Genomic DNA, 57,671 nt, shown 5'->3' with positions numbered 1-57,671 from the left:
ATTCCTGCAAACATGGATGATGATGCGTATGAACCCAGCTTCGATGCAGGGTCCAATGCAGATGATGATGTATATTTACCCTGTTATTATCGCAATTATGTCGTGGACATTCCCGGCTGCATTGCCATTGTACTGGGTATACAGCAACATTTACACGATCGTACAAAACTACTTCCTGTATCGCAACAATCAGCCGATTGTTACCGATCTGGGTGTCGCTGTTGATCCAGGTAAAACGCCATCAGCGAACAGAAACCGCAACAAGAAGAAATCGAAAAAGAAACGTCGCTAAACGCATACCTTTTCATGTAAATCCGGAATGTTCTTAAGTATCCTTACTACAGTTGAGGAGGGCCGAACATCGAGATGACTACAGTCATTGCGTCTGGAAAAACCATTGATGATGCTATTTCGGAAGGGCTTGCCCGTCTGAATACGACCAAAGAATATGTTGACGTGACGATTTTGCAAGCACCGTCCAAAGGATTTCTCGGTCTGATCGGTGCAAAGCAGGCCCAGGTCAAGCTAACGTTGCTAGAATCTGAAGTTTCGATTCCGAGCAGTACACCTAAGCCTGCTGCGACGATGCCACAGCGTGAACAACGCTCTACCGAGTCTGCTACTACGACGAACACAGCACCAGCGCAGGAAACGGCCGCTACGACAGATCGTCCGGCTTCGCCGGAAGAAGTTTGTGCGGAAGCGATGCAGCTTGTGCGCGATGTCGGTACAAGCATCGGTCTGGAGTTGCAGGTGGATGTTAAGCGTAACCGCGATGGCTATGTGATGAGCATCTCCGGCAGTGATCTAGGTTTGCTGATCGGAAGGCGTGGTCAAACGCTGGATGCACTTCAGTATCTGGTTAATATCGTGGCTAATCGATACTCGGACAAATTCATTCGGATTGTGCTGGATGCGGAAAATTTCCGTGACCGCCGCCGTAAGACACTGGAAGAGCTAGCCGATCGGCTGGCTAACAAGGTCGTTCGTTCGGGTAGAGAGGTGGTGCTGGAGCCGATGTCTTCGCAAGAGCGCAAGGTGATCCATGCACGTCTGCAAAATCATAATCGTGTCAAAACCGCCAGTAAAGGTGAGGAACCGAATCGCCGCGTTGTGATCGCACTGCGTGCAGGCTCTGCTGGAAACGAACGGAATTGACGTTTAGAACGTATCGGAATGCAATGATTTTTTACCTGCGGGTAGAAAATCATTGCTTTTTATTTAGGACATGATTCTGCCCATTAGATGAGGATGGCGGTGTATACGTATATCGTATAGCTGCTGCACATTTTACGTATAGAAGATCGGTAGGATGGAATCGCAGTTAAAAAACGAGTAGGACAATCAAAGTACCAGTAGATAGATCGGAAGGGATGAGTAAAGATGGTTAGCGATACTATTGCAGCAATTGCCACCGCGGTTGGCGAAGCCAGTATTTCGGTTATTCGTGTGAGCGGACCGGAGGCAGTTGCCGAAGTCAGTCGTATATTCAAGGGACGTGTTGCTCTGGATCAGGCGGATAGCCATACTGTGCATTACGGACATATTATCGATCCAGCTACCGGTGAGCGAGTGGAGGAAGTGCTGGCAACGATTATGCGTGCACCGCGTTCGTTTACGACGGAAGATGTGATCGAAATTAGCTCGCACGGCGGCGTAGTTGCTGTACGCCGGGTCATGGACATTTTGCTACAACAACGTATTCGCATCGCTGAGCCAGGTGAGTTTACGAAGCGTGCCTTTTTGAATGGACGTATTGATCTGTCGCAGGCAGAAGGCGTCATTGATCTGATTCGTTCAAAGTCGGATCGTGCGTTCTCGGTCGCACTCAAGCAGGTAGAAGGTAAATTGTCACGCCAGATTAAGCCATTACAGCAAACATTGATCGAAACACTGGCGCATATTGAGGTCAATATCGATTATCCTGAGCATGATGTGGAGTCGTTTACATCGGATTTGATCAAAAATAAGTCGGCTGAAGTGATGACCGAGATCGATAAGCTGCTGCGTACAGCGAACGAAGGTAAAATTTTGCGTGAAGGCATTACGACGGCGATCGTTGGGCGTCCCAATGTGGGCAAGTCGTCTTTGCTCAATGCGCTGGCACACGATAATCGAGCGATCGTGACAGATATTCCAGGTACGACGCGCGATGTGATTGAGGAATATGTGACGATTAACAATATTCCGCTCAAACTGCTGGATACCGCTGGTATTCGCGAGACGATGGATGTGGTGGAAAAGATCGGTGTAGAGCGCTCACGTGGTGCGGTCAACGATGCGGATCTGTTGCTGTTTGTACTCAATAGCAGTGAACCGCTGCATGCGGATGAAATCGAGCTAATGGAGCAAATTAGCGGTCGTCAGGTGATCGTTATTTTGAACAAAATTGATCTGCCGCCGCAGCTGGATCGTAGCGTATTATTACAGCATTTTGACGAGCAGCAAATTGTGGAGATGTCGGTGAAAGATGAGCAGGGTGTGGACCGATTGGAACAGGCGATCTCGTCGTTGTTTTTCGGCGGCAAGCTAGAAGCGAATGATGTGACCTATGTCAGCAATGTGCGTCATATCGGTCTGCTCAAACAGGCGAAGCGTTCGTTGCAGGATGCGTATGAGGCAGCTGATCAGTTCATTCCGATCGATATGATCCAGATCGATGTACGACTCGCATGGGAGCAACTGGGCGAAATTATCGGTGATTCTGCGCCGGATTCGCTGATCGATCAGATCTTCTCACAGTTCTGTCTCGGTAAATAATCGATAAATAAAACGTATCCATAGCGGTAATAGGCTTGAATACAAATAGAATAGGCTTAAATTTTAATATTTTGCCGATTTTATTGTGCAAAACGTCTATAAAATCGTAAATTATACGTTATACTACTGGAGTAGCCCTTTTCGATATGGTTGAGGGCTACTCTGGCGTGTCTACAGGACGAAAGTGGACGTAGACAGACGGTTGGTTTGCGTGAACGCTATTGTTATAGAACACGATCAAATAAAATATGGATTTGGGTAGGTAATGAATATTCCGTTTCTGGTATACGATGAATGTTCGGTCTTTATGTTTATGGCGGGTGTGTGAATGATGTAGTCCATGCGATCTAGCTTGTAAAAGCATAGTAAATCAACTGTTAAAGTGGGATATATTATATTGGACTTGTTGCCGATACGTCGATGGGGTTGTGTAGGCGTGGTAGATGGATAGCATGTATCTGTCATCCATTCATCGACAACGATATATCGCAGTAATATGTAGGAAGTTAGCTGTTTATTTATTTTACTTGCAGTCGCGGTAAGCGTGACTTGAGCAATAGAGGAGGAATACCCATGAGCTATGTGGGTGGAGAATACGACGTTATCGTCATTGGTGCTGGTCATGCGGGTGCAGAAGCAGCGTTAGCTGCGGCACGTATGGGCTGTAGCACGCTGATGGTAACGATCAATCTGGACATGATCGCATTTATGCCATGTAACCCGTCAATCGGTGGTCCGGCAAAAGGTCATGTTGTGCGTGAGATTGATGCACTGGGCGGCGAGATGGGCCGTAATATCGATAAAACGTTTATTCAAATGCGTATGCTGAACACAGGTAAAGGACCTGCGGTGCATGCATTGCGCGCGCAAGCAGATAAGTTTATGTATCAACATGCGATGAAAGAAACGATGGAAAATGAACCGAATCTGACGTTGCGTCAAGGGATGGTTGATCATCTGATCGTGGAAGACGGCGTATGTACAGGCGTGATCACACAAACCGGTACGACTTATAAAGGGAAGTCGATCGTCTTGACGACCGGTACGTATTTGCGCGGTAAAATCATTATGGGTGAGCTGGCATATGAAAGCGGCCCGAACAATCAGCAACCATCCCTCAAGCTGTCCGAGCACCTGCGTGAGCTGGGCTTTGAGCTGGTACGTTTTAAAACCGGTACACCACCGCGTGTACACCGTGATACGATAGATTTTAGCAAAACTGAAATTCAGCCTGGCGATGACCAGCCGAAATTTTTCTCGTATGAAACGAAATCGTCCAGCAATGAGCAAATGCCATGCTGGTTAACGTATACTTCTGAAGAAACGCATCAGATTATTAACGATAATCTGCATCGTGCGCCGATGTTCTCCGGTATTATCGAAGGTACCGGCCCACGTTATTGCCCATCGATTGAAGATAAAGTCGTTCGTTTTAGCGACAAACCAAAGCACCAGATTTTCCTGGAGCCAGAAGGTAAAAATACATCGGAGTATTATGTACAGGGACTGTCTACCAGTCTGCCTGAAGATGTACAGCTGCGTGTACTACGCTCGATTCCAGGTATGGAAAATGTAACGATGATGCGTAACGGCTATGCAATCGAATACGATGCAATGGTGCCTACACAGCTCTGGCCAACACTGGAAACGAAGCGTGTACCCGGTCTGTTCACAGCGGGCCAAATCAATGGTACATCCGGTTATGAAGAAGCTGCTGGACAGGGTGTGATGGCAGGTATTAATGCGGCACGCCGTGCACAGGGCAAAGAAGGCATCGTGCTGGATCGTTCGCAGGGGTATATTGGCGTATTGATCGACGATCTGGTTACGAAAGGCACAAATGAGCCTTACCGCCTGCTCACTTCGCGTGCAGAATATCGTCTGCTGCTTCGTCATGACAATGCCGATCTGCGTTTGACGGAAATCGGTCATGATATCGGTCTGATCACCGAAGATCGTTATCATACATTCCTCGATAAAAAAGCAAAAGTGGAACGTGAAGTCGAGCGCCTAAGCAAAGTGAAAGTAAAACCGGTTGATGTGAATGGTATGCTGGAATCGCTGCAATCTGCACCGCTGCAAAATGGCACCGATTTGCTGACCGTTCTGCGTCGTCCTGAAGTATCGTATGCAGCTATCGAAAGTCTGTCTCCATCACCGGAAGAACTGACGGACGATATGAAAGAACAGGTCGAAATTCAAACCAAATACGCTGGTTATATCGAAAAACAGCTCGCCCATGTGGAGCGTCTGAAAAAGATGGAGAAAAAGAAGCTGCCGGAAGATATCGTCTACGAAGAAGTAAAAGGACTGGCGATCGAAGCACAGCAAAAGCTGGCGAAAATCCGTCCGTTGTCGATTGGACAGGCTTCCCGTATTTCTGGTGTCACACCAGCCGATATTTCGATTCTGCTCGTCTATCTGGAGCACTATAACCGCGTAACAGCATCCCGGGGGTAATGATGGATTCCATACAGCAACAATTTACCGATATGCTGGCAGACAAGGGCATCACTATAGATGAACGCCAGCTCCAGCAATTTGAAGCATACTACGAAGAATTGATCACATGGAATGAAAAAATGAATCTGACCGGCATTACAGAGCGAGATCAAGTGTACACCAAGCATTTCTATGACTCGCTCACGCTGGCCTTTTATACCGATATGAGTGCGGTATCGAGCCTTGCCGATATTGGCTCTGGTGCTGGTTTTCCAGGCATTCCGCTGAAAATTGTATTCCCACATCTCAAACTGCGCATTATCGATTCGCTAAATAAGCGTATCAAGTTTTTGCAAAGTGTAGTGGATCGTCTCGGTCTGGAAGATGTGGAACTCATTCACGGACGTGCGGAAGAGTGGGGACGTAAAGAAGGCTATCGCGATGCACATGATCTAGTCACAGCTAGAGCTGTCGCACGTTTGGCGGTTTTGAACGAATTCTGTCTGCCTTTCGTTAAGCCCGGTGGAACATTTGCCGCGATGAAAGGTAGTGATCTCACCGAAGAGATTAAGGAATCGCGTCGCAGCCTCGGTTTGCTGAAAGGTAAACTGGATCAAGTACATCATTTCCAATTACCGGTTGAGCAGTCTGACCGCCATATCGTTTTGATCGAAAAGGAAGCCGCTACACCTGCTAGATATCCACGTAAAGCAGGCACACCGCTGAAAGAACCGCTGATTTGATAGTTGGTGTGTAAGCTATGCAATGGTGTTGGAGTTTGTATCGCTCATTAATATGTCGTTTGGTAGATTGTTATGTACAGTTTGCTAAAATAGCATATGAACATTGTAGACCATGCTGGTTGATCCAATTGTTAATGATGATAATGCCATTAATAAAATAAGTATGAAAAGGTAGCCTCTTTATCCTTACGTTAGGATAGAGGGGCTTTTTTGTACTAAGGAAAAGAAATGTAGGGAGTGCGTAGATGAAGCTATTCACGATGTATAGATAGTATATAGTCCAAAATTCTAAATTGAGATTATGTAAAAAGACGGTTTGAAAAAGTTAATTGAAGTGCTATCTGCACCAGCTCCTATATTCACTCATACAAAATAAAAAGCTACATTTTGATTAAAAATCACTTGTAACCAAAGCTCAATTCAATGTTTCACGTGGAACATTAACTAACTTATCTGCATCCCATATTCACTGTACAAAAGCATATACAAATCGTTATACAACGCTATACACAATCATTCACATGAATACGTGAACACAATAGCTGCTATAACTGTTTAATTACGAAAAAAACTGTAAACCATGCTAAATTCTCAAAACAATTTCACCACCAAATTTCACAGAAATTTATTCAGTTATCGTAGGATTATGTATGGAAAAGTGATAAAATGGGGAGACGAAACATGCCCCAATACAGGGCATACAGGCAGCGAATATGCTTGCCGGTTATCGGTATTTTAAGTACGCCTGCCTTGTATGGACAGGTGCTGCTATCATAAGATTAGGTGGTCTCATACGGAATGAAAGAACAAATTTCCAAGTTGTTTGGCTTGTCCGAACGAGTAAATGGGGATGAAGTCAAACAAATCCCGGTTGCGAACATCACGACCAGTCCATATCAGCCCCGCACGATATTTGATGATGCGAAGATCGACGAGTTATGCCAGACGATCAAAACGCATGGCATTATTCAGCCGATTGTTGTGCGCGCACGTGATGGAAAATATGAGATTATCGCAGGTGAACGGCGCTGGAGAGCAGTAAGCAAGCTTGGTCTGCCCACGATCCCGGCGATTGTGCGTGAATTTAACGATTCTCAAGCTGCTTCGATTGCATTGATCGAGAACCTGCAACGTGAAGGATTAACGTCCATCGAGGAAGCGATCGCGTATCAGAAGCTACTGGATTTGCACTCGCTTACACAGGAAAGTCTGGCTCAACGTTTAGGCAAAAGCCAATCGACCATCGCTAACAAAATTCGTCTGCTTCAGCTTCCAGAGGATATTAAGCAAGCGCTGATGGCTCGTCAATTGACCGAGCGTCATGCACGTGCGTTGTTATCACTCGATAGTGAAGAGTTACAGCTACGAATTATGAAGGAAGTTATTGAAAAAGAACTAAATGTGAAGCAAACGGAAGCGCGCGTTGCTTTTTACAAAGAAAAAAGTCAGACGAAGAAAAAATCCAAGCGTGTATCATACAGTAAGGATGTTCGTCTGGCACTAAATACGATTCGTCAGTCAATCGATATGGTATCTGGCTCTGGTCTTGCGATCGATACATCAGAGCAGGATCATGATGATCATTACGAGATCGTAATTAAAATACCAAAGCGCTGACAGAGGGGCGGCATGATGCCGCTTTTTCTGTCTTCACAAACCGCACATCAAGTGACTTTCTAACATTGGGGTGAAGTAGTTGTCCAAAGTGATTGCTATAGCGAATCAAAAGGGTGGGGTCGGTAAAACGACAACCTCTGTAAATCTGGGCGCTTGTCTGGCTACGCTGGGCAAACGTGTGTTGTTGATTGATATCGACCCGCAGGGCAATACGACCAGCGGTGTTGGCATCAATAAAGCGGATGTGGAAAATTGTATTTACGATGTTATTATTAATGATATAGCACCAGCAGATGCGGTACAGTCGACAGCGATTGAGGGCCTTGATATTATTCCAGCAACGATTCAGCTCGCTGGAGCAGAGGTAGAGCTGGTGCCGGCGATCTCGCGCGAGTTGCGTTTAAAAAATGCGATTGAGCAGGTCAAGCAGGGCTATGATTACATACTGATTGATTGCCCGCCTTCGCTTGGCATTTTGACCATTAATTCGTTAACGGCTGCCAATTCGGTCATTATTCCGATCCAGTGTGAGTATTATGCGCTGGAAGGGCTGAGTCAGCTGCTGAATACGGTTCGTTTGGTGCAAAAGCATCTGAATACAAATTTGCAAATTGAAGGTGTCCTGCTCACGATGTTGGATGCGCGTACAAATCTCGGTTTGCAAGTGATCGAAGAAGTGAAAAAGTATTTTCAGGACAAAGTCTATCGGACGATTATTCCACGCAATGTGCGACTGGGCGAAGCGCCTTCCCACGGCAAAGCGATTATTACGTATGATCCGCGTTCGAAGGGCGCAGAGGTGTATTTAGAGCTGGCAAAGGAAGTGGTATCGTATGAGTAAACGTCTCGGTAAGGGACTGGATGCGCTGATTCCTTCCCTGTCTGTAAGCGAGGATGATAAAGTGATCGAAATTCCAATTAAAGAGCTGCGTCCGAATCCGTACCAGCCACGTAAAACATTTGATGATGAAGGCATGCAGGAACTGGCCGATTCGATCGCTCAACATGGTGTCATTCAGCCGATTATCGTCCGCAAAGTTCTAAAAGGTTATGAAATTATCGCTGGTGAGCGTCGCTTCCGCGCCTCACAAACGGCTGGTAAAACAACAATTCCGGCTGTAGTGCGTACATTTAGCGATCAGCAGGTGATGGAAATTGCGCTGATCGAAAATTTGCAGCGTGAAAACTTGAATGCGATGGAACTGGCGACCGCCTATCAGGGGTTGATGGATGAATTTAAGCTAACACAGGAAGATTTATCTGTACGTGTGGGTAAATCTCGTTCGCATATTGCCAACTTCTTACGACTGCTTTCACTGCCGGAAGAAATCAAAGAATATGTTTCACGTGGAACATTATCGATGGGTCATGCACGCGCACTTGCTAGCATTAAAAAAGAAGAACTTTTGCTTGCCATTGCTCATAAAGCGATTGAAGGCGAGTGGAGCGTACGCCAGCTGGAAGAAGCAGTGCAAAATTTGGAAAACAAGCGTAAAGGCAATGAAGCAGAAGGGGATAAGAAAGCTGATCCTTATCTGGCTGATCTGGAACACTCCTTACGCGATCGTTTCCAGACGACTGTAAAGATTCGTAATAGCAGCAAGGATAAAGGGAAGATCGAGCTGAGTTATCATAATCGGCAAGAGCTGGAACGACTGTTGCAGCTGTTCAACAAGCTGTAATGATAGCTTGATTGTACGGTTCGTAATGAGCGTAAACCGGTTCGATTCGTATCGGTGGTGCAAGGATCATTTGGATTGGTTCGGTGCTCACGATGGATATAACGAAATGGATATAAACAGATTTGATCCTAGCTTGATTATTTGATTCAATGAATTTGAGTGATCTCATGCTGATCTCAACGGCTGCGATATGTATGTGCGATATGTATTGTTGAATCTTCGTGTTTCATTGTGTTCATATAACCAGTGCTATATATAAAAGTAACAACATCATAAGAGAGCAACATCACTACAAGGCTGATCAGGCGCCCGTCTTTATCACGTCGGGCGTCTTTTTTATGAATAAATAAGGAACGTTGTAAAATGGGGTAGATTAGAATGAGAATTAGGGTAGATTGGGATGAAATAGAATAAATTCATGCATATACAGATCTATGCACAAATGAATCTACGTATGTATGAATTTATGCACACACCAATCTATGGATAGATGAAGCTATATGTCCATCAAGCTATGTCTCTATGAAACTAGTCATCTATGAAACTAGTCATCACAGGCTGCCCTACTCCGATGTCTTTTTTGCAAATTGTAATGTAGCCAACTATGATCAATAAATTCAATCTAGCAGCCAAACTGTAATATCAAAAAAAGCTTCTACGTATGAACAACAATACAGCTGCCTATGGAAAATTGGGATCGATGGATAGCTGGTGGAGGGTACACATTGAACGTTCAGAAATCGGTCACGGGTACATCTGAGGATATTGTTTATTTGGATCATGCTGCTACATCCTGGCCTAAGCCACCTGCTGTACTGGAAGCTGTTCATTATGCGCTGGCGCATGAATCGGCTAATCCGGGGAGAGGTAGTCACCGCATGGCAGTGCAGGCGAGTCGTACATTGCTCAAAGCAAGGCAGCAGCTTGCTCGTTTACTGGATGTGCGTAATCCGGTAGATATCGCTTTTACGGCGAATACGACTGTAGCGCTCAATATGGCGATTTTCGGTTATGTACGTGCTGGTGATCACGTGGTGGCTACGATGACCGAGCATAATTCGGTCTGGAGACCGCTGGAGGCGCTGAAACGCTCTATGGGCGTGGAAGTGACCTATGTTCCGGTGAATGCAAAGGGACAGCTGGAGCTGCATGAGGTCGAGCAAGCATTTACCGCTCGGACCCGTTTATTAATCTGCAATCATAGTTCGAATCTGCTCGGTAGCATTTTGCCTGTTGCAGAACTGGCGCAGCTTGCTCATCGACATGGTGCTCGTATTCTCCTTGATATTGCGCAAAGTGCCGGGCATATTCCGGTCAAGCTACAGGAGTGGGAGATCGATATGGCGGCATTTCCAGGGCATAAAGGATTGCTTGGCCCGCAGGGAACAGGTGGATTGTACATAGCTCCTGATCTCGATCTGACTCCCTGGCTATATGGGGGGACGGGCAGCCAATCAGAAGAAGCGAATCAGCCATCTGTGCGCCCGGATCGCTATGAGCCAGGGACGCCTAATACGCCTGGAATCGCAGGACTGGCAGCAGGTGTACAGTATGTGCTCCAGCAAGGGATCGAAGCCATTGCTGCCCATGAACAGCAGCTGGTGATACGTCTGATAAATGGTTTATCTGATATCAATGGATTGCGGATATTAGGGCCAGCAGCTGGAGAGCCGCGCACAGGTATCGTTTCGTTTGTGATGGAGCAGCAGGACCCGGCGCAAATTGCTTTTATACTGGATCGGCAGTATGGCATTGCTGTACGTGCAGGCATGCACTGTACGCCACTTGCACATCGGATTGCGGGAACGCTAGCGACCGGCGCAGTACGCACAAGTGTCGGTTATGGCACTACCGAGCAGCATATCGATCATCTGCTAGAGGCTGTACAATTTATTCAGCGTACAGCGAATGTGTGAGTTTAGGCTACGTTGAAATGTAATTGAATGATGTGCTGTAATGATGGAGTATGCTCCAGACGATGTACATTCCATAAAACAAATTACAAATTTGTAACGGTAATGGAACAAAGCCGTTCATCCAAGTATAATTCTATAGGATTCATAATGGACATGAAGCCGAAACGAATAGTAAAGATGAACGAAATGATTATGATGGATGGCGGACAGACAGAGTACAGGAGCTATGCGGATGCAATATAGGCATAGCATCCCGGTAAGGCAAAGAAACAAGAGGAGAGCGGACAACGATGGCGGAATTGAACAGTCTGGTTGCGGAGCAACTATTTTTGATTTTGGGTGTAATCGCATTTCTGATCCTACTGCTACTGATTATTGTAATCGTGCAGGGCGCCAAGCTTCGTAAAATGCGTAAACGCTACGAGCTAATGATGGCCGGCAGTGGAGTAGACGATCTGGAATCTCTGTTGCTTGATCTGAAGCTGCAAATGGATTCACTGGAAGATGGAGAAAAGCAGAAAACAGCACGCTTTGCCGCGATTGAAGCGAAGCTGCGTACCGTACAGGCGTATACAGGTATTAAGCGTTACAATGCGTTCTCCGAGCATGGTAGTGACCTTAGTTTCTCCGTTGCGTTGTTGAATGACAATATGGATGGACTTGTATTAACCGGTCTACACAATCGGGATAGCTCTTATGTATATGCAAAGCCGATTGCAGCAGGTCAATCCACGTATAATCTGTCTCCAGAAGAGCAGGAAGCGATTAACCTGGCACGCTCCTCAGCCAAAAACTGATTAAACAAACAAGCTTGGAACATAGTCGTAAATACAGATCCTCATTATGAACCGTCAAAGTCATGCTACAGCAAGAGTAGCACTGTATTTGACGGTTTTTCATATGGGGATCGTGCTAGCTTTATGGAGATAAGATTGAACATTGAAGCTAATTTTGCGTACAATAGGGATATTATGTTGAGCTACATCCTGTCATACCGGCTCATAGTTTGCCTATTTGCATAGATCGTCATAGGATGCATAAGAGGATACAAATATAGCTTGAACGTGACAGTTGATGCCAGGAGGGGTAAAGGTAAAGATGGATTGTAATCTGGTGATGGCTTTTGACTCGACTCAGCAGGCGCTACGTGCAGAAATGCTGCTGGAATATGCAGACATTGAAAATGATATGTTCCCCACACCAAAGCAGATTACAGCAGGCTGCGCCCTATGCCTACAGTTTCCTGATCATGCACTGGAGCAGGTGCAGCATATTGTCGTGCAGGAGCAGGTTGAGATTAGAGGGATATTTCGTCAGCAAGGCGAGACGTATATTGCCATCGAGTCATACGAATAACGAGTCAGCATGACAAACAGCAAGGAGGATAACGTATGAAATTGTACGACACAGCGAATCAGTGGACAACGAGTTTGCTGAGTAGCGGAATTGCCAGCGATGCAACAGGAGAGATTAATCGATTTACAGATAGTTTATGGTCATGGATAACAGATGTACCGATGTGGACGCATGTCGCTTTTTCATTAATTCGCATCATTATTATTTTTATACTGACACGAATTGCGATTAAGTTGATCAATAAGGTCATTGAGCGCTCGTTATCAGGACGAGATAAGAGTCGACTTGCTACGAATCCACGCCGCTTTATAACGATCGGTGAGCTTTGTAAAAATGTCGTTTCAAGTGTGTTTAACTTTATTATGATCATGCTTGTATTAAATGAGTTTGGTTTTAATCTGGGACCGTTGCTGGCAGGTGCCGGTGTAGCCGGACTGGCTATCAGTTTTGGTGCACAAAGTATCGTAAAAGATATTATTACCGGCTTTTTCATTATTTTTGAAGATCAATTCGCGGTGGGCGATGTGATTCAAACCGGTACATATAAAGGCACGGTACAAATGGTAGGCTTACGCACGACCAGACTGGTCAGCTGGAATGGTGAGGTCAATATCATTCCGAACGGATCGATTATTAGCGTGACGAACTTCTCGCTCTCCAATTCGCTCGCTGTAGTGGACATTCCGATGAGTATGGAGCGTTCACTCGATGATGCAAGAGATCTAGTGATGCGTGCGACCGAAAATATGAAAACCGATAAGCTTGAAGTGCTCGATGTACCTGAGGTGCTTGGTATTCAAACGCTGACGACAGGGGAATATTCGCTGCGTATTATTGCGAAGTGTCAACCGAATTCTCGCTCAGATGTAGAACGCGCTATTCATACCGCAGTGAAGCAAGAGCTGGATCGGGAGAAGGAGCGGCAGCGCAAAGATGAGGAGCAAAAGGCGATCGAAGAAGCAGAGCGAGCAGCCGCACAGCAAGCAGCGGCTGGAGAGCAGCTACGGACGGAAGCCAATGAGGCGCGTGATCCGAATATTTCAAATGATTGAGCAGTAGTGAACGTATGGTCGTGAGGTATAGCTTGTAGGGATACTGATGGAATAAACGACTGACGAGCATAAATGATCGCGATGGAAAGGTAGTAGAAGAGTACAGAAGTTCTCTATCCGCTCCTCTACACGATTGAAAATAATATGGAAAATACGAGCCGAATTGAATGTAAAATGGTTTACGTATGTTAAAATAGTTCATCTATTTGTATTACAAAATAAGAGACATTGAATATCGAATACTGCATATGAAGTCAAACCAAACGGCCTGTGACGAAACAGTTGCAGGTCGTTTTGCTGCGTATAATTTTATCCACAGTAACCTAAAACACACAAAATCTGCTAAAATGGTTGTGGATAAGAGCATGATGAGGTGCATCTCATTCATTCACATAGTTATCCACAGGCTGGTAACGATAATATAATGAGGCATAGATCATGCAGATGAGCGGAAGGAGTGAACCGAATGGAGCGTAAGCAGTTTGAGCTGGGAGATATCGTACAGATGAAAAAACCGCATCCGTGCGGCAGCAATGAGATGGAGATTATACGGATGGGAATGGATATCCGCATCAAGTGCGTAGGCTGTAAACACAGTGTACTCGTGCCACGAGCGAAGTTTGAGAAAAATATGAAAAAGGTACTTCGTTCTGCCCATGATGCCAGCGCATCAGCACCGACACCAGAATGACGAAGCTCGAACGAGCATACCCATTACGAGCGAAAGACGATTTTAACAGAATCGCGGATTGATCGTAGCAGTTTGCCAACGGGTCAAAGCGAAAAAAGTCATGAACAGTTTATCCACAGCTTCAATGATAGCGCTTTTCTATGAATATAAAGTCAATAATGACGGAAAACGCGTACAAAAAGAGGTTATCCACTGTGGATAACCTCTTTTTAATAGGTATAGCTGCGAACTTCAGTCCTTTTGAAACAGGAAAAATAGATCGAATGCAACGGGTCAAAAGAAGCGAGTGTTAAAGTGGCTTTTAATAGGATTTTAATTGATCTGGGCTGAGCAGTTATACGCAATGATCGATATGAAAGTATAGTTGACGGATAGGATCATTACATAGTCGTTCCGTTTTATCCTATCGTTGTTGTATATGGACATGGGATCGCCTAACATCTATTGATCTGCTTGAACATCCGTCGTATGTACCGACCGTATGATCATGCATAAAACAGAATACAGGCAAATTGAGAATTTATCCAAATTAACATCAATCAGCTAAATCCGTCAACCATCCGTCGTTGCCAAAAGACAACATCCCCAAATGGTAATAACGTTTTTGCGTTTAGAAAAAAACTTACTCATTAATCACTATTAAATCTCTAAACCTTCGAAGCTTTCGAAGCCTTAAACCGAAGCTTAAACCTAAACCTAAACCTAAATTTGAACTTAAACCTCCTGCAAAATACCTTTAATCAAATCGACAAAGGTTGTTCTTACTTTAGCAGCAACTTCAATCACTTCATCATGACTGAGTGGCTGATCGAGAATACCACAGGCCATATTAGTCAAACAGGAAATGCCCAGCACTTTGATGCCGCCGTGTACAGCTACAATCGCTTCCGGTACGGTAGACATACCAACGGCGTCTGCACCGAGTGTGCGAATCATACGAATTTCGGCAGGCGTTTCATAAGCAGGACCTGTCCACCATGCGTACACACCTTGTTGTAGCGAGGTGCCTTGCTTGGCGGCAACACGTAGGGCGATTTCGCGCATTTCAGGATGATAGGTTTGGGACAGATCCGGGAAACGTGTGCCCAGCTCTGGATTGTTCGGTCCGATCAACGGATTGTTCATCACCAGATTAATATGATCGGTAATGAGCATCAGCTCGCCTGGCGCAAAGCTTGTGTTCACAGCGCCACAAGCGTTTGTCACGATCAGCTTGTCTATGCCAAGTGCTTTCATAATGCGGACAGGGAATGTGACTTCACTCAACGTAAAACCTTCATAGTAGTGCAGGCGACCTTTCATCGCTACGACCGTTTGCCCCATCAATTGACCGATGACTAGCTCGTTTGCATGACCAACAGCAGCCGATGTAGCAAAATGAGGAATTTCCGAATAAGGGATAACGGTAGCTTGCTCAATCTCGTCCGCAAGTCCGCCAAGACCTGAACCGAGAATAAGACCAATCGCCGGCGTAATCGCGCCTGTACGACTCAAAATATAGTCTTTTGCTTCCTGAATATGTTGTGATTGATGCATAGTGAACATTCCCCCTGATTGAATTGAAGTGAATACCTGTACCGGTATCTTCGGGCCGTATGCGATGATGTCTCTTCAGTGTAAAAGATGCCGGATAGCGTGTAAATAAAGGTTATCGTAGTATAGTCCACCAAACGTCATCTACAAAATGGTAATGTGTCTATTGCCAATCGGGAAAGGATGAAGTATAATCAATTTTGTTGTAAATTGATCGCTTCGTTTGACGATGTTCAACAGCGATATGGTTATGGAGAGGTACCCAAGCGGTTATAAGGGGACTGACTCGAAATCAGTTAGGCGTCTTAGGGCGTGCGAGGGTTCGAATCCCTCTCTCTCCGCCATCCCATTATTGATTTGTTACATATATGATTCGTGACTAAGCTCTGTTGCAGTTTCTGCGGCAGAGCTTTTTTATGTAAAAAAATAACCAATAACTTTGTCTAAAGTTATTGGTTATTTTTTAATATGATTCTAAATTCAGCTGAATCTACAATAATTTTAAGTTAATTATATAAGTTTTTATTTTTTCTCCCGAATGACTATCTCAAGATCAAGTGCATTAAGAATCTTAAGCAAAGTTTCAATATTATAATTTTCTCCATTGGTTACTCTTACAATCTGAGGATGCTTCATCCCAATAATATTTCCTAGTTTTCTAACAGTAAGTCCTTTTTTATTTATTTCTTTTTTAATTGAATCAATAATTTCTAATTTTGGCTGAGATATTGAATAATAGTCATCGGGGATGCTCAGGTCTCTAAGATCAAAGACAACAGTATCCCGATTATTTTTCATTTATTTAAGACTCCTTTTTAATTGAATTTATCTAGCTTCTTAATAACATAGACACTCAAGTATAAACTTTGTGAATTAAATAGATTTTTACACATTGTTGTTTTGAAATTGAATTATTCCTCCTCGATTAAAAGTTTTTGAAAATGATTTTGCTTTGTAACATTCTTAATCTGTAAATTAGAAAATATTATTAGGAATATCTTTGTAAGAGAAGGCTACCAGCCTTCTCTTACGCAAATACGTTTTGCAGCATCAAAATCTCTTTCTTGAATTTTCTCGTCTTTCTTGAGAAAAAAATGAAGCATTGCATACTCACCGTGGCCGATGTGCTTAAATAGAACTCTCCATTCAGTCTTGGAAGGACCTTTAATCTTTAGCTCCCAAATTTTAGAACGTTTAGTATTTTCTATTTTGTTGCCTAGAAAATCTTTATCCGTTCCATGCATATTAAGTAATCCGAAGCCTTCCAGCATTTTGAGTTGTACTTTTTTTGGAACATCGCTATTGCCTTGTATGAGCTGAAATGCTTCTTGAGAGAACAAAAGATTCTGAAACTGCTGGATACGATAATTGCTCATCTTTCCAGCTCCTAAAATAATTTTCTTTTACAAAATATTTGATTAATATAAACTTATGGTAACATTTATGTTACCATAAAGCAAGTAATCTAAATTTGTCTTTAATTATTAAACAAATTGTTGTATATGGTCTCTATATATGATATGATATTACAGTTCGAGTTTGTGCTCGTTCCTTGCTCCTGGCATGGATCAGGGGCCTTAGTCCAAGAGGAGGTGAAAACTATGCGCAACTATGAAGTAATGTACATTCTGCGTCCAGAACTGGAACAGGAGGCTGTTGAAGCGTTGACTGAACGTTTCAAAGGCATCATTACAGCTGATGGCGAAGTAACTGCCCATGATGTTCAAGGCAAGCGCCGTCTTGCGTATGAGATCAACAAAATTCGTGATGGTATCTTTGTTCTGGTTAACTTTACAGCAACTCCTGCTGTAGTAGCTGAACTTGAGCGTATCATGAAGATCTCTGATGACGTTATTCGTTATCTGATTACTGTAGACGTAACGAAGTAAGTTCTAAGTATTGAATTGTAAACTCGTTTGAGGAGGGGATTGGATTGTTAAACCGTGTCATTTTGATCGGACGGTTGACCAAAGACCCGGAACTTCGCTATACACCTGCAGGTGTGGCTGTGACGCAGTTTACGCTGGCAGTGGATCGTCCTTTTACGAGCCAGGGTGGAGAGCGCGAAGCGGACTTTATTCCGGTCGTAACATGGAGACAACTGGCAGAAACCTGCGCCAACTACTTGCGCAAAGGCCGCTTAACGGCGGTTGAAGGTCGCATTCAAGTGCGTAACTACGAGAATAACGAAGGTAAACGTGTATACGTGACTGAAGTTATTGCCGATAATGTACGTTTCCTTGAATCGAATCGCGAGGGTGGTAACAGCAATAGTGGAGGCTATCGTGAGGAAGCACCTTACGGCGGCGGTAATGGCGGCAACAACAGCAGCAATAACCGCAGCAGCAATGGAAACAGCTCTTCTCGCGACAATCACGATCCATTTTCCGATGACGGTAAACCGATAGATATTTCCGATGATGATTTACCATTTTAATGTAAGAAAGGGATGAATCAGATGAGCTTTAATAGACGTGAAAGCGGAGATGGCGAAGGCAGACGTCCAGGTGGACGCCGCGGTCGCAACAAACGCCGTAAAGTATGTTACTTCACTGTAAACAAAATCACTCACATCGACTATAAAGATACGGACCTGCTTCGTAAATTTATTAGCGAGCGTGGCAAAATCTTGCCGCGTCGTGTGACTGGTACAAGTGCAAAATATCAGCGTATGCTGACTACTGCGATTAAACGTTCCCGTCAAATCGCATTGCTGCCATACACTACTGAATAGGTTCTGACTTTGCAGCCTGTCTGCGAATCAGCCCGAGCGTACAGCGCCGTATTTCCTCGTGAAATCGGTTAGCTGTACGCTTTTTTATATGCCTGTGAAGGGATGAGCAAGCGCAGACTACGTATTGGTGTATTGGTATTGCGTGATTACGTTCTGATTGGCGGCGGTGATCTATTGGGGAATAAGTAAGAGTATTAGATGAGTAAGGACATTAGATGAGTAAGAACATTAGATGAGTAAGAACATTATAAGTATTGCGGCATATCACAAGGTTCTGTTTACTAAATACGCAGCCATCCATCGCCTTGTGTATAAATAACATACGTATACAACGTATCAATAGTATACTTAAAAAGATAAATCTATATTTGGTATAATAGAAAGTACAGCATGAAGAATGGTTTCTGCAAAATACTTGCAATGAAGCCGATCATCCTCCACACTGGAGCTGGTGGTGTCAAATAATGTAATTTGTGTCATTCCGCGCATCTTACGTTTAATGAACTTAAAACATAGGCCTGCCTGAAATGAGGAATGGGACAATGACAAGAAAGCAAAAAATAGGGACGGGTATTGCGACTGCTTGCTTGCTGCTCGTCGCGAGTTTGTGGATATGGTGGAAGCCAATCTCTGCGACGATGTTTGACTGGTTTGTTGCCGATTCACTGGAAACTCAGCTTCAGCAGACGTATCAGCCTGTGCGTCAGGTTGGCGGTGAGCAGGAGGAAACGGAGCCGGCTGTCGTGATGACCGAACCGTTCTCGATTTTGCTCGTCGGTAGTGATCAGCGTGAGAACGAGAAGGCGCGTTCAGACACGCTTATTTATGCTGTCGTGCGTCCGCTGGAAAATCGAATTTTGTTAATTTCGATTCCACGCGATACGTATACCGAAATTGTCGGGCGCGATCGGATGGACAAGATTAATCATGCTTACGCATTTGGCGGTATCAAAATGACGATGGATACGGTCGAGCATTTTTTAGATGAAAAGTTAAATTATTATGCTTCGATTAATTTTCATGGATTGGTCGATGCTGTGGACGCTCTAGGTGGGGTGAAGCTGCCGATCGACAAAGATATCGTTAACCGTGATCCGAATCATGAGCAGTTCACGGTCAAAGCGAATAAGCCGATATATTCAGGACAGGAAGCGCTTTATTATGTGCGCTACCGCGAAGATAGCGATTTTAATCGAACAAAGCGTCAGCAGATCTTTTTGCAGGCGATGGCGGATCAGGCGTTTCAGTTAAAGCAGCTGGATCGTGTGCCAGAGTTGCTTCAAATTATGGGTGATAATTTTAAAACCGATATGCGGCCGGAGCTATTAACCGGTATTTTGAGTCAATTGCTGCGTACTGGTGAACCACAGGTCGAAGCATTTACGATTGCAGGCGAAGGTAAAAAGATCGATGGCGTCTATTACGATATCCCGCACGAGGATGAATTAAAAGAGGCCAAGCAGCTGATCGATGACTGGATGAGCAAGGAAGGACCAGACGCAAAGCCGTCCGAGCCAACGAAAGATGCCGCTGAAGGTAACGCAGAAACGGTCACATCCGGCTCGGAAGTGCGTTAACTTGGGCAACTCGCTTTATTGTGATCCCTTTATCGCTTAAAATAGAAGAGAAGCATCGTCACCATGCTATACGGTACGATATCAATCTATTGCGATAGAAAAGCTAAGCCGGGTAATTCCTAGTTATATCTGTCGCTACATCGAGTCATTCTTTGCTGCACCAGGTGCTCCCTGGCACCTGAAGGCCGTAATACGACGAGGAGGAAGTTTGTTCATGAATATCGCGTTTTTTCTGCTACCGAAGCAGGAGGTCGTTTGCGTCACCCTTAATTCGACGCTGCGCCAGACGCTGGAACGGATGGAGTACCATCGCTATACATCAATTCCGATGCTGGATAAGAACGGAAAGTACGTCGGTACGATTACCGAAGGAGACCTGCTCTGGTTTATGAAAAATTCCGGTGGTAAGGTTACGTTTGAAAATGCTTCAAAATTTATGCTGTCCGAAATTCCGCTCAAACGGGATGATAAGCCGGTATCGATTGATGCCAATATGGAAGATTTGATTAATCTCGCTAAAGTGCAGAACTTTGTGCCGGTCGTTGATGATATGAACCGATTTATCGGAATCGTCCGCCGGAGTCAGATTATTGAATATTGTGAGCAATTTGTACGTGGCGGCGAGTATGTCGCTGAGAAAAACCGGATCTCCGGCAACTAATGCAGGAGGCTGTACCCGCTGTATAAATCCGTGCGTCCGTGCCTTCGTCTATGCTATAATTATGAGTAAATCTTTTTTTGCGAGGCCGAACAACTTGTGCGTAAGAGGTGAATCGTTTGAAACTGCGCTGGACATCCATAGCCTGGAGCGCTGCATATCTGCTCCTGCTGCTATCTTTAATAACATCTCTCAGAGTCATTGGTATGCTATTTCTCATCGTACCCATCGTCGTGCTGTATTCAACATTAACCTTGCGCCAATTCATTATGCATATGATTCCGGTATGGCTGTTTGCTTTAATTTTTGCCGGACAGGCGGGTTTGTTTTTACCGTTACTCGGTCTGTTTTTTATGATTCCGGGTATCGTTATGGGCAGGATGTACAAAAAATTCACCCCTGCACTGCGGATTATTTTTGCAGGCGGATTAACGGCTCTGGTCGAGCTGCTCGTATTGCTGCTTATTGCGACAGCCGTGTTCCATTTCAGCCTCGGTCAGTATGTGCGTGATGTGATCGAAATTGCGATCACGCCACTGCGTGCGATGGCGGATGTGAACAACGATTTGAGCGATGTGCTGACACCAGAGTATATTATCGGGCTGAGCAATTATACGCTCACGCTCATTCCAAGTGGACTGATTATTGCCTCCTTTACGATGGCAATCATTACGCATGCGATCTCGCGTCCGCTGCTGGAAAGTATGGGCTATTCGGTGCCACGCCTGAAACCAGCGCGTGACTGGCGTCTGCCGCGTTCACTCATCTGGTATTATCTGATCGCTGTCTTTCTAGAGATCATTGCGCGTGCCAATATTACAGGTGTACTGGCTGCGATTGTATTAAACTTTATGCCGCTCGTGCATCTGGCATTTACGATTCAAACGATTGGCTTTGTATTTTTCTGGGCGAATCATCGGAAATGGGGTTCTTTCTTGCCCTTTGTGCTATCGATCGTAGTTGTACTGATTCCGCCGCTGCGCATTATCGGTATTCTGGATCTGGCATTTCCGCTCCGTGAGTATATTACGAGACCGAAACGGTAAGGGTGATGAATGATGCCTAATTTTTTGCTAAACCGCTGGCACGGATACCGGTCAGTATGGGCATCACTGCTCATGCTGGTGCTTGTGATCGTGCTCTCCTGGTTCAACTGGGTCGTCGGACTGGTGGCGCTATGTGCAGTCGCCGTGTTCGCTGCGATTCTGGTTCGTTCAGAACTTGCTTTTCGCCGTGAACTGGATGAATACATTGCCGGTCTGTCGTTTCGCATCCGGCGCGTCGAAGAGGAAGCGGTTAGTACGCTTCCTTTCGGTCTTGTTTTGTATGATAACAAGTTTGCGATTGAATGGCATAACCGCTATATCGCTGGTCTGTTTGGACGTAAGACGCTGGTCGGTTCGCCGCTGGATGAATGTTTTAATCATTTTCAGGAGCAGTATAAAAAGGCGCTGGATGCTCGTAAGGAAGCATCCCGTGACAAGAGTGCGATCAAGGAAGTTCGGTTTGAGCTACAGCACGATGCGCGTACATTAGAGTGTATCGTGCTGCCGGATGAACGTCTGATTTATGTGCAGGATGTGACCGAGTTTGCCGGTCTGCGTGATCGGTATGAAGATGAGCGTCTGGCCATCGGTGTGGTGCTGCTCGACAACTTTGATGAAGCATCGCAAGGGATGGACGATCAGCTTCGCGCCAGTCTGATCGCACGGGTAGCGACTCGCATTACCGATTGGGCGAAAACTTATCGCATCTATGTACGTCGCCTGTCGTCTGAGCGTTATTTGCTGCTGCTGAATCGCAAATCACTGCGTGAGCTGGAGCAGAGCCGCTTCGTCATTTTGGATGAAGTGCGTGAGATGACAGCGGATTTGAAAGTTCCGCTGACGCTCAGTATTGGGGTTGGCTTTGGTACAGAGACGATTAGTGAGCTGGGCGAACTGGCGCAATCCAGTCTCGATATGGCGCTTGGTCGTGGTGGCGATCAGGCAGCTGTTCGTGCCGAGCAGCGCCTGTCCTTTTACGGAGGCAAATCCAATGCGATCGAAAAACGTACCCGTGTGCGTGCGCGCGTGATCGCTCATGCGTTGCGCGATCTGATGCTGGATAGCGATCAGGTGCTGGTGATGGGACATAAAGTGCCGGATATGGACGTGATTGGTGCTTGTATCGGTATACTTAAAGCAGCCGATATGTACGAGGTAGAGGCCTATATCGTGCTGGATGGGGTCAATCCGTCGATTGAACGTATGATGGAGCGTATCAACAATGATGAGCGTCTGTCTGTGCGGCTTATTACGCCAGAGGAAGCACTCAGCATCATCACCGAGCGTACGCTGATGGTTGTCGTGGACACGCATAAAGCATCGATGACGATTGAGCCTAAATTAGTTGAGCGCGCACGCCGCGTGGTGGTCATTGATCATCATCGCCGCGGCGAGGAGTTCATTAATGATGCGGTACTTGTCTACCTGGAGCCGTATGCGTCATCTGCCTGTGAGCTGGTCACTGAATTGCTGCAATACATTCATGACAAAGTGCAGTTCACTACACTTGAAGCTACGTCTCTGCTGGCAGGAATTACGCTCGATACGAAGCATTTTGCATTGCATACCGGCTCGCGTACATTTGAGGCCGCAGGCTTCCTGCGTCGTAACGGTGCTGATACGGTAATGGTGCAGCAGATGATGAAGGAAGATCTGGCTGAATTTATCGCCAAATCGGACATTATGAAGCAGGCTCGCATCATCCATGAGCATATTGCACTTGCCGTTACCGATGCAGGGCATCAAGTATCACAGATGCTCATTGCGCAGGTAGCCGATTCACTGCTTAATATGAACAATGTGTACGCATCGTTCGTCATTAGCGAGCGTATGGATGGTTTGATCGGCATCAGTGCTCGTTCGATGGGCAAGATGAACGTACAGGTCGTGATGGAGCGTCTGGGCGGTGGTGGGCACTTAACGAACGCTGCTGTACAGCTTGAAGGGAATATCGCAGATGCGGAAGCGCGTCTGCTCGATATACTGAATCAAATGAATGAGGAAGAGGGGTTATTTGAATGAAAGTCATTTTGCTAAAAGATGTTAAAGGAACTGGTAAAAAAGGTGAGGTTAAAGAAGTATCGGACGGTTACGCACAAAATTTCCTGATCAAAAATGGTCACGCGAAACCAGCTACAGGCGGTAACATCAAAATTCTCGAAACACAGCACGCTGCGGTAGAGCGTCAAAAGCAAGAGGAAAAAGAAGCGGCACAGGAGCTGGGCAAAACGCTGGAGGAGCTTACGATTCAATTGAAAGCCAAATCTGGTGAAGGCGGTCGCCTGTTCGGTGCGATTACGAGCAAGCAAATTGCTGAAGCACTGTCCAAACAGGGCCACAAAATCGACAAGCGTAAAATTGATCTGGATGAGCCAATCCGCACGCTGGGTGTGACGCAGGTAACGGTAAAACTTCATCCAGAAGTGAAAGCTACGCTTAAAGTCCAAGTTACAGAGGAATAAGCATGGGCGGCGAAATATTTTACGACCGGGTTCCTCCACAGAATCTGGAAGCTGAACAGGCGGTTCTAGGTGCAGTTTTGCTGCAATCGGAAGCGCTAATCAGCGTCATGGAGCGTATTGACACCGAAGACTTTTACGACAAATCCCACCAGTTAATTTATGAAGCCATGGTTAATCTGGGGGAAGAGAATCAGCCGATTGACCTGATTACACTAACATCCCTGCTGCAAGATCGTGCGCAGCTGGAAGATGTGGGCGGCGTCAGCTACCTGGCGAAGTTAGCCAATGCGGTGCCAACCGCAGCCAACGTAGATTATTACGCACAGATTATTGAAGAGAAATCGATGCTGCGTCGTTTGATTCGTACAGCGACGCAGATTGTGAGCGAAGGCTATACCGGCGGCGAAGACGTCGGCAGCATGCTGGGTGACGCTGAGCGCAAAATTCTCGAAATTTCCAATCGCCGCAGCGGTAGTGGCTTTATCGCTATTCGTGATGTGTTGATGGAAGTGTTCGAGCGGGTTGAAATGCTTAGTGAAACGAGTGGGAATACGACCGGTATTCCAACCGGCTTTATCGATTTGGACAAAATGACAGCTGGTTTCCAGCGCAGTGATCTGATCATCGTAGCCGCACGTCCATCGGTAGGTAAAACGGCGTTTGCACTAAATATTGCGCAAAATGTCGCAGTACGTGCGAAGGAAACGGTAGCGATTTTCAGTCTGGAGATGTCGGCTGCACAGCTGGTACAACGTATGATCTGTGCGGAAGCCAATCTGGATGCAAGCGTTATGCGTACAGGGGAGTTCAAGGAAGAGGACTGGATGAAGCTGACGATGGGGATTGCGTCCCTGTCGGAATCGGATATTTATATCGATGATACACCCGGTATTACCGTATCCGAGATTCGTGCCAAATGCCGTCGTCTGAAAAAGGAAAAGGGTCTTGGTATGATCGTTATCGACTACTTGCAACTCATTTCTGGACGAGGTAAAGCTGGCGAAAACCGTCAGCAGGAAGTATCCGAAATCTCGCGTACACTGAAGCAGATCGCCCGTGAGCTGCATGTACCGGTTATTGCACTGTCTCAGCTGAGCCGTGGTGTCGAGCAGCGTCAGGACAAACGGCCGATGATGTCTGACCTGCGGGAATCCGGATCGATTGAGCAGGATGCCGATATCGTATCGTTTCTGTATCGGGATGATTACTACAATCAGGATACCGAGAAAAAGAACATCATCGAGATCATTATCGCCAAACAGCGTAACGGTCCGGTCGGTACGGTCGAGCTGGTGTTTTTGAAAAATTTTAATAAATTCGTTAATTATGAACGTGTCCAATCGGATATGTTTACTGGATAGATGGATAACAAAACGCCGCCTTGATTCCGTTTGGATAACGGATGGGGCGGCGTTTCTTTTAAATTTAGGGTTTATACATAATCATACCGAATTACACGGATAGACTAAGCTGTATCTAATCAGTCTATACGCAATTATATAAAGCACAGTTTCGATCAAAATGAAGCTAGAATTTCACAATTCTGATTAAGCCCGTCCATTCATATCTGTACGGCTTAGTCTGCCAGGAATGCCATCACGCAGCAACCAGATATGAAAGATATATTCCACCACACCAAGAATAACGACCGGTACGAACAGATCAATATACGACATCGTCCAACCAGCCATCGCTGAAGCAGCCCACAGAACGATATACGCCAGCACCGCATCCGCTAATGTAGCTACAATATTGCTGGTAGCTGGCAAAATAAGCATATCGCCTACGACATAAGCGATCACACCAAGCACGAGCGCAGTCAGAATAGAACCCCATAGTCCGGCATTGCTGAGCATCATGAGTGACGCAACGACAATGATCGTATTCACGACAACTTTGGCTGCAATCTTATCCATTATCCATTCCTCCTTTGCTGAGTAATTATCTTGTATAAAATGTATTATTAACTATTAATAAACGTCAGCGATCTTATTAAACAATAAAATTGAATTTTGTACTGAAATATTCCCTATAGGCAGAAAGGCATCTTTGAAAATAAAGTTGCCATTTTCGAAAAAAATTCAAATTTGCAAGTGATAATGTTTTATTTCCGAACGATGATAATTTTATATCATGTTATCGTTCGCTTTTCATTTGACTTTAAAAAATTGTCCTGTTACACTGTAAATGCTGCGGTAAAGCGCAATAGTGCTTTTGGATGTTACTATCCTGTTAGATCGGACGGCGTTCTGATCCTTTACCGCAATGGGACGAACTTCCGCCCGCGAAAACGGTTTGTATGCTTGCATTTGCCCAGCCGTTCCTCGCAAGGAGGTTTCATGCTGTGCTTTTTCTGTCGCTGGTGAATCGGCTATGGCATATATGCCTGGTTGGTTGCCATGAAGTACAGAAAGCGACAGCGCAAATATACGGTGTACATACACCTACGGAGGAATGAATATGTCAACTGTAGTCGTTGTGGGAACACAATGGGGAGACGAAGGCAAAGGTAAAATTACCGACTATCTTTCGGAGAGTGCGGACGTTGTTGCACGTTATCAAGGCGGTAACAACGCTGGACATACGATTTTGATTAATGAGAAAAAATATAAATTGACGATGGTACCTTCCGGTATTTTCTATGAAGATAAAGCATGTGTAATCGGTAACGGTATGGTCATCAACCCGGCGGCACTGATCGACGAGATTAACTATGTGCACGAAAATGGCTTTTCCACTAAGAACCTGACGATCAGCGATCGCGCGCATGTCATTTTGCCGTATCATATGGTACTGGATCTGCTGGAAGAAGAGCGTAAAGGCCCGAACAAAATCGGTACAACCGGTAAAGGGATTGGCCCTTGTTATATGGATAAAGCGTCCCGTGTTGGTATCCGTATCGCTGACCTGATGGATGCAGAAGAATTTGAGCAAAAACTGCGCCATCTCGTAAAAGAGAAAAATCAGGTGATCACACAAGTGTACGGCGGCGAGCCAGTCGATGTGGAGCAAATTTTGTCTGACTATCTCGGTTATGCTGACAAGCTGCGTCAATATGTACGTGATACATCGGTTGTACTGAACGATGCGATTGACGAAGGTAAAAAAGTGCTGTTCGAAGGTGCACAGGGCGTTATGCTTGATATCGACCAGGGTACGTATCCATTCGTTACTTCCTCTAATCCGTCTGCTGGCGGCGTGTGTATCGGTTCCGGTGTAGGCCCTGCTCGTATTCAGCAGGTAATCGGTGTAGCGAAAGCATACACAACTCGTGTAGGTGATGGCCCATTCCCGACCGAGCTGCATGATGAAATCGGTCATACAATTCGTGAAAAAGGGCATGAGTACGGTACAGTAACAGGCCGTCCACGCCGTGTAGGCTGGTTTGATACAGTCGTTGTCCGTCACGCACGTCGTGTGAGCGGTATTACGGGTCTGTCCCTGAACTCGCTCGATGTACTGACAGGTCTGGATACGGTAAAAATCTGCACAGGCTACAAATACAAAGGCGAATTTATTACGCATTATCCAGCAAGCTTGAAGCATCTGGCTGACTGTGAAGCGGTATATGAAGAAATGCCGGGCTGGAGCGAGGATATTACGGGCGTGAAGACGCTGGAAGAATTGCCTGAAACGACTCGCAATTATGTGAACCGTGTATCCGAGCTGACCGGTATTCCAATCGCGATTTTCTCGGTTGGACGTAATCGTGAGCAGACGAATCAAGTAGCTCCGATTTACACTTAATTGTACTTGATCATGATACCGATTGAATTGGAGAGATGTACGTCGCTGTTACAGTATTATTCGGTTACTGTGCAGTCATAGGGAACAGACCGACGATCATTCCCTTATAACATCGTTATATTCAATATGGTTGCTAAGTAAAATGCGGGCTATCGCCTGTTGTGATATGGATTGTTGGTAAAAGGCATCCTTACGGGGATGCCTTTTTTGTATTGTTTAGTATAGGTAGCAAATGGTTGTATGCCCTTATGCGCAGTTCTGTTATATGAATTGTAAAGTTGAAACGTGGGCAGAGATTATGGTAAAGTAAACGTGGAGTTAAAAAGGTTAATTTTTTGACACTTTTATATGACAGATTTTAATAATTATGGTTGTATTGGATGTATTACTTATTGTACACAATGATCGTCTGTCCGCCCTACTCTACGCCTATCCTCTTATACATCACACGATGGCTTCTTCTTTTACCGTATGTTCTCTTATGATCATGAAAGGCTACATTAGAATGAAGCTGTACACTACAGACGGTAAAGAGCATACACAGACATGATGGCGGTATGGCGAAGAAGGCTTATGTTTGCAGACGAATTGGGAATGAATGGACATGAAACGGGATATAGGTATCAAATTTTAGCATGAAAAGCAAAAGGAGACGGTCATGAACAGGTTGAAAGGAAAAGAGGAAGCAGAGCTGGCACAAAAGCATGCTTCTGAGGCTGAGCCGGGGCAACAAGCACAGTCACCTGCGGGGGAGCAGGATACACCGGGAAATAAATGGTACACGATCACAGTTGATCATCTTCGTCAGGGGAAAAACAAAGTACGCAATCGTCTTATGATTGTGATCGGCAGTGTTGCCGTAGCAGGCGGACTTGTTTTGGCGGGAAATCATTATGTGACAGCGAACACCGTTCCGTATTATGTCGTGTCGGTAAAAGGTCAGGCGATTGGCAGTATTTTGAACAAAGCCGAGCTGGATCAATTGTTCCAGCAAAAACGTGCGGCCTATCAGAAAAAGTACCCGGATGCCAATATGGTGCTGAATACGAATGGCATTACAACCACCGAAGAAAAAGCGTTTAAAGCACAGGTCGATTCGCAGAGCACGCTGAAACAATTAGATAAAATGTTGACAGCTTATGCAAAAGGCGTAGAAGTTACAGTAGGCGATAAAAAAATCGGTGTCGTTAAAGATCAGGCTACGATCGATTCTGCACTGAAAATCGTCGAAAAAACGTATACGCAAAAAGCCGAAGCTGCCGCTGCCAATATGAACAAAAGCTCGGTCAAAAAGTTGGCGCAAAGCTATGCTTACAGCAAAAAGGTGAATAAGCTGGAATCGGTGAAAATCAATCAGCAGGTTGCCGCTAATCAGATCAAAGCGAATCCGCAAAAATTGCTGAGCAGCAAACAGCTGGCTAAAGTGATGCTGACCGGTGTGGAAGCACCATTGAAATATACAGTGCGTGAAGGCGATACGATCAGTTCAATCGCTTCCAACTATGATATTTCACAAAAAGAAATTTTCGCTCATAATCCGGGCATCAAGGAAACATCGATGCAAATCGGAGACGAGCTAACATTGACCGTACCACAGCCACCGATCACCGTAACGACGGTGGAGGATTATTCGGAGCAAGTGGTCACCGAACCCGATGTAGAAATCCGTAAAAGCGACAGTATGCGTGCAGGCGAGAGCAAAGTGATCTCTGGCGGCTCGCAAGGTTTGAAACGGATTGACTATCGCGTCATCAAGGAAAATGGGCAGGTGCTGCGCGAAGAATGGGTCGGACAGGAAGTTGTAAAGGAATCATCGCCTAAAATTATCGTCAAAGGCACAAAAGTCGTTGTCGGTGAAGGTAGTGGTAACTTTATCTGGCCGGTTAGCGGTGCGACGGTAACGAGTCCATTTGGACAGCGCTGGGGTCGGATGCACAAAGGGATCGATATGGTCGGCAGTTCGTCTGTGATGGCAGCTGACGATGGTGTCGTTACGTTTGCAGGTACGATGACAGGGTATGGTAATGCAATCATTATTGACCATCGCAATGGCTATCAGACGCTGTACGGTCACCTGAGCCAGATTGATGTGAGTACCGGCACGGTGGTGGAAAAAGGTCAGCATATCGGCGTGATGGGCAATACAGGCCACTCGTTTGGTACGCATTTGCACTTTGAAGTTCATAGTGGTGGTGCGTTGCAAAATCCGCTGTCCTATTTGCGTTAATCTAAGTTAGATTTGATAGCAAATTTGTTGAAAAAAATGCAATCTATAGTACAGTATAATTAACAGTTCCCACCCGGCCTAGCAGATCGTTATAGATCTGATGCATAAAAGGGTGGGCCATTTTTTTGTTAGGAAGTTGTAAATCAATACCGATCTTTCTTTAAACTCTGTACTTTCTTTAACAGGCAAATCGAGTTATTAAAACCACATGATTGGACTGTACAAGATTTGATATGTAATAAATAGAGACTAAACCGAATCAGATAATATCGTGTTACAAAATATTGATTTCTTTTTAGATCAAGACCATCCACGATATAAAATAGGTGGTCTTTTTTGTTTATTATAAATTACTCTTTTCTGGAGTGGTGTCTATCTCAGCAAAAACCGTTTATGTATACGTCCTAACAAGAACAAGCCTTTAGAATATGGTAAAATAAAAAAATCAAAGCCGTGATGAGGTGAAGCACCATGCAGGGGAAAATACTGGTCGTTGACGATGAACAACCGATTGCAGATATTTTGAAATTCAATCTTGAAAAAGAAGGTTATGAGGTCATCTGTGCTTTTGATGGCATTAGTGCGGTGGAGCAGGCATTTGCAGAGGAGCCTGATCTGATGTTGCTGGATTTGATGCTGCCTGGCAAAGATGGTATGGACGTATGCCGTGAGGTGCGAACCCGGCTCGATATGCCGATCATTATGCTCACAGCAAAGGATGCTGAGATCGATAAGGTGCTCGGTCTGGAGCTTGGTGCCGACGATTATGTGACCAAGCCGTTCAGTACGCGTGAGCTACTGGCCCGAGTGAAAGCCCATATGCGGCGTCGGCAGAAACAACCTGCGGTCGCAGCAGCTGTGACTGTACCTGAGGTGGATGAAGCGAAAAATGGACTGGCGCTGTTCGGTCTATTTATTGATACAGATATGTATATGGTATACAAAGATGGAGAACCGCTTGATCTGACCCATCGTGAATATGAACTGGTGTATTATATGGCGAAAAATGCAGGTCGTGTTATGACTCGCGAACATTTGCTACAGGCAGTCTGGGGATTTGAATATTTTGGGGATGTGCGTACTGTCGATGTGACGATTCGCCGTCTGCGTGAGAAGATCGAGGATGATCCAAGCAAGCCGGAGTATATTTTGACCCGGCGTGGACTCGGCTATATGATGCGCAGTCCAAAAGTGGGAGGCATGTAAGATGAAGCGCAAGCTGCGTCTGTTACCCGGCTTCAGCCGCACAATTCAGGCGCGGCTGATTATAATTTATGTGCTGCTCATTCTGATTGCGATGCAGCTGATCGGTGTGTATTTTGTCAGTGCGATGAAGAACTCGCTAACGAGTAATTTTACCCAGGATTTGCAGGAGCGTGCACAGCTATTGTCGGTGCTGGCTGCGGATAAATGGTCGGGTAGTGGAGAGAACTTTTCCAGCTCGGTTAATGATCTGAAGCTGATGGTAGACAATCTGTACAATATGAGTGGTACGCAAATTCAGGAGATTCAGGTGCTCGATGTGAGCGGACGGATTCTGATCTCTTCGCTCAAAAGCGATTCCGGAACCGAGGCGCGCCGGAACACCCAGACGGTCGTAAGCCGTGCACTACAGGGCATTAGCGATAACGAGGAATATATTATCGATGATACCGGTGAGCGCAAACGTGTCGTCGCAGAACCGATCATTAGTGGCAATCGTACCGTAGGTGCGGTCTATATCGTCGCTTCGATGGCAGAGCTGTACGATACGATGAAGCGCATCAACGGTATTTTCCTGTCCGGTATTCTGATTGCGCTGGGGATGACAGCGGTGCTTGGTGTCATTTTGGCGCATACGATCACACAGCCGATTAAGGAAATGACCAGGCGAGCGAAGCAGGTGGCAGAAGGTGAATTTGACCATCATATGACCGTATATAGCAATGATGAGATCGGTCAGCTAAGCGAAGCGTTTAACTATATGACGAGTCGATTACGTGATGCGCTTGCACAGAATGAGGAAGAGAAAGAGAAACTCGCTTCTATTTTGAAAAATATGAGCGATGGTGTTATTGCGACCGATGAGCATGGCTGCATTATTTTAGTGAATCGGGTAGCGGCGGCAATGCTGGGCGATATGGAGTCGCATTTGTCCGGTAAAGAGCTAATCGGTCTGTTGCCTTTATCCGAGCAGGATCAAGCCAAGCTGCAAAATGGCATGTTACGCCAGACGATTGTTCATCTCGGCTCGCATGAAGACGGCAGTAACTCGGTGGTGCGTGTGACGTTTAGTCCGGTCCATCGACGTAAAGAAAGCAGCCATGCAGGAGTGATCGCTGTTTTGCAGGATGTGACCGATCAGGAGAAACTGGAAGCGGCACGGCGTGAATTTGTCGCCAATGTGTCCCATGAACTGCGTACACCGCTGACAACGATTAAAAGTTATACCGAGGCGCTGGAAGATGGCGCACTGGACGAACGTGCACTTGCAGAGCGTTTTATCGGTGTGATCCGCAATGAAACACAGCGTATGATCCGACTTGTTAGCGATCTGCTACATTTGTCACGTCTCGATTCCAGCGAAGCTACATTACGCAAGCAGCGTACCGACGTGCTGGAATTGCTGGAAGATACAGCCGACCGTTTTTATGTGCAGATGAAGCAAAAGCATATTGAATGTACGATTGATCTACAACCCGGTGTGGGCAGCGTCTGGATCGATCGCGATCAGATCGATCAGGTGCTTGATAATCTCGTATCCAATGCGCTCAAATATACGATTGAGGGCGGTAGTATTACACTTGGTGCTCATAGTGCGGTTGATGAAGATCTGCTGGCGATTCGCATTCAGGATACGGGAATCGGGATTCCGAAGCAGGATCTGCATCGTATTTTTGAACGCTTTTATCGTGTCGACAAAGCGCGCTCGCGCAATATGGGTGGAACCGGACTTGGACTGTCTATTGCCCAGGAAATAGTGCTCGCTCATAACGGTACGATTGAGCTGGATTCAGAGCTGGATCAAGGCACTACCGTCACTGTATGGCTACCGCTGCATGAGGAAGGGAGTGTCGAAGCATGAAGGAGAATCTAAAATCCGGCTTGCTTGCCGCACTCATTCTGGTCAGTCTTGTGCAAAGTTATTTCCTCATTTATCGTATGCCAGGCGCCAATTCGGTTGTGAACTCTGAAGCAGGCTATGTGCAGGCGGAAGATATCGGGCCACGTTCCAGCATTGAAAGCTTAATCTTTCCGGATAAAATGATCGTGCATCTGACAAATAGTCGCCATACGATCTTCTATCCATCGTCTGCGGAGTATACGAGTATCTATGATAGCATCCGTAAAGCCAGCTTTGGGCAATTCCGTCGTCTGTCGGTACAAAGTATGGATTGGAATCAAATTCGTAATGATGAGGGTGTAGAGTTGATGTTCGGCAGTGGTATTCCGGTGAGTCTGCTGGAGCGTAGCTTGAAGATTAATCCAGATTCGCTGTTTGAAGGCGATGCGGTGAATCGGATCTGGCTATATACAGCACCGGATGATCGTACAACTAGAGCGTTCTTTTTCAGTGCAAGCGGTGATGTGGTCTATGAAGCAACCGATATGGATTTGCGAACCGAAGATATTAGCCGTAGTGTGTTGCTCGGTGCCAATGGAGTTAGCTATCAATATACGTCAACTGGCTATTATTTGCCGCGTACAGCGATTACTGCACCGAATGTAACGTTAAAGCTGGATAGCCTTACTACCGAGCAAATGCAGCGCAATCTATTTTTCGATCCAGGTGCGACACGCAATATTAACGAGGAAAATGGCACAGAGATCTATACCGACAGTAAGCGCAGTTTACAGGTAGACACGCGTCAGCGCTGGATGACCTATACCGATCCGACTGCACCCACATCCGGTACGAACAATGTGAGCGATAATGTGCTGTCTGCGGTTGATTTTGTGAATCAGCATGGTGGTTGGCCGGGTATGTATACGCTCAGTATGGGTACAGGCAGCAGCGACAAAAACGGCTTTATTTTCCGACAATATTATCGTTCGTATCCGATTATGGAAACAGACACATTTAAATTTGGCTATATGCGTCTAGCTGTGGAACGCAATACGGTATCGACGTATGAACGCTCCATGCTTTATCTGGCGGCAAACCCTACACAATCGGACACAACAGCTACATCTTCATTAGAAGCAGTTTCTGCGAGTGAAGCGACAGTTTCGGGTAGCCAGGCGGCTACAGCAGGACAACAACTACCGGCTGGGCAGCAGCTTGTACAAATGATCAAGACACAGATTCCAGTTGGCAAGCAAATTGTGGATCTATCGCCTGTATACCGCCCATCACTTGGCGATGGAGTCGTGACGCTGAAGCCGGTATGGATGGCAAAGCTACAGGATGGTAGTATGCAATTTCTGACGGCTACGAAGTGACAAAATGTAAAGAAGATTTGTATTTACAAATAGAGGCAACTGAAAGGAAGTCAGATCATACAAGTAAGTCCACGCAAGTCAGATCAGGCAATCGGCGCTGTCTGTGCTGTACAAATTGATTCCATACACAGCCACAGCAGGCTGATGGATAGGCAGGAGGAAGAAGATGGATTGGGGACGAGCCAAAAGTGTACTGATCAGTGCCTTTTTATTACTTAATATCGTACTGGGATACCAGCTATGGATGGATGTTCGTGATCAGGCTCAGTCCAATCTGGATATCGCTTCGCTCAGTGAAAGTGCACAGCGTGCACTGGAGAACAAGCGTATTCAGGTGACCGCTCAAATTCCGCGCGAAACGCCAATGCTGGCGCCCATTCCATATCAAACAAAACCAGCTTCCGGCACTCAGCCTGTCCCGTTGCAGCGTCCGGTAGATAGTCAGCTTATTTTTAATGAGGATGAGCTTGCTGTACAGCTGGCATCACAGATTCCCAATATCGGACAATATCAATATGATGCTTTAATTACGAAACAGAGTATTTTTGTACTGCATCCGCTCATAAATAATGATTTACCCCTGTTTAATATGAATCTGGAGCTGTATTATAGTAATCAGAAGATTATTTCTTACACTGCCCCACGTTTTACGCTGGAGCAGGATCGTGCAAGCAAGCCGAATCAGGAAATTTTATCGGCTTCGACCGCACTGGGCACAGTCATTGAAAACGATCTGCCCGAAGGCGCAGTCGTTAAAGATATTACACTTGGTTATTATGGACAAAAGATCGGCGACAATATTCAGCTTGCGGTGCCTGTATGGCGTATCGCACTGGAAAGCGGAGCCTTTTACTATGTACAGGGGATTACCGGGGAAGTTACAACAACCCCAGCGGCAGAAAATGAGGAGTAGACACGCATGATAGGCACTGGCATACAATTTACCGTATTATCGAGCGGTTCGACAGGCAACGCCACAATCGTTCGCAACAAAGATGCAGCCCTGCTCATCGATGCAGGGCTGAGTGCAAAACGGATCGATGAATTGATGAATGAACGTGATTTTAGCGGCGATCAGCTGGAAGGTATTCTGATCACGCATGAGCATTCGGATCATATTCGTGGTCTGGGCGCGGTTGCACGCAAATACAAACTGCCCATCTACGCCAACGAGAAAACATGGTTGGCGATGGAGAGAGCGGTCGGCAAAATTACCCCAGAGCAAAAGCAAGTCATGCAAACGGGCGACTTTTTAAACTTTGGCTCTCTACGCATTGAGTCTTTCGGAATTTCACATGATGCGGCAGAGCCGGTCGGGTACTTTTTCCGCGATGGCGAGCAAAAGCTCAGTCTCGCTACCGATCTCGGTTATGTGAGCGATAAAGTGATGCAGAGTATTACCGATTCCGATGTGCTCGTGCTGGAGGCGAACCATGATATTGAAATGCTGCGTATGGGTCGTTATCCGTGGAATACGAAGCGACGTATTTTGAGCGATATCGGTCATCTGTCCAACGATACGGCAGGAGAGGTGCTAAGCGAGCTGCTGACGAAAAAGCTCAAACGCACGTATTTAGCCCATTTGAGCCGTGATCATAATATGATGGAGCTTGCCAAAATGACCGTTCGCGATGCGATGGAAAGTCGGGGCTGCTTTTACAAAGATCATGAGTTCAAGTTGTGTGACACCTACTATGATCGTCCTACACCGTGGGATGCGCTTGGCGAAGCTTGAACCGGATTCATGGATGGTATAAAGTGGTAACGTGCCTTGTGCCGCGTCGCGTGTACATATGACGATGTGGAATAACATAGGTGCACTGATCCATGTCCTCATGAATATAAAGGATGCCTGTTGTTGATAGGCGATTCTATAATAAATGGCAAGACAGACAAGCGATTTTACGACAAATCGTAAGACTAAACAGTAAAATGTACGTTGTACGTTAATAAGCAACACAGGGATATGCTGGACAGTCACAAAGATCAAGACTGGAAGCGACTGACTGTGCCATAATCAGAAGCACAGAGATGCTTTGATGTTTTATACGATGACGTTTGAGGGAAACATAATAGAGGAGCGATGAGCATGGCGCTATTTGATGACGAGTTTTACTCTACACGGGTATCGCGGAGATCGAAACGCCACGCCATGTCGGGTGGGCGCGATGCATCGTTTCGCTCTTTTCAGGAACCGGTAAGCCGTAGTTTGTCTACCATTCGTGTTGTCGTGATTAGCGCCGTAACGAGCGCGGTCACGATCAGTGCGATTATGGGTGGGCTGTTTCTGTATCACGATCGCTATTCTGGTGCAGCTACAGCCAGCAGCCTGCTTCCGACTCAGCAAACGTCTGGCTATTCGTCTGATAGCATCGTGCAAGTGGCGCAGCAGGTACGGCCTGCTGTAGTCAGCATTGTGAACTATAAGGATGGCAAAGAGCCGGATATATCCAAACTGGATGAATCCGCGCTCGGTTCGGGTGTGATTTTCCGCAAAGACGGCGGCAAAGCCTATATTGTGACGAACAATCATGTCATTTCCGGCGCGGATGAAGTCGATGCGGTATTAATCGATGGCACGATGCTGAAAGCGAATGTCGTTGGAGCAGACTTTATTAGCGATATCGCGGTGTTGTCGGTTGATGGCAAAAATATCGACAACATCGTTGCGCTTGGCAACTCGGATCAGCTTCGCCCGGGGGAGTCGGTACTCGCTATTGGCAATCCACTCGGGTTTAATGGTACGATGACATCAGGCATTATTAGTTATGATAAACGTCTGATTCCAGTATCGCTCAACCAGGATGGTAATTACGACTGGGAGCAAAATGTGATTCAGACCGATGCCGCGATCAATGAAGGCAATAGCGGCGGCGCACTCGTCAATATGCGCGGTCAGCTCATCGGTATTAACACGATGAAAATTTCCGATACTGGCGTCGAAGGACTAGGCTTCGCCATTCCGATCAACGAAGTGATGAACAATGTTCAGCAATTGCTCGATCATGGCAAAATCAGTCGCCCTTATCTGGGCGTATATAGCGTTGATCTGGATAACGAATCTGCCTATCGCTCCTATGATGAAGAGGAAAAGAGCGATGCACCTCAGCTTCGTTTACCGGACGATGTGACCCAGGGCGCAATTGTGCTGGAGGCGAGCGGCCCTGCAAAAGATGCCGGACTGAAAGTGAACGATGTGATCGTGCAGCTCGATGGACAATCAATCGGCTCGACACTGGAGCTGCGCAAATATTTATACGACAAAAAACAAATCGGCAATTCCATTAAAATAACGTACTATCGCGATGGCAAAAAAGAGACTGTTACGGCTACGCTTGAGGATGCACCGCAGCGCAAATGATCCAGTATCGCTAGGTGAACTAGTGAAAGTAAGAAATGTAACTCATGAGATCTAGCTGTATCTGATGAATGCTATGCTGGATATGACATGGTGCCCATCCTTTGCCTGAAATCAAAATATAACAATCGCTCCAGTCGTTAGGCTGGAGGATGATATACACTATACATGCAAGCAGGCACGATCGATGTATGTATCGATCATGCGAGTAAGGGAGCAAATGAAGCTAGACCGAGCGATCATTTGCCAGTTGAAACGACGGAACAGCCATAGCGAAGCACGATGGCTGCGGGAAAAGGGAGCATGAATATTAATGTATGTAGTATGTAAACAACATGTAGAAGATGCGCTTGAAGCATTTGTTGATGAATATGAAGATGCACCCGATGTGGTCGACCTGAAAGAAACGGAATTTTCCGATTGGGACCCGCCGGCGAAATGTGTCTATTGTGATCAGCATGGTGAATTTCTCGTTGTCTGATCCCCTGCCAGACCGGAACGCTCATGAATCTAGCTATACGATACCGACTTCAAGCTAAACCATCGTTCAGCCTGAAGTCGATTGAATACGAATGCGATACATTACACTTTATACTAGCTACACATTCCCAATAGCGCGTACAGATCATGACGCAATACCAGGGCAGGGACCGGATTTCCGGGTCCTTGTTTTCCTGTGCCTGCATGTGCGAAGCTGGTGCTGCACGTGCAGCTGGATGAAATGAAAAAATATAATAGTAAATGACAAAATACGACGTTGCTGTAAACCAATTTTAACTCGTTTGAGACGATTCACTCCGAATACTTGGATATAATGGTTCATGTCGGTTCCTGCCAGCGTAGCTGTGCATGGAATGAGAGTGACCACTGGAAAGGATAAAAGAATATGAAAGACATCAAGGATCTGACGCTACCAACGGAACACTTGACGCTGAAACAGGCTTATTTTCGCAAACTCGCCGTAGACAACGGCTTGACTATACATAGAGGGCGGTGGACGGATTATGTCTAAGCCGCTCCAGCAGCATCGTTATATGCCGGGTCTGGATGGATTGCGTGCATTCGCGGTGCTGGCGGTTATTTTATACCATTTGAATACAGATTGGGCGCCTGGCGGATTGATCGGGGTTGGTATCTTTTTCGTATTATCCGGTTATTTGATCACAGACATACTGGCAGGTCAGTGGGAACGGAACCACCGATTTGACATGGTCGACTTTTGGAAAAGGCGCGCACGCCGCTTGCTGCCGGCAATGTACGCGATGATCGCGGTGGTTGGACTATGGTGCTTGATCGGAGATCACGGGCGGTTGGCTGCATTACAGGGCGATATCCCGGCTGCTTTGCTGTACATTAGCAACTGGTGGTTTATTTTCCACAAAGTATCGTATTTTGAAAGCTTCGGCCCGGCTTCACCGCTTGGTCATTTATGGTCGCTGGCGGTGGAGGAGCAGTTTTACTTAATCTGGCCGTTCGTCCTGATGCTCGGTCTGAAATTTTTGCCGAAGCGCGGTAATCTGGCAGGCTGGATTCTGAGTCTGTCGCTTATCTCTGCGCTATTGATGGCTGTCTTATACGTGCCGGGTTCCGACCCGAGCCGTGTCTATTACGGTACAGATACACGCATCTTCGCTTTGCTGATCGGCTCTGCACTGGCGATCGTATGGCCAAGCGCGAAGCTAAAAGCGAATGTATCTGCTCCAGCACAAACGTTGCTGGATGGCGTAGGCCTGGCTGCTTTGCTTGTGCTGTTCTGGTCGATCTGGCATACGAACGAATATGAGCCATTCCTGTATCGTGGTGGACTGGTACTCATCTCGATCGTGACTGCGATTCTGATCGCTGTACTGGCACATCCGGCAAGTCGTCTGGCCGTACTGGTCGGCTGCAAGCCACTACGCTGGCTCGGACAGCGTTCCTATGGATTGTACCTGTGGCATTTCCCAGTCATTACACTGAGTACACCGCAGGTCGATACCGGAGAGCCATCGGTCATGCGTGCTGTATTGCAGGTGCTGGTCAGCCTTGCGCTCGCTGAGCTGTCATGGCGCTTCGTTGAGCAGCCGATTCGTCGCAAAGGCTTCCGCTATGCGTTCGGTCGTGTCGGTAGTTCGAACTGGCGCAGCCGCCGTGGTTGGATCATCGGTGGTTCGTCTGCCGCTGTATTCATTTTATCCGCAGCCGTGCTCGGTCATCTGCTGACGAATAATACACCTACTGAAACGGCCGAAGCAGAACAGCAGCCACAATCGGTATTTATTACCGGCTCATCTTCCACCACACCGACAAATGTATCGCATACGACGAAAGATGGTAAAGAAGGCGATCCAGCAGGCGGCAAAAATGCTTCCGGCACAGGTGAAACGAAATCGGAAGATGGTAAAACAAAAGATACGGATGGTAACCCATCCTCAGATCGTAAAGATACGAATAAAGATAATGCATCCGGTACGACAGAAGGTAGTAAAGATGCTTCTGCTACAGACGGCAGCGATTCATCAGATAGTTCCAAGTCTGCTGACGATGCCAATGCCAGTAATACAGACACAGACAGCAGTGATGCCGGTTCCACCAGTGGTGACGGACAAAAGCTGGATTCCCCAGCGCCATCCTTACCCGCTGCGGCAACGAAGAGAACGCTGAGTGAGATCGTATCCGGTAATGGAGTTACCGCGATTGGCGACTCCGTTATGCTTGATGTGGCGCATTACCTAACCCAGACGATGCCAGGCATTACGATCGATGGACGCGTTGGTCGTCAAATGACCGAAGCACCAGATGTGATCCGTCAGCTTCGCCGCGGCGGTCACCTCGGTTCGACTGTCATTTTGGAGCTAGGTACGAACGGCTCCTTTACACGCGAACAGCTGGAAGATCTACTGGATGAACTGAGTAGTGCGCGTAAAATCATACTTGTGAATACACGAGTACCACGTGCATGGGAAAGTCTGGTGAACGATACGATCAATGCGGTCGCAGCAGAGGACAATCGGATTAAAGTGGTCGATTGGTACTCGGCAAGTAAAGGACAGGATAGCTTCTTCGCAACCGATGGCGTACACGTGAATCCGGCGGGTGCGAGAGTGTACGCGACGCTTGTGGCTCAGGCTGTAAAAGGAAAATAATTATTTACACAATATTCCAATAATGTATTAAATATTGAAGTGATAGTGCCGATAGTAATAAAGGAATGTTATAGGATTGGCAAGTGCTCCCTTTGCGCTAACCGTTGGTGGTTAGTGTGGAGGGAGTTTTCAAATTTAAATGGGTGGAGTGGTGGGGTTCCCTTTAAGTGGTACTTCGGGTGATGGGGAGATGGAACACTTCGGGAAGGAATAAGGGGACGTACTCAGTGGAGGGGCGTGAATCTACGGATGAGGGATAGAATGTAGATTCACGCCCCTCCAAAATCGTACTTTCCCCTTATTTCCTTCCCTTCGTTCCGAGCGTGTGCATCATTGGACAAGTTCTAAGTTCTAAGTTCTAAGTTCTAAGTGGTGCATGGAGTTTCTGTAGTGCCGGGAACCTCATCGCTCCAATGGTGGGGTGGCGGCAGTGTACGCTGTTCCAGCGTATAGATCCAGGTCTATAGTGCATAGTCCATGATGCATAGTGAACAAGTGAAAATAGCTTATGAGTAAAAGTAGTTTATAAGTGAAAGCAGCTTATGGACAAGCGATCATAATCAGATGATGTTAGTAGTGAGTTGTTTAGGGTGTATATATTTGTCATATATGTATACGTTAGCTTTTGATTATTGCTTTATGCAATATCTTGTTTTATAAGATTAGAAATTTAGGGTGCGTTGATTGATGTTGTTGTTATGCTTAATTTATATAGCACTTATATAGCACTTATATAGCACTTATATAGCACTTATATAGCACACGGGATGTTTTTAAATTAGGAGAATGGCTAAGTGATTATGATGTTTGGCATTGGTTTGGGGTGAGTATGTACATTTTATGCAGAGGAAGTTTCTGTTGCTTGTCAGGTTTTGATTTTAGATTGATTCCAGTAGGTGAACGATCAGCAATGGAGCAGGTTAGTAGTTAATGAGCTAATTAGCTGGTGAGTGAAAGTCATTGATTGGCAGTGAGTGATATACTGGATGGAAGTGAATATTGTTTTGGGATGCGGATGGTCTGGTCGGAGGCTGTTTTACATAGGAATGATGGATGAGGAAAAGGGGTAGCGTGATGCATATTCAAATTATTGGCGTAGGCAAGTTGAAAGAGAAATATCTGGTTCAGGGGATTGCGGAGTACAGCAAGCGATTGACGCCGTATATTAAATTTCAAATAACAGAAGTGAATGATGAGAAGGCACCGGATACGCTCAGTGATGCGGAAGTAAAGATAGTGAAGGATAAGGAAGGCGAGCGAATTTTGGCGCAGATTAAGCCGGATGCGCATGTGGTCGTATTGACGCTGGATGGGAAGCTGTGGAGTTCGGAAGAGATGGCAGCAGAGATTGATCGTCTGGGCACGTATGGGAGTAGTCATGTCGTGTTTGTGATTGGTGGTAGTCATGGGATTGGGGATGAGGTACTGAAACGGGCGCAGCAGCGGCTTTGTTTTGGACGGATGACGTTGCCACATCAGTTAATGCGATTGGTGCTGGTGGAGCAGGTGTATCGGGCGGTGAAGATTAATCGGGGGGAACCGTACCACAAGTAGCGGCAAGTTTTTTTGGTGGAGATCGAGCAGATTCCTTGCAAGGCAAGACTTTTAGTAGGTGCATCTGTGTAACTCTCTTCGGGTTTTGACTTGCGAATAGATTGTTGGAAGAGCACATTGGTATCACAACCTACCTAGACGTGGCTTTAGTAGTGTCAGTAATGACAACTGCCGCTTGGGAAAGAAATCTGGGAGAACGTGATGAGATCGCTTTTTCTACCAGGGTTGAAGCAATGATGTAGTTAAAAGCGATACTGGAAACAGGTACTCATAGAGAGAGTGATCAGAAATGCTGACCACTCTTTTTAGATTGATGCTGCATAGGGGCACGAGGGCACACGGATATATTTTTAGAAACGAGTCTTTGTTTGGCGCAGGGGCATACTCGTGTTCATATATAAAATTAGTTAAAAGGTGGAGCGCTTCTCATCGCGAAGTCTCGGAGCCAATGCGCAGATACATTTATTAGTCTGTATGGTAAACTAATGTCAATATGTTTACATAGAGCATGGATGCAAATCATAGCGGTATAACGTTAAAACCGGCTAACCAATCTGAAAATGGAGGGATTCAAGATGAATCTATTGAAGAAAAATATACTTGGTGGAACCAGTTTGGCTTTATCTATGCTGATCCTATCCGCATGTGGATCAGAGGGGACTCCAGCTGGATCAGTAGACACGAGTGCGTTGCAGGACAAAATCACAGTGCTGGAGAAAAAGCTCACTGAACAGGGGATTCAAAGTGATGAACAGGCCCAGAAAATTGCTGCGTTGGAGAAAAAGATGACAGAACTTGATACAGCTGGCGCTGCTGCTGGACAAGGTGTGAACAGCCAGACATCGACTAGCACAGGCAATAATGGCTCTGCCGGAAAAGGGGATGGAGTGCTGATTACGTTTGCCCAGTATAAGAAGCTGGAAGTTGGCATGTCCACAGAAGAGGTCATCAACATTCTAGGCGGCGAAGGTGAAGCGCTAAGTGAAACGGAGAACACGGTCGTGTACAGCTATAAAGGTGCAGCTGGCGATGGTTCCAACGCGGTAATTGCTTTTCAAGGCGGGAAACTGCTCACGAAGGCACAGTCAGGGTTGAAGTAACCATCAGAGCTGACGAGCCGATTATAAATAAAGCAAAATTATAAGGGACAGGTAATGATCAAGCGACTTCAATACATGAAGCGAGCCTTAGCGGGTTCGTTTTTTGCATTCATTCGACATGCAGGAATTTCTTTTCGATAGCAGGTGTGAGAGAACGGAGAAGTGGCTATCCTGTAGAATATGCGGTTGTGAATCGGCGGAATAGAGTTTGTGGAAATCGTTAGAATCCGTAGGGTTAGAGCTGAACTGCAACCTGGCTAGATGCCTGGAAAGGTTGATGATGGATAGGGAGTAGCGAGTGTTGCCCTATCCGATTTCCATTTTAATTACACGAAAAGAAAATTCAAGACAACAGCAGCATTGCAAATGAAAAGTGATCTTATTACCCTTATAAAGTAGAGGTATATTGCTACATACTGTTGTTAGAGCAGTAACTATGTTGCTACGCTCTAGCAGAAAACGATCATCTTCAAAAGGAGAACTCATGAAAAACTTCATTATATTCGGAGCAAGCAAAGGCTTAGGTGAGGCATTCGTCAAAGGTTTACCAGAAAAAGGTGATCGAGTTTGGATCGTTTCTCGAACGCGTCCTCACATTTTAGATGTTGAAGATGATATCCAGAAATATTGGATCGAAGCAGATTTAGCAAAATCGGATGCAAGCGATCTGATTGCGAATGCAGCACATGACATTACGATCGATGTATTGATCTACAATGTAGGCATATGGGAGAGCAAAGGATTCCGAGAGGACTATGATTTTGAGCAGGATGATCCAGCTGAGATTGCCAACATCATCAATATCAATGTGACTTCAGCGATTACGTGCATCCAGAATCTGTTACCGAATCTCAAACAGTCAGATAACGCCAAAATTTTCTTGATTGGTTCTACGGCAGGTTTGGAACATAATGATTTTACGCAGGTTTCATTTGCGGCTTCTAAGTTCGGTTTGCGTGGTGTTGGAAATGCGCTCAGGGAGCATGTGAAGCAGTATCAGATCGGTGTGACCTGTATTAATCCTGGTGAAATTGCAACCCAGATTCCATTGGAAGACGGCGTTGAGAAAGTGTTAGCAACACACAAAGGCACGCAGATTCCGCTTCAAGACATCGTTTCTTTAGTGAAATGCGTGATGAACCTTTCCAAAGCCTCCTGTGTAAAAGAAATCAATATGCCAGCCATGTTAGATACCAATGCGTAGTCGATTGGATAGAGAAGGATAGTGAACTAAAAGCGAGATTCTTGGAAACCACTCCATCGTAAGGAGTGGTTTTGGCTTTATATGTGAATGTATGGATTATGGTCAAACTCTTGTTTGTGCTTAGATAAACTATAGTGACAAAGGTGAGCTGTATCGCAAGTAGGAAAAGCTTGTGGAGTGTGGGAATCACCAGACAGATAGAGATTGCAAAACATACTCGGCGAGCAGGCTTGCAGTCTATTAGAGCGATTCCCGATATAGCCGCGACTACAGCTATTTTTTTGTTTGTCTTCCAACTAGAAATAGCACAAAATAATTTCAGAAGCAGAAGCAGAAGCAGAAGCAGAAGCAGAAGCAGAAGCAGAAGCAGAAGCAGAAGCAGAAGCAGAAGCAGAAGCAGAAGCAGAAGCAGAAGCAGAAGCAGTTAAACTTATAAATAAACTAATTCTCAATTTCCGCAGGCATGCAGCCTAGCGGATTTTTCTTTATTAAGCGACGGAATCTATTGAATCGGGCAAAAACTCCAACGAAAAAGGCAAAGAACGCAGTATTCCTTAACCTATACTTAGAATACACATTCCACCAATAAGAAAGGAGCTTTTAAAAATGAGTGTAAATGAGTGTATTGGTTACAGGGAAAAGCGGCGACAGCCTTGATTGGAAGAGCCATCGTTCACGAACTGCTGGATGCCCATACGATTCCAAGCTGGAAGAAACCAAAGCTCCGTTTACATCAAAAGCACAGCAGAAAACTAGACCCGTATAAGTGATAAATGGTTTCCCTACAGTAGCGAAGGAGGTTCATTCATATGGCAAATAAAACGATTCGGACACTTGTGTTCATTCTCGCTTTTTCAATTGCCGGATATGCCATTGTGCAGTATGGCATTCTTCAAGCGAGTAATGCTGGACTGGTCTCGTTCAAATTGCAAAAACCGGATTTCGCACTCAAACCGTGGATCTATGTGCTCTACACCCATATTTTCACTGCGATTTTTGCCTTGATTATCGGACCCTTTCAACTATTTATAAAGCCAACACTTGCCAGAAGAAGCTGGCATCGCCGATTGGGGTATGGATATGTTGTTTCAATTACAGTGAGTGGGATCGTGAACGTGTATTTGTCCTTGTTTGCGACAGGAGGTTGGATTTCTAGCTTTGGATTCATGTCGCTCGATGTACTGTGGGTTTCAACTACGCTTATTGCGGTAAGGAAAATTATCGCCAAAGACATCCAAGCTCATAAAATATGGATGCTTCGCAGCTATGCGCTTACTTTTTCGGCTGTTACGCTTCGCATCTTATTAGCGCCGCTGGCTATTCTGCTTGGCGATTTTGAGGCGGCATTTCGCGTTGTCGCTTGGGCTTGTTGGATTCCGAATTTGCTCGTTATCGAATTTGTAATTGCTAGAATGAGGTTGCGGCAGCGACAATGATTCACAACTGCCACGCCAAAATGATTCATAAAACTGCGTATCCATGACTTATAGCTTAGTATTTGATATTGTCCGTTTGCCTTGTGAAATTTTCGTCTTGAGCTGGAAGTCAGTCATGCGCGTCATCCATCATCATAAGGGAAAAGGAAACAGGCATTGCTGCGCAGATAGACCAGTCTGTCCGGTCTCTTAGGCCTCCTATATTCAATTGCAGCAGTCGATGATGGTAGTGCAAGGCATAGTGCTGCTTACAGGCGATGTGGCACAATACTAAATCATACTTAACTAGATCATTACTAGATCATTGGCAAGCTATGGCTCATGTCATATACAAAAAGGAAAGCTATGACCCGTCTACAAACAAGCTCGCCATAGCCCGAACACACTATGCATTGGTTTAAGTTATGACGAGCAAAGGATCTCACTTCTGTACTGCCTTCAATCTAAACGTCCCCCTTCTATCCCCGCTTTCAATTGCTCAAACCACTCCAAATTAACGAGATGATGCGCACGAGAATTTTCATTCATACGGCGGTAATAATCGATGATGCCGGGAGCTTCTTGCGTATTGGACAGGTATTCATCGAGCAGCGCGATTCGGGCTTGGGTCTGGTCGATTTGTGATTGGATCAGTTCCAGCAATTTACTTTGGTCATATTGCTCGGCAAAAAGTAGTGCTCCGTAAAATTGCAAGTTCACATATTCCGATTTGGTGCCGTATTTAACCATTAATTGTTCGAATTCAGCCTTGCCCGATTCCGTAATGATGAAGTTCCGCGTTTCTCGCCCACTGGTTAATAGGTTCTGATGAACCTGTTCAATCCAGCCTTTTTCTTCAAGCTGCTGTAAATTGTAATAAAACGAGCCTTTAGTAAAATTTACGATGTATTTGTAATGGCGTTTTTCCATAAGCGCTAGCAGTTCATAGCCGTGAGCGCTGGGGTTTTGGATGAGCAAGCCAAGAATGAGTAAAGGGATCATGGTTGCATCACCTTCGCCATCCGTGCCTCGAATTGTGCATATGTGATTTTACCTGAAGCTAATTCCAGACTGTGAATGTAGATTTGTTCATTTTTGGAATAGGCTCGCTCTACGTTCAGGGACTGCTCTTCCCCAGCGAGGGGTTCCATAATATGACTCATTGTGGAAAATGCCTGAAAATAACGGTAGCCGAATTTGCGCTGCGAAGCCGCATCGATATGAATGCCGTCAGGATTCGCCGTCAAACCTGCCGCTGTTACAAAATAACAATGTTGCTGTTCATGGGCGAAGCGCTGTAATTGTTCGTTGATCTGCGGATACTCTGTCGCCTGCTGTCCAAAACCGGTCTTGCCCAGAAAGTCGCCAAGTCCGCCGATGATCAATGGTATTTTCTCCAGATTCAGTTCGTGTCTGAGGGTGCTCATGATCGCCGTTAATTTCGCATAATACGTTTCGTGCAGCGAACGATAGCTGTCGCTCTCCCCTTGATGCCACAGGATTCCGCAGATTTGACTGGATCGCATAGCGAAGCGAGCTTCGGACAACGCATGCTGAAAAAGGATGCCTTCTGGCTGCCAATCATCCAGGGAGCTGCCACCTTCTGCACATGGAATCAGTCCTATTACCTCGTCAGGATGAGCGTTTGACCAGGCGTCTGCAAAAGACGCGGCCAGACTTACACCCGACACCGGGCGGTCGTAATTGATCGGTTCTGTCATCATCTGCCATTGCCCATTGCGCAGCATTTTTATTTTTTCATTATAGATCGGATCGACTTCATGCAAAAATCCACGACCTGCCATATTCGACTGACCGAGCATTAAAAATGACTTTATCATATAGCGGTAACTCCTTTAGTAGTGCGTTATAGTCTAATTAGACTATAACGCACTACATACGCTGTGTACACTTTAATTCATTCCTCTGTGAAAGCTTTTCGTTGAAAGTGAACTATTATGCGATCCAATATGGATTGGAGCAAAAGGAGTAGAGCCAGCGGCAGAGTTGAAAACGAAGCAGTACATCATTAACAAATCGTTGGCGCGTCGACCAATGAATTTGGTAGTGAAGCTGCATATTTGTTATGTCACTACCAATCGAATAATTTCTCGCCGGGCGGCAGTGATGCAGTGCTTTTGCTTATGTTTCTAAATAGAAGGTATAACCGTTGTTCGGAAATACGACTCACTCCATACTTGTCAAATCGAGAAAAATCTCGATAAACTCGATCACGGGAGACGTAACACGATATTGAGCGATGATCGGGAAATTGATTTCAGGCATAGGGGTTTGAAGTACCTGAAGCTTTCCGGCGTGTACTTCGTCAGCAACGCTGTCGAGTGGAAGGATACATAATCCGAGATCGGCTTCTACGAGCCTTTTTTGCATCGTCAGACTGCCAATTTCAAGCTGGCGGCTAGCCGTCTTTTTATACAGCAATCGGTTATAATGCTGAAACGAAGCAATAATCGATCCGAAAGGATCTTCTTTTGGAAAGGTGATCCACCTGGCATCAGCAAGCTGTTGGACAGAATGAGAATCCTTACTATACTGGCTGTTATGCGCCGCGATGATTGCCAGTTGTTCATTGCCGATTTTGATTTGCTCTAAATTTTTGACATGGCTATCTTGAAAATATTTAATGCCGAGATCGACCTGTCCATTCGCGACCATCTCGGCGATTTTATCGTTCGAAGCTGTATACAAATGGATATCTACCGAAGGATACATCTGGCAAAAGTCTCTAAATACAATGGACAGCCGTGTTTCTGCAAGTATATCAACCATGCCAATGGTGAAAGTTTGCAGATTCTCGGATACGGAGCGCATAGTGTGTTCCATCTCCTTCATATCGGCTATAAAAGAGATGCAATACTTTAGAAAAACTTTCCCCGCTGGAGTTAAGACGAGCTTTGGACCGACTCGTTCGAATAGCTCGTAGCCTAGATCTTTTTCCAAAAAACTAATTCTTCGACTAACCGCAGGCTGAGAAAGATGAAGATGTTCTGCTGCTGCTGAAATGCTCCCATATGCATTGACCTGCACAAAAATCTCCATATCTCTAATATTCAAGGGACATCTCTCCCAACGGTATGAGGCATTTCGGCAAGCGTATTGCTCTGAATCTCAAGAAAAGCATATGCCTTGCGCAGCAGCTTATCCTGATCTTGATCATAGAACGATCTCAAAATTTCATAGGAACCGCTCTGCTTTGATAAGCGATTCGTCTGCGCTTTCATAGCCAGCGTTCCGCACAGAACGGCGACCGCTGGACTATGTGAGATAAGCCATTCTTGAAGCTTCATCCATTCATCGCTGACATTGCGGCTAAAAATTAGAGCATGACCATATTTATCGTAAGAATAACGCTTGTCCGCGATAATTTTTGCTTTCCTATGCGGCATGCTTAATACAAGATTTCTGATCAAATCACAGATCTGTTGGGACTCGACATAATCCAACTGATCGATGACTCGCCAGACCAGCACATTCTGTTGTTGATCTACTTCATATATTAATTTCCCCAAATAGTTATGGAACATACAATCAATCCCCACCTTGATCTAGTAGATCAATAATAACATACTTCATAATTAATAAGTAACATTAAATGAAAAGAAAACTGTCATTTTATTAAATGGAATGTACCTATACTATTCATTATGTTATAGGGGGTATGTTAAATCTGCATTGGATTCTTTAATTCAATAAAAATATAATAAAAACACCATCATTCACATATTTTAATGTTATTTTACATCACATAAAAAAGAGGTGACTATGTGACAGCATCCATATTACAGGATCGATTCGGTCGGAGACATGATTACTTGCGAATCTCAGTTACAGATAAATGCAATTTAAGCTGTGTGTATTGTATGCCTGAGGAAGGAATGGAATTCGAGCCAGAAGAGAAATTAATGTCTGATGATGAAATTGTCGAAGTGGTCACTGTCGCTGCTCGCATGGGAATTCGGAAGCTTCGTATAACAGGCGGAGAGCCTTTAGTTCGGAAAAATCTGGATCGATTGATCTCAAGATTAACGGCTATTCCGGGTATTGAAGATACGGCGTTAACGACGAATGGGATGTTCCTTGCGCCTAAAGCCGAAAAGCTAAAAGCAGCAGGATTAACGAGGATTAACATTAGCCTTGATTCTATGCGAGCCGATCGGTTTCGGTTCATTACGCGAGGAGGGGATGTACGCAAGGTGCTTGCCGCTCTTAAAGCTTCCATTCAGGTTGGATTCGATCCGATCAAAATTAACGTCGTGCTGATGAAAGGCATAAACGACGATGAAATAGATGATTTTCTGGCGTTAACATTAAATAGTAAACTGACTGTCCGCTTTATCGAATACATGCCGATCGGTCATGAGAGTAAAGATTGGAAAAGTCAGTATTTGCCCTTATCTACCGTATTGGAGCGATGTCAGGCGCTTGGAATGTCATATCAGCCCATCAACGAAGTATATGGCAACGGCCCAAGCGAGAATTATCAAATCGCTGGAGCGCAGGGTTCTTTTGGATTGATTCATCCAGTCAGTGACCATTTCTGTTCTAACTGCAACCGATTGAGGCTAACGGCGGATGGGATGATCAAGCCATGTCTCTACTGGAATTACGAAACCCATGTTCGCTCAGCAATCGGTCAGCCGGAGCTGATTGAGCGTCTATTCAGGGAGACACTTGCGCTGAAGCCAGAGACGCATGAGATGGCCAAAGCATTAGCTAATCAGGAGCGTTCTCATCAGCCCACCGTCAGAAGAATGTCTCAAATTGGAGGATAGCAGGCTACCTATTCCTATATGGCTTTACTATAAACGTATATAAGGAGTTGACGAGAAGTATGAGTACACAACCTGTTGCATCCAAGCGCATCGTAAAGGCAGCCTGTCCACTTGATTGTCCTGATACGTGTACGATGTTGGTGACGATTGAGGATGGTGTAGCAACCTCTGTAAAAGGAGATCCAACACATCCTATGACTGCCGGGCATCTATGCGCCAAAATGAATCATTATCAAGAAAAAGTGTACAACCCTGATCGAATTCTGTATCCGTTAAAGCGGATCGGTCCGAAAGGTGAAGGCCAATTCGCCAGAATTACATGGGATGAAGCACTGGATGAAATAGCGTCCAAGTTCCAATCGATCATATCCGAATATGGCTCGCAAGCGATCCTTCCTTACAGTTATCTAGGGACACAAGGGATTCTCAATGGGCTAACTGTGGGGGATGCTTTTTTCCATAAGCTGGGCGCCTCCGTATCTGAGCGCACGTTCTGCGACAGCGGCGCAACATCTGCTTATGATTTTACACTCGGACCGGCAGTAGGTCTGGACCCGGAAAGCATCGTTCACTCCAAATATATTATCGTATGGGGAGCTAATTTGCTGAGCAACAATCTTCATCAGTGGAAGTTTATGACAGAAGCTCGCAAACGAGGAGCCAAGATTGTCGTTATCGATCCTATTCATACGAAGACAGCTGGTCAAGCCGATTGGCATATTGCTCTTCGTCCAGGAACGGATAGTGCTCTGGCACTCGGAATGATGAATGTAATCATTAACGAGAATCTGATCGATGCCGACTATGTGGACAACTATACGGTTGGCTATTCCGAACTTAAGGAGCGGGCGCAGCAATTCCCGCCTTCCCGTGTAGCAGAGATTACCGGCTTGTCTGAAGCGACTATCACGCAACTGGCACGGGAATACGCAACGACGCAGCCGGCGGCAATTCGGGTTGGCGTCGGAATGGAGCGCAACCGCAATGGTGGTCAGTCCATGAGAGCGATCGCAAGCCTTCCAGCGCTGGTTGGGGCGTTCCGCAAACCGGGTGGAGGCATCCTGCAACTAAGTCTGTATAACTTCCCACTTCGCTGGGATCGTATGCTTCGTCCAGACATGATCAAGCCCGGTACTCGCGTTATTAATCAGTGGCGTCTTGGTAAGGCACTGGCTGGAGAAGTGGAAGGTCCGCCGGTTAAAGCGCTGGTCGTTTATAACTCCAATCCTGTCGTATCGACGGCTGATCAAGGGGGAGTTCTACGAGGTTTGGCCCGGGAAGATCTGTTTACAGTTGTGAGTGAACAATTTTTGACCGATACTGCTCGTTATGCTGACCTGATCCTACCGGCGACGTCTCAGCTTGAACAACTGGACATTATGTTTTCATGGGGGCATCACTATCTGACATTGAATCAGCCGGCAATTGCTCCGCTGGGAGAGGCTGTTCCAAATACGGAAATGTTCCGTCGTCTGGCGGAGCGGATGGGATTTGATGATGATTGCTTCAAGTTGACCGATGAACAAATGGTGGAGCAGTTTTTAGAATGGTCAGCGCCTCAATTGCAGGGAATTACGGTAGAGAGCCTTCAAGAAACCGGGTTTGCACGTTTGAATTTGCCGCATCCAGATGAATATGCGCCATTCGCGGAAGGAGGTTTCCCAACGCCTTCGGGTAAAGTCGAGTTATATTCCTCTGCGGCAGCTAATGGGAATATGGTGTCCATCCTGTTCCGCGAAGGCTACAACGAATTTCAGCCAGGCGAGCCGCTCGATCCGTTACCGAATTATCGTGAGTCTGCGGAGCTGCAATTTAAGGATCAGTATCCGCTAAATATGATATCGCCCAAATCTCATGCATTTATCAATTCAAGCTTTGGTAATCTTGATCGACAACGTCGAATCGTTGGCGAGCCTCATATTGTGTTGCACCCGAATGATGCCGAAAAGCGTTCCATTCAGGACGGCCAGAAGGTTAGAATGTTTAATTCTCGCGGTTCTATGGAAGCTGTCGCTAAGGTTAACGAAACCGTGCTTCCAGGCGTGGTCGTGGCTCCAGTAGGCTACTGGTCAAGCCTTGCCAACTCATCGACTTCTAATGCGCTCACTGCTTTGGAATATGCCGACTTCGGCCGAGCGCCAACTTTTTCAGATACGCAGGTAGAAGTGGAAAGCGTTAGATAATGGAATAAAATGTTCTGCTTCGTCGATCAATAGACGAAGCAGAACATGTATCATTGCTTAGGATCATTCGACTCTTTGAGAACGGAGTGATGACTGATATATATTGATGTTTAACGTACGATTTGGCTTTGGGGCGGATGGCACCGTTTGCTCCATCTGTTCGTATAAAGACGATCCGCGTTGCGAATGTACATAAACATCATCGAGTGCTTGTGTACGACGCCATTTCTATAATGAACCAATATCTATCATCAAAAATCTGTAATTCACAAAATTCTTCAATCAACGAGTTTTCGCAATTAAATGGCTTGTTGTAGCTTAATAAGCCTGATGATACGCAAGCAAGTTTGATTCGACTAAGATGGTGATTCGCCCTGCATACACCGACAGGAAAGTAAAGAGATGCTATAAGGAGGGTGACCGATGCAATACCAAATTCAAGTTTTTGCCGGTTTGATTTCACTGACGGGCAGCACGATCATTATCTTTGAAGCCCCGGAAGAGAAGATGACAATTGGGGAGTTAAGATCACGGCTGATCGATCAATATCCGCAAGCGGCACCGCTACTAAAGCAATCGTTTATGGCTGTTAACCATACGTATGCCTTGCTTAGTCAAGCGATCAGTCCTACTGACGAACTGGCGATCATTCCACCAGTATCAGGAGGATGAACGGCGATGTATACTTCGCAATTTTACAAAATTGTATATGATCCAATCGATACTGCATCCGTCTTAAATGCCGTGCTTGAACCGGATCACGGTGCCTCTATCGTATTTGTAGGCACTACACGCGAGCATACGAAGGGACAGCGCACTGTACTGCTCGAATATGAAGCGTACGAGCCAATGGCAATTCGAACGTTAGAACAGATCGGACAGGAGATTGCACAACGCTGGCCAGGTTCCAGAGTTGCTATTACGCATCGTCTCGGAAAGGTCGGCATTGGAGAAGCGAGCGTTGTTATCGCCACATCTTCACCGCATCGTGATGGGGCGTATCAAGCGAGCAGATATGCGATTGATCGGTTGAAGCAAATCGTTCCGATCTGGAAAAAAGAAGTATGGGAAGACGGGTCCGAATGGAAAGGTCATCAGACCGGTCCATGGAATCCGACTGTGAACCTCGAAACTATGGAACAGAAGGTTTTCATAGATTAGAGTGAAACCGACTCCCATCCTCGACTGACCCATTTCAATGCTGAAAAGCGAGCCTAGATGGTGGATGTTCTCCGATAAGCTGGATATGAACCGTTCAGCTATCGCCAGTTATGTCATATAGATGAAGCAAGAAACGACGGCAGGATGAAGTGGGGCAAGAAGACCAAGAAAACCAAGAAGACCAAGGAAGATCTGCTAGCCAAAACTGGTGGCAACAGCGGAGATTACATCACGTCAATGGAGTCAATACCAAGAGTCCCGACAGGTCTGGTAGGGCAGCAAATATCCGATGCCAATTACAAGGCTTGATGGATCGAATAACAGAACATATAACTGAAAAGGAGATATTGCATAATGGAGCAGACAACAGATTTGATTGTTATCGGAGGAGGGCCTGTCGGTTTGTTCGCCTGCTTCTATAGCGGAATGCGGAAAGCTACGGTCAAAGTCATTGATAGCATGCCGCAGTTGGGTGGGCAGCTAGCGGCGCTGTATCCAGAAAAATATATTTACGATGTGGCTGGATTTCCCAGGGTTAGGGCACAGGAGCTTGTAGACCGGCTTGTCGAACAGATGAAACAATTCCCGGTACAAATTCGACTGGAAGAAAAGGTGCTCTCTGTCGCCAAGTTGGAAGAACGTAGATTCGCAGTAACGACGGACCAAAAGGTACATTATGCGAAGGCTGTTATTTTGGCAGGTGGAGCCGGAGCCTTTCAACCACGCCGACTGGGAATGGTGGAAGCGCAACGATTTGAAGGACATAATCTACATTATTTTGTCAGTGATGTTCAGCGATTTGCAGGCAAGCGTGTGCTGATCACCGGAGGCGGAGACTCCGCAGTTGACTGGGCACTGATGCTTGAACCGGTAGCTGCACAGGTAATTCTCGTGCATCGGCGTGATAAATTCCGGGCGCATGAGTACAGCATCGACAACTTAAGAAATTCAAAGGTAGACGTACAGACGCCATGGGAGATTGAAGAGCTTCATGGAGAAGAAAAGGTGGAGAAAGTGAAACTTCGCCATACCGCTTCTGGAGCGGAGCGACAGATCGAGGTCGATGAAGTCATTGTCAATTATGGCTTTGTTTCTTCCATTGGGCCGATTGCAGAGTGGGGACTGGCGATTGAAAGTGGATCGGTTGTCGTCGATACTCGTATGGAGACGAATATTCCGGGTTTTTTTGCGGCGGGTGACCTTGTTCATTATCCTGGCAAAGTGAAGCTGATCGCCGCCGGCTTCGGTGAAGCGCCAACGGCGGTCAATAATGCGATGGTGTATATCAACCCGGAGGCAAAGCTATCACCCGGACATAGCAGCAATATGACGTTCGCATAGCAGGTCGAGTATTCAATCGATTAAAATACGAGGATAGGAGAATAGGTTATGGCTATATATACCTGGGTAGATCAAGATACTTGTATTGCTTGCGGGGCTTGCGGATCAACGGCTCCTGATATTTTCGAATATAATGATGAAGGAATGGCCGAAGTCGTCTATGCCGGTGACGGGAATACGGGAACGACCGAAATTCCTGCTGCACTGAAAGACGATTTGTACGATGCGGTTGATGGCTGTCCGACCGATTCGATTAAGTTGGCGGATACACCTAAATAAGTCCTTCAAACTTCCTGTGCAAAAGATATGGATATACTAGCTATGTTCCGCTACTAATGCGCAACTAGTTCGCTTGAAGTGAGAAGTAACATAATAGAAAAGTTTTATACAGAGAAGCCACTCCATCTACGGGGTGGCTTTGTCGATTCCCCTAACCTTTTAGCTATAGCCCAAGTGTATGACCAGACATGCCTTTTTCATATGACAGAACTCCTCTTCCCTCATGATATACTCATGAGAACCAAAAGACAGAAGGAGCAAGTCATATGATTCCGTTTCAACACGACCATGTAGGTAGCTTTTTACGTCCTGGCAACTTGAGTCAGGCGCGCGAACAATATAAAGCAGGTAGCATTACGCATGAACAATTACGAGCTATAGAAGATCAAGAAATTATTCGTATCATTGAAAAGCAAAAAGAGAACGGTGTACTCGCCGTTACCGATGGTGAGCTGCGTAGAAGCTGGTGGCATTTTGATTTCTTGGGTGGTCTGGATGGCGTAGAATTGTATGAACAAATCGAAGGACCGAAATTCCACAATATGCAAACGCGCAAAGGAGGGATTCGCGTTATCGGCAAAGTCGATTTCTCAGCGCATCCTTTCTTAGAGGATTTCAAATTTGTCCTACAGCATGCAGGTGATGCTTTAGCAAAACAGACGATTCCGAGTCCAAATATGCTGCTCTACCGTCTGGAAAATGGTGCGAATGTGTATACGGATCGCGAAGCGTTTTTGCAAGATACGATCGCAGCGTATCAAAAAGCGATTCAGGCGTTCTATGATGCGGGATGTCGCTATCTGCAACTGGACGATACCGCCTGGGCAGATCTTTTCTCGGAAGCAGGGCATGATAAGCTACGCGCCAAAGGGCTAGAGCCAGCGGAAGAGTTGAAAACGATGCAGCGTATGATTAACGAATCATTGGCTCATAAACCGGCGGATTTAGTCGTCACGATGCATATTTGTCGCGGTAATTATAAGTCGAACTATTTCTCGACCGGTGGCTATGATTACGCTTCTGAGGTAATCTTCGGTGGTCTGGACGTAGACGGATTATTTTTGGAGTTTGACGATGAGCGTTCAGGTAGCTTCGAATCCTTAAAACATGTGAATCGCAAAGATCTGAAAATCGTACTCGGTCTGCTCACATCCAAAACCGGCGAGTTGGAGGATAAAGAACACATCAAAGCACGGATTGCCGAAGCGGCTACGTATGTGCCGTTGGAACAGCTTTGTTTAAGCCCACAGTGCGGATTTTCTTCGACGGAAGAGGGCAATATTTTAACAGAAGATCAGCAGTGGCGTAAGCTGCGTTATGTGAAGGAAATTGCAGACGAAGTGTGGGCATAATCTATTTAGATAAAAAAGGGGTTATACAATGACAATTCAAGCAGACCAGGATGCCGTGAATGCGATTACCGTGGAAGCGTTAATCAATGGACAAAATGTACCGTCTCTGTCGCAATCGGCCAAAGAAAATCCAGCGAACCG

Annotated in this window: 50 protein-coding genes, 1 tRNA gene and 1 pseudogene (2 of these 52 cut by a window edge); 44 read left to right on the top strand and 8 right to left on the bottom strand. The window is 45.8% G+C overall.

The features are described from left to right. The 13 genes from AAHF22_RS08850 to AAHF22_RS08790 all read left to right on the top strand — a co-directional run. On the top strand, positions 1-292 hold the final stretch of the coding sequence (locus AAHF22_RS08850; protein ID WP_347324630.1) for a YidC/Oxa1 family membrane protein insertase. Its footprint begins 563 nt before the window's first position; 292 of the gene's 855 nt are visible here — the last part of the coding sequence; its start codon lies beyond the left edge, outside the window; it ends in the stop codon at positions 290-292. A gap of 74 nt (positions 293-366) precedes the next feature. Next, positions 367-1,158 (top strand): RNA-binding cell elongation regulator Jag/EloR, encoded by a 792-nt coding sequence (jag, locus tag AAHF22_RS08845; protein WP_347324629.1) that lies wholly within the window; start codon positions 367-369, stop codon positions 1,156-1,158. Between the two features lie 225 nt (positions 1,159-1,383). Continuing rightward, positions 1,384-2,760: a tRNA uridine-5-carboxymethylaminomethyl(34) synthesis GTPase MnmE gene (gene mnmE / locus AAHF22_RS08840; protein WP_347324628.1), complete on the top strand. Its 1,377-nt coding sequence runs from the start codon at positions 1,384-1,386 to the stop codon at positions 2,758-2,760. A gap of 573 nt (positions 2,761-3,333) precedes the next feature. After that, positions 3,334-5,220 (top strand): tRNA uridine-5-carboxymethylaminomethyl(34) synthesis enzyme MnmG, encoded by a 1,887-nt coding sequence (gene mnmG, locus AAHF22_RS08835; protein WP_347324627.1) that lies wholly within the window; start codon positions 3,334-3,336, stop codon positions 5,218-5,220. Positions 5,221-5,222: 2 nt separating this feature from the next. After that, positions 5,223-5,945 carry a 16S rRNA (guanine(527)-N(7))-methyltransferase RsmG gene (gene rsmG / locus AAHF22_RS08830; protein WP_347324626.1) on the top strand — a complete coding sequence of 241 codons (723 nt, stop codon included), beginning with the start codon at positions 5,223-5,225 and terminating at the stop codon, positions 5,943-5,945. A gap of 798 nt (positions 5,946-6,743) precedes the next feature. Next, entirely contained in the window at positions 6,744-7,562 is an 819-nt protein-coding gene (gene noc, locus AAHF22_RS08825; RefSeq protein WP_347324624.1) for a nucleoid occlusion protein, read from the top strand. Positions 7,563-7,641: 79 nt separating this feature from the next. Further along, positions 7,642-8,403 carry a ParA family protein gene (locus AAHF22_RS08820; protein ID WP_347324623.1) on the top strand — a complete coding sequence of 254 codons (762 nt, stop codon included), beginning with the start codon at positions 7,642-7,644 and terminating at the stop codon, positions 8,401-8,403. Continuing rightward, entirely contained in the window at positions 8,396-9,244 is an 849-nt protein-coding gene (locus tag AAHF22_RS08815) for a ParB/RepB/Spo0J family partition protein (protein WP_347324622.1), read from the top strand. The genes AAHF22_RS08820 and AAHF22_RS08815 overlap by 8 nt, the downstream gene beginning before the upstream one ends. A 725-nt stretch (positions 9,245-9,969) precedes the next feature. Beyond that, positions 9,970-11,160: an aminotransferase class V-fold PLP-dependent enzyme gene (locus tag AAHF22_RS08810; protein WP_347324621.1), complete on the top strand. Its 1,191-nt coding sequence runs from the start codon at positions 9,970-9,972 to the stop codon at positions 11,158-11,160. Positions 11,161-11,450: 290 nt separating this feature from the next. Continuing rightward, on the top strand, positions 11,451-11,957 hold the full coding sequence (locus AAHF22_RS08805; protein ID WP_347324620.1) for a DUF4446 family protein: 507 nt from the start codon (positions 11,451-11,453) through the stop codon (positions 11,955-11,957). Positions 11,958-12,258: 301 nt separating this feature from the next. Then, the gene (locus tag AAHF22_RS08800; protein ID WP_347324619.1) at positions 12,259-12,516 is read left to right on the top strand and encodes a putative Se/S carrier protein; all 258 of its coding nucleotides are present in this window, start codon (positions 12,259-12,261) and stop codon (positions 12,514-12,516) included. A 35-nt stretch (positions 12,517-12,551) separates the two neighbouring features. Next, positions 12,552-13,568: a mechanosensitive ion channel family protein gene (locus AAHF22_RS08795; protein ID WP_347324618.1), complete on the top strand. Its 1,017-nt coding sequence runs from the start codon at positions 12,552-12,554 to the stop codon at positions 13,566-13,568. A 466-nt stretch (positions 13,569-14,034) separates the two neighbouring features. Continuing rightward, a complete protein-coding gene (locus tag AAHF22_RS08790; RefSeq protein WP_347324617.1) occupies positions 14,035-14,259 on the top strand; it encodes a DUF951 domain-containing protein in 225 nt (74 codons plus the stop codon). A 714-nt stretch (positions 14,260-14,973) separates the two neighbouring features. Here the strand turns inward: AAHF22_RS08790 and AAHF22_RS08785 are convergent. Further along, positions 14,974-15,795 carry a purine-nucleoside phosphorylase gene (locus tag AAHF22_RS08785; RefSeq protein WP_347324616.1) on the bottom strand — a complete coding sequence of 274 codons (822 nt, stop codon included), beginning with the start codon at positions 15,793-15,795 and terminating at the stop codon, positions 14,974-14,976. Between the two features lie 249 nt (positions 15,796-16,044). Between AAHF22_RS08785 and AAHF22_RS08780 the strand changes: the two genes are divergently transcribed. Continuing rightward, positions 16,045-16,136: transfer RNA gene (locus tag AAHF22_RS08780), tRNA-Ser, on the top strand. Positions 16,137-16,314: 178 nt separating this feature from the next. On the opposite strand, the gene AAHF22_RS08775 is transcribed toward AAHF22_RS08780, so the two are convergent. Together AAHF22_RS08775 and AAHF22_RS08770 are read right to left on the bottom strand one after the other, a co-directional pair. Then, positions 16,315-16,590, bottom strand: a complete 276-nt coding sequence (locus tag AAHF22_RS08775) for a helix-turn-helix domain-containing protein (protein WP_347324615.1) — start codon at positions 16,588-16,590, stop codon at positions 16,315-16,317. Positions 16,591-16,805: 215 nt separating this feature from the next. After that, positions 16,806-17,168: a type II toxin-antitoxin system RelE/ParE family toxin gene (locus tag AAHF22_RS08770; RefSeq protein ID WP_347324614.1), complete on the bottom strand. Its 363-nt coding sequence runs from the start codon at positions 17,166-17,168 to the stop codon at positions 16,806-16,808. Between the two features lie 225 nt (positions 17,169-17,393). On the opposite strand from AAHF22_RS08770, the gene rpsF reads away from it, so the two are divergent. The 9 genes from rpsF (at position 17,394) to dnaB (ending at position 25,630) form a co-directional block, all read left to right on the top strand. Continuing rightward, positions 17,394-17,681: a 30S ribosomal protein S6 gene (gene rpsF / locus AAHF22_RS08765; RefSeq protein WP_320543182.1), complete on the top strand. Its 288-nt coding sequence runs from the start codon at positions 17,394-17,396 to the stop codon at positions 17,679-17,681. 44 nt (positions 17,682-17,725) lie between these two features. After that, positions 17,726-18,229, top strand: coding sequence for a single-stranded DNA-binding protein (ssb, locus tag AAHF22_RS08760; protein WP_347324613.1), 504 nt, complete (start codon positions 17,726-17,728; stop codon positions 18,227-18,229). 21 nt (positions 18,230-18,250) lie between these two features. Further along, positions 18,251-18,526 (top strand): 30S ribosomal protein S18, encoded by a 276-nt coding sequence (rpsR, locus tag AAHF22_RS08755; protein WP_188778322.1) that lies wholly within the window; start codon positions 18,251-18,253, stop codon positions 18,524-18,526. A gap of 542 nt (positions 18,527-19,068) precedes the next feature. Continuing rightward, positions 19,069-20,103: an LCP family protein gene (locus AAHF22_RS08750; RefSeq protein WP_347324612.1), complete on the top strand. Its 1,035-nt coding sequence runs from the start codon at positions 19,069-19,071 to the stop codon at positions 20,101-20,103. 214 nt (positions 20,104-20,317) lie between these two features. After that, positions 20,318-20,764 carry a CBS domain-containing protein gene (locus AAHF22_RS08745; protein ID WP_347324611.1) on the top strand — a complete coding sequence of 149 codons (447 nt, stop codon included), beginning with the start codon at positions 20,318-20,320 and terminating at the stop codon, positions 20,762-20,764. A gap of 107 nt (positions 20,765-20,871) precedes the next feature. Next, complete coding sequence (locus AAHF22_RS08740; RefSeq protein WP_347324610.1) at positions 20,872-21,807, top strand: DUF2232 domain-containing protein; 936 nt, start codon at positions 20,872-20,874, stop codon at positions 21,805-21,807. A 12-nt stretch (positions 21,808-21,819) separates the two neighbouring features. After that, entirely contained in the window at positions 21,820-23,829 is a 2,010-nt protein-coding gene (locus AAHF22_RS08735; protein ID WP_347324609.1) for a DHH family phosphoesterase, read from the top strand. After that, complete coding sequence (gene rplI, locus AAHF22_RS08730; protein WP_347324608.1) at positions 23,826-24,269, top strand: 50S ribosomal protein L9; 444 nt, start codon at positions 23,826-23,828, stop codon at positions 24,267-24,269. Before AAHF22_RS08735 ends, rplI begins: the two co-directional genes overlap by 4 nt. A 2-nt stretch (positions 24,270-24,271) precedes the next feature. Further along, entirely contained in the window at positions 24,272-25,630 is a 1,359-nt protein-coding gene (gene dnaB / locus AAHF22_RS08725; RefSeq protein WP_347324607.1) for a replicative DNA helicase, read from the top strand. 186 nt (positions 25,631-25,816) lie between these two features. Here the strand turns inward: dnaB and AAHF22_RS08720 are convergent, their stop codons facing one another. Then, positions 25,817-26,185, bottom strand: coding sequence for a DUF2512 family protein (locus AAHF22_RS08720; protein ID WP_347324606.1), 369 nt, complete (start codon positions 26,183-26,185; stop codon positions 25,817-25,819). A gap of 544 nt (positions 26,186-26,729) precedes the next feature. Here AAHF22_RS08720 and AAHF22_RS08715 point away from each other — a divergent pair. From AAHF22_RS08715 to AAHF22_RS08650, 14 genes are all read left to right on the top strand, one after another. After that, on the top strand, positions 26,730-28,016 hold the full coding sequence (locus AAHF22_RS08715; RefSeq protein ID WP_347324605.1) for an adenylosuccinate synthase: 1,287 nt from the start codon (positions 26,730-26,732) through the stop codon (positions 28,014-28,016). 658 nt (positions 28,017-28,674) lie between these two features. Beyond that, on the top strand, positions 28,675-30,243 hold the full coding sequence (locus AAHF22_RS08710; RefSeq protein WP_347324604.1) for a peptidoglycan DD-metalloendopeptidase family protein: 1,569 nt from the start codon (positions 28,675-28,677) through the stop codon (positions 30,241-30,243). Between the two features lie 471 nt (positions 30,244-30,714). Next, a complete protein-coding gene (yycF, locus tag AAHF22_RS08705) occupies positions 30,715-31,449 on the top strand; it encodes a response regulator YycF (RefSeq protein ID WP_347324603.1) in 735 nt (244 codons plus the stop codon). 1 nt (position 31,450) lies between these two features. Next, positions 31,451-33,307 (top strand): cell wall metabolism sensor histidine kinase WalK, encoded by a 1,857-nt coding sequence (walK, locus tag AAHF22_RS08700; RefSeq protein ID WP_371834033.1) that lies wholly within the window; start codon positions 31,451-31,453, stop codon positions 33,305-33,307. Beyond that, the gene (locus AAHF22_RS08695; protein WP_347324602.1) at positions 33,304-34,665 is read left to right on the top strand and encodes a YycH family regulatory protein; all 1,362 of its coding nucleotides are present in this window, start codon (positions 33,304-33,306) and stop codon (positions 34,663-34,665) included. The genes walK and AAHF22_RS08695 overlap by 4 nt, the downstream gene beginning before the upstream one ends. Positions 34,666-34,831: 166 nt before the next feature. Beyond that, positions 34,832-35,578, top strand: coding sequence for a two-component system regulatory protein YycI (yycI, locus tag AAHF22_RS08690; RefSeq protein ID WP_347324601.1), 747 nt, complete (start codon positions 34,832-34,834; stop codon positions 35,576-35,578). A gap of 6 nt (positions 35,579-35,584) precedes the next feature. Then, positions 35,585-36,400, top strand: coding sequence for an MBL fold metallo-hydrolase (locus AAHF22_RS08685; protein ID WP_347324600.1), 816 nt, complete (start codon positions 35,585-35,587; stop codon positions 36,398-36,400). Positions 36,401-36,754: 354 nt separating this feature from the next. Further along, positions 36,755-38,026 (top strand): S1C family serine protease, encoded by a 1,272-nt coding sequence (locus AAHF22_RS08680; protein ID WP_347324599.1) that lies wholly within the window; start codon positions 36,755-36,757, stop codon positions 38,024-38,026. Between the two features lie 310 nt (positions 38,027-38,336). Further along, a complete protein-coding gene (locus tag AAHF22_RS08675; RefSeq protein ID WP_347324598.1) occupies positions 38,337-38,504 on the top strand; it encodes a CxxH/CxxC protein in 168 nt (55 codons plus the stop codon). Positions 38,505-39,027: 523 nt separating this feature from the next. Beyond that, complete coding sequence (locus tag AAHF22_RS08670; RefSeq protein ID WP_347324597.1) at positions 39,028-41,148, top strand: acyltransferase family protein; 2,121 nt, start codon at positions 39,028-39,030, stop codon at positions 41,146-41,148. A gap of 1,074 nt (positions 41,149-42,222) precedes the next feature. Next, positions 42,223-42,702: a 23S rRNA (pseudouridine(1915)-N(3))-methyltransferase RlmH gene (gene rlmH / locus AAHF22_RS08665; RefSeq protein WP_347324596.1), complete on the top strand. Its 480-nt coding sequence runs from the start codon at positions 42,223-42,225 to the stop codon at positions 42,700-42,702. Between the two features lie 575 nt (positions 42,703-43,277). Continuing rightward, on the top strand, positions 43,278-43,802 hold the full coding sequence (locus AAHF22_RS08660) for a hypothetical protein (protein ID WP_347324595.1): 525 nt from the start codon (positions 43,278-43,280) through the stop codon (positions 43,800-43,802). A 484-nt stretch (positions 43,803-44,286) separates the two neighbouring features. Beyond that, positions 44,287-45,006 (top strand): SDR family NAD(P)-dependent oxidoreductase, encoded by a 720-nt coding sequence (locus AAHF22_RS08655; protein ID WP_347324594.1) that lies wholly within the window; start codon positions 44,287-44,289, stop codon positions 45,004-45,006. Between the two features lie 809 nt (positions 45,007-45,815). Next, positions 45,816-46,442 carry a DUF2306 domain-containing protein gene (locus tag AAHF22_RS08650; protein WP_347324593.1) on the top strand — a complete coding sequence of 209 codons (627 nt, stop codon included), beginning with the start codon at positions 45,816-45,818 and terminating at the stop codon, positions 46,440-46,442. Between the two features lie 438 nt (positions 46,443-46,880). Here the strand turns inward: AAHF22_RS08650 and AAHF22_RS08645 are convergent, their stop codons facing one another. From AAHF22_RS08645 to AAHF22_RS08630, 4 genes are all read right to left on the bottom strand, one after another. Beyond that, positions 46,881-47,423, bottom strand: coding sequence for a PadR family transcriptional regulator (locus tag AAHF22_RS08645; protein WP_347324592.1), 543 nt, complete (start codon positions 47,421-47,423; stop codon positions 46,881-46,883). Next, positions 47,420-48,262 (bottom strand): sialate O-acetylesterase, encoded by an 843-nt coding sequence (locus AAHF22_RS08640; RefSeq protein ID WP_347324591.1) that lies wholly within the window; start codon positions 48,260-48,262, stop codon positions 47,420-47,422. Before AAHF22_RS08640 ends, AAHF22_RS08645 begins: the two co-directional genes overlap by 4 nt. A gap of 346 nt (positions 48,263-48,608) precedes the next feature. Next, entirely contained in the window at positions 48,609-49,496 is an 888-nt protein-coding gene (locus AAHF22_RS08635; protein ID WP_347324590.1) for a LysR family transcriptional regulator, read from the bottom strand. Continuing rightward, complete coding sequence (locus tag AAHF22_RS08630; RefSeq protein WP_347324589.1) at positions 49,493-49,966, bottom strand: hypothetical protein; 474 nt, start codon at positions 49,964-49,966, stop codon at positions 49,493-49,495. The genes AAHF22_RS08635 and AAHF22_RS08630 overlap by 4 nt, the downstream gene beginning before the upstream one ends. A gap of 240 nt (positions 49,967-50,206) precedes the next feature. Between AAHF22_RS08630 and moaA the strand changes: the two genes are divergently transcribed. The 7 genes and pseudogenes from moaA to AAHF22_RS08595 all read left to right on the top strand — a co-directional run. After that, positions 50,207-51,214: a GTP 3',8-cyclase MoaA gene (gene moaA, locus AAHF22_RS08625; RefSeq protein ID WP_347324588.1), complete on the top strand. Its 1,008-nt coding sequence runs from the start codon at positions 50,207-50,209 to the stop codon at positions 51,212-51,214. A 59-nt stretch (positions 51,215-51,273) separates the two neighbouring features. After that, positions 51,274-53,397, top strand: coding sequence for a molybdopterin-containing oxidoreductase family protein (locus tag AAHF22_RS08620; RefSeq protein WP_347324587.1), 2,124 nt, complete (start codon positions 51,274-51,276; stop codon positions 53,395-53,397). 423 nt (positions 53,398-53,820) lie between these two features. Then, a pseudogene (locus AAHF22_RS08615) lies at positions 53,821-54,558 on the top strand (molybdenum cofactor biosynthesis protein). A 354-nt stretch (positions 54,559-54,912) separates the two neighbouring features. Continuing rightward, positions 54,913-55,899: an NAD(P)/FAD-dependent oxidoreductase gene (locus tag AAHF22_RS08610; RefSeq protein WP_347324586.1), complete on the top strand. Its 987-nt coding sequence runs from the start codon at positions 54,913-54,915 to the stop codon at positions 55,897-55,899. A gap of 48 nt (positions 55,900-55,947) precedes the next feature. Further along, on the top strand, positions 55,948-56,178 hold the full coding sequence (locus AAHF22_RS08605; protein ID WP_347324585.1) for a ferredoxin: 231 nt from the start codon (positions 55,948-55,950) through the stop codon (positions 56,176-56,178). Positions 56,179-56,444: 266 nt separating this feature from the next. Beyond that, positions 56,445-57,530 carry a 5-methyltetrahydropteroyltriglutamate--homocysteine S-methyltransferase gene (locus tag AAHF22_RS08600; protein ID WP_347324584.1) on the top strand — a complete coding sequence of 362 codons (1,086 nt, stop codon included), beginning with the start codon at positions 56,445-56,447 and terminating at the stop codon, positions 57,528-57,530. 28 nt (positions 57,531-57,558) lie between these two features. Next, positions 57,559-57,671, top strand: partial view of an aldehyde dehydrogenase family protein gene (locus AAHF22_RS08595; RefSeq protein ID WP_347324583.1) — the 5' end (the start) only. The gene runs 1,387 nt beyond the window's last position; only the first 113 of its 1,500 coding nucleotides appear in the window; it begins with the start codon at positions 57,559-57,561; its stop codon lies beyond the right edge, outside the window.

The organism is Paenibacillus wenxiniae, from assembly GCF_039822605.1.
Taxonomy (GTDB): domain Bacteria; phylum Bacillota; class Bacilli; order Paenibacillales; family Paenibacillaceae; genus Saccharibacillus; species Saccharibacillus wenxiniae.
This window is presented reverse-complemented; position numbering and strand designations above follow the sequence as displayed.

Coding starts and splice junctions, on each gene's coding strand:
- jag (WP_347324629.1), top strand. CDS start 367: ATGACTACAGTCATTGCGTCTGGAAAAACCATTGATGATGCTATTTCG.
- mnmE (WP_347324628.1), top strand. CDS start 1,384: ATGGTTAGCGATACTATTGCAGCAATTGCCACCGCGGTTGGCGAAGCC.
- mnmG (WP_347324627.1), top strand. CDS start 3,334: ATGAGCTATGTGGGTGGAGAATACGACGTTATCGTCATTGGTGCTGGT.
- rsmG (WP_347324626.1), top strand. CDS start 5,223: ATGGATTCCATACAGCAACAATTTACCGATATGCTGGCAGACAAGGGC.
- noc (WP_347324624.1), top strand. CDS start 6,744: ATGAAAGAACAAATTTCCAAGTTGTTTGGCTTGTCCGAACGAGTAAAT.
- AAHF22_RS08815 (WP_347324622.1), top strand. CDS start 8,396: ATGAGTAAACGTCTCGGTAAGGGACTGGATGCGCTGATTCCTTCCCTG.
- AAHF22_RS08805 (WP_347324620.1), top strand. CDS start 11,451: ATGGCGGAATTGAACAGTCTGGTTGCGGAGCAACTATTTTTGATTTTG.
- AAHF22_RS08800 (WP_347324619.1), top strand. CDS start 12,259: ATGGATTGTAATCTGGTGATGGCTTTTGACTCGACTCAGCAGGCGCTA.
- AAHF22_RS08795 (WP_347324618.1), top strand. CDS start 12,552: ATGAAATTGTACGACACAGCGAATCAGTGGACAACGAGTTTGCTGAGT.
- AAHF22_RS08790 (WP_347324617.1), top strand. CDS start 14,035: ATGGAGCGTAAGCAGTTTGAGCTGGGAGATATCGTACAGATGAAAAAA.
- AAHF22_RS08785 (WP_347324616.1), bottom strand. CDS start 15,795: ATGCATCAATCACAACATATTCAGGAAGCAAAAGACTATATTTTGAGT.
- AAHF22_RS08775 (WP_347324615.1), bottom strand. CDS start 16,590: ATGAAAAATAATCGGGATACTGTTGTCTTTGATCTTAGAGACCTGAGC.
- AAHF22_RS08770 (WP_347324614.1), bottom strand. CDS start 17,168: ATGAGCAATTATCGTATCCAGCAGTTTCAGAATCTTTTGTTCTCTCAA.
- rpsF (WP_320543182.1), top strand. CDS start 17,394: ATGCGCAACTATGAAGTAATGTACATTCTGCGTCCAGAACTGGAACAG.
- rpsR (WP_188778322.1), top strand. CDS start 18,251: ATGAGCTTTAATAGACGTGAAAGCGGAGATGGCGAAGGCAGACGTCCA.
- AAHF22_RS08750 (WP_347324612.1), top strand. CDS start 19,069: ATGACAAGAAAGCAAAAAATAGGGACGGGTATTGCGACTGCTTGCTTG.
- AAHF22_RS08745 (WP_347324611.1), top strand. CDS start 20,318: ATGAATATCGCGTTTTTTCTGCTACCGAAGCAGGAGGTCGTTTGCGTC.
- AAHF22_RS08735 (WP_347324609.1), top strand. CDS start 21,820: ATGCCTAATTTTTTGCTAAACCGCTGGCACGGATACCGGTCAGTATGG.
- rplI (WP_347324608.1), top strand. CDS start 23,826: ATGAAAGTCATTTTGCTAAAAGATGTTAAAGGAACTGGTAAAAAAGGT.
- dnaB (WP_347324607.1), top strand. CDS start 24,272: ATGGGCGGCGAAATATTTTACGACCGGGTTCCTCCACAGAATCTGGAA.
- AAHF22_RS08720 (WP_347324606.1), bottom strand. CDS start 26,185: ATGGATAAGATTGCAGCCAAAGTTGTCGTGAATACGATCATTGTCGTT.
- AAHF22_RS08715 (WP_347324605.1), top strand. CDS start 26,730: ATGTCAACTGTAGTCGTTGTGGGAACACAATGGGGAGACGAAGGCAAA.
- AAHF22_RS08710 (WP_347324604.1), top strand. CDS start 28,675: ATGAACAGGTTGAAAGGAAAAGAGGAAGCAGAGCTGGCACAAAAGCAT.
- yycF (WP_347324603.1), top strand. CDS start 30,715: ATGCAGGGGAAAATACTGGTCGTTGACGATGAACAACCGATTGCAGAT.
- walK (WP_371834033.1), top strand. CDS start 31,451: ATGAAGCGCAAGCTGCGTCTGTTACCCGGCTTCAGCCGCACAATTCAG.
- AAHF22_RS08695 (WP_347324602.1), top strand. CDS start 33,304: ATGAAGGAGAATCTAAAATCCGGCTTGCTTGCCGCACTCATTCTGGTC.
- yycI (WP_347324601.1), top strand. CDS start 34,832: ATGGATTGGGGACGAGCCAAAAGTGTACTGATCAGTGCCTTTTTATTA.
- AAHF22_RS08685 (WP_347324600.1), top strand. CDS start 35,585: ATGATAGGCACTGGCATACAATTTACCGTATTATCGAGCGGTTCGACA.
- AAHF22_RS08680 (WP_347324599.1), top strand. CDS start 36,755: ATGGCGCTATTTGATGACGAGTTTTACTCTACACGGGTATCGCGGAGA.
- AAHF22_RS08675 (WP_347324598.1), top strand. CDS start 38,337: ATGTATGTAGTATGTAAACAACATGTAGAAGATGCGCTTGAAGCATTT.
- AAHF22_RS08670 (WP_347324597.1), top strand. CDS start 39,028: ATGTCTAAGCCGCTCCAGCAGCATCGTTATATGCCGGGTCTGGATGGA.
- rlmH (WP_347324596.1), top strand. CDS start 42,223: ATGCATATTCAAATTATTGGCGTAGGCAAGTTGAAAGAGAAATATCTG.
- AAHF22_RS08660 (WP_347324595.1), top strand. CDS start 43,278: ATGAATCTATTGAAGAAAAATATACTTGGTGGAACCAGTTTGGCTTTA.
- AAHF22_RS08655 (WP_347324594.1), top strand. CDS start 44,287: ATGAAAAACTTCATTATATTCGGAGCAAGCAAAGGCTTAGGTGAGGCA.
- AAHF22_RS08650 (WP_347324593.1), top strand. CDS start 45,816: ATGGCAAATAAAACGATTCGGACACTTGTGTTCATTCTCGCTTTTTCA.
- AAHF22_RS08645 (WP_347324592.1), bottom strand. CDS start 47,423: ATGATCCCTTTACTCATTCTTGGCTTGCTCATCCAAAACCCCAGCGCT.
- AAHF22_RS08640 (WP_347324591.1), bottom strand. CDS start 48,262: ATGATAAAGTCATTTTTAATGCTCGGTCAGTCGAATATGGCAGGTCGT.
- AAHF22_RS08630 (WP_347324589.1), bottom strand. CDS start 49,966: ATGTTCCATAACTATTTGGGGAAATTAATATATGAAGTAGATCAACAA.
- AAHF22_RS08620 (WP_347324587.1), top strand. CDS start 51,274: ATGAGTACACAACCTGTTGCATCCAAGCGCATCGTAAAGGCAGCCTGT.
- AAHF22_RS08610 (WP_347324586.1), top strand. CDS start 54,913: ATGGAGCAGACAACAGATTTGATTGTTATCGGAGGAGGGCCTGTCGGT.
- AAHF22_RS08605 (WP_347324585.1), top strand. CDS start 55,948: ATGGCTATATATACCTGGGTAGATCAAGATACTTGTATTGCTTGCGGG.
- AAHF22_RS08600 (WP_347324584.1), top strand. CDS start 56,445: ATGATTCCGTTTCAACACGACCATGTAGGTAGCTTTTTACGTCCTGGC.